The following is a 57,032-nucleotide window of genomic DNA, read 5'->3' as shown; positions in this document are numbered from 1 at the left end:
CATCCGCGTCCCCGCGACCCGCTGCACCACCCCGCGCCGGGCCGGCTACGCCCTCGTGACCCTGCTGCAGACCCTGCTGGTGTACGTCCCGCTCGGCATCGGCGGTGTCTTCCTGGCGATGGACCTCGTGCCGGCACTGGACCCGCTGCTCGATCCGAACGCGAGGGAACTGGAGTCGGCGCCCTTCTACGCCGCGGCGCTCGTCCTGTCCGTCGCCTTCTTCGCCGGTTCCGTGGTCCTCGGCCTCGTCACCGTGACGGTGCTGCCGCGGCTGCTGAACCTGACCCTGAGGGCCGACCGGGTCTATCCGCTGTACGGCTTCCACTACTCGGTGCAGCGCGCGATCGCCCGCATGACCAACATCAGGTTTTTCAAGTGGCTGTGCGGCGACAGCTCGTACATCGTCCCCTACCTGCGGGCCCTCGGCTACGACCTCTCGCGCGTCGAGCAGACCGGCTCGAACTTCGGCACCGAGGTGGCCCACGAGACGCCGTACCTGGCCACCGTCGGCAGCGGCACGATGGTCGCCGACGGGCTGTCGGTCCTCAACGCCGAGTACTCCAGCACCTCGTTCCGCGTCTCGCGGGTGAGGATCGGCGGGCACAACTTCCTCGGCAACCACATCGCCTATCCCGTGGGCGGCCGCACCGGTGACAACTGCCTGCTCGCCACCAAGGTGCTGGTTCCGCTCGACGGCGAACTCCGCGAGGGCGTGGGCCTGCTGGGCTCGCCGCCCTTCGAGATCCCGCGCACGGTGGAGCGCGACATGCGCTTCGACCACTTCCGCGAGGGCGACGAGCTGCGCCGCCGCCTGTCGGCCAAGAACCGGTCCAACGCGCGCACCATGGCCCTCTTCCTGTTCCTGCGCTGGCTGAACTGGTTCCTGCTGACGCTGCTCGGCTTCGCGGCGGTCGATCTCCACGGCGGCCGGGGCGCCCTCGGGGCACTGCTGGTCGGCGGCTACCTGATGGCCGGCCTCGCGGTGACCGCCGGCTACTGGGCGCTGGTGGAGCGCGTGATCACCCGGTTCCGGCCGCTGAAGCCGCGACTGTGCTCCATCTACGAGCCGTACTTCTGGTGGCACGAGCGGCTGTGGAAGGTGCCCGACCACCATCTCGCGGTGTTCGACGGCACCCCGTTCAAGAACCTGATCTGGCGGCTGCTGGGCGTGCGGATCGGGCGCCGGGTCTTCGACGACGGCTGCTATCTCACCGAGCGGACGCTGGTCGCGATCGGCAGCGACACCACGCTCGGCCACCACTCCAAGGTGCAGGCGCACTCCCAGGAGGACGGCACCTTCAAGTCCGACCACATCGTCATCGGCGACGGCTGCACCCTCGGGGCGGGCGCGCTGGTCCACTACGGCGTCTCGATGGGCGACGGCGCCGTGCTCGGTGCCGACGCCTTCCTGATGAAGGGCGAGGAGATGCCGGCGGGGGCGCACTGGGGCGGGAATCCGGCTGTGGCGCTGCGACGCGCCTGAACCGTCCGCACTGCCTGAATGAAATGGCTGAACTGCCTGAACTGCCTGAACGAAGAGAAATCAGGGGGACGAAAGTCATGGAAACAGCTCCGCACCCGACGCCCGGTCCGATATCGGATCTCACGGAGTACGCGGTCCGGTTGCCCGAGGGCACACCGACCGATCCCGCCGCTCTGCTCGCGGCCCGCACCAGGGTGCTGGCCGCCCTCTCGGGCGAGGCGGAGGGCACGGTCGACGACGACCTGCGCGTCACCGTCACCGTCACCGACGGCGCACTGCGGCTGCGCTACCGCACCGGCACCCTGGACGCCGACGCGGCGGCCCGTATCGCCGGTTACCACCTCACCGCGCTCGCCGACCCGGACCGCGGGAGCCTGCTGTCCGAGGACGAACTCCGCTTCCAGCTGGAGGAGTTGGCGGGGCCGGTGCGTCAACTCCCGGACCGGCGGGTGCACGAGCTGTTCGAGGAGCGGGTCCAGAAGCACCCGGACGCCGTGGCCGCCGTACAGGGCGAGCGGCGGTGGACGTACGCCGAACTCAACTCCCGCGCCAACCAGGTCGGTCGGGCCCTGCTGGCCCGCGGCCTTGAGGCCGAGGACGTCGTCGCCGTCGTCATGGAACGGAACCTGGACTGGATGGCTGCCGTGCTGGGCGTCCTCAAGGCAGGTGGGGTGTATCTGCCGATCGAGCCGCACTTCCCGGCCGAGCGGGTCGCGAGGACGCTGTCCCGGGCGGGCTGCGCGTTCGTCGTCACCGAGGACGGCAGCACCGGATCACTGCCCGGTACGGCCGCCGAGACACTCTTCGTGGACGCCGTGTACGCCGAGGGCCACGCGGGCGACGATCTCGGAATCCCGGTCCCGGCGGGCCGGCTGGCCTACATCTACTTCACGTCCGGCTCCACCGGTGAGCCCAAGGGCGCGATGTGCGAGCACGCGGGTTTCCTCAACCATGTGCTCGCCAAGGTCGAGGACCTGGGGATCGGCGAGGACGACGTGGTCGCGCAGACCGCGCCGCAGTGCTTCGACATCTCCCTGTGGCAGCTGCTCGCCGGGCCGGTCGTCGGCGGGCGGACGCTGATCGTCGGGCAGGACACGATCCTGGACGTGTCGCGGTTCGTGGACACGGTGGTGCGGGGGCGGGTCAACGTGCTCCAGGTCGTGCCGTCGTATCTGGAGGCGGTGCTCGCGGAGTTGGGGCAGCGGCCGCGCGAACTGGCCGACCTGCGCTGTGTGTCGGTGACCGGCGAGGCGGTGAAGCGGGAGCTGGTGCAGCGCTGGTTCGCCACCGCGCCCGGCATCCGCCTGGCCAACGCATACGGTCTGACCGAGACCTCCGACGACACCAACCACGAGGTCATGGACCGGGTCCCGGACGGTGACCGGGTGCCCCTCGGGCGGCCGGTGCGCAATGTGCGCGTGTACGTCGTCGACGAGGACCTGGTGCCCGTGCCGCTGGGCGCACCGGGCGAGATCGTCTTCTCCGGGGTGTGCGTGGGGCGCGGGTACGTCAACGACCCCGAGCGCACCGCGGCCGCCTTCCTGGAGGACCCGTACCGGGCCGGCGAGCGTCTCTACCGCAGCGGTGACGTGGGGCGCTGGCGGGCCGACGGCAAGCTGGAGTTCCTCGGCCGCCGGGACACCCAGGTCAAGATCCGCGGGTTCCGCGTCGAGATCGGCGAGATCGAGAACGCGCTGCTGCGGGTGGAAGGGGTGCGCGACGGGGCCGTCGTGGTCGTGCGGGGCACCCAGCTCGCCGCGTTCTGCGCCGGGCCCGAGCCGGTGGCCGCGGACACGGTACGGGAAAGGCTGGCCGTGTCGCTGCCGTCGTACATGGTCCCCGCCGTCGTGCACTGGCGTCGGCGGCTGCCGCTGACCGCCAACGGCAAGACCGACCGCCGGGCGCTCACCGCGCTCGCCGAGGGCCTCGACGCCGGTGCGGCGGGCAGGCCCGTGACGGACGGTGAACGGCGGCTGGCGGACGCCTGGGCCGAGGTGCTCGGCGTGCCCGCCGACCGGATCGGCCGCCTCGACCACTTCTTCGACCGCGGCGGCAGCTCACTGTCCGCCGTGCGTCTAGCGATCGCCCTGGACCGGGCGGTCACCCTCCAGGACGTCGTCCGCCATCCGGTCCTCGCGGACCTGGCGGGCCTGCTCGACCGGCAGCACTGAAAGGAATCCCGAGATGTCCTCCACGAATCTCCTTCCGAACCTGGACCTGGAACCGGACAGTCCGCCGATCCTGCGCACCAAGGCCGTTGACGATCCGGCGAGTTGGGCCGCCGAGCACCATGACGCGCTGCGTGCCCTCGTCCTTGCACACGGTGGTGTCCTGGTGCGCGGCCTGGGCCTTTCGGACCCCGCGACCACCGAGGCCGTCTTCCGGCGGCTGACCAGCGGTCTGATGCCCGACCGCGAGCCCTTCGCGCCGCGGCGCAGCTACGGGGACGGCGTGTACTCGACGACCAAGTGGCCGCCGAACCAGCAGATGTGCATGCACCACGAGGTCAGTTACGGCCTGGAGTTCCCGGGGCTGCTCCTGTTCGCCTGCCTGGAGGCTCCCGCGACCGGGGGCGCGACCGCGCTCGCCGACGCGTCGGCGGTGCTGCGGGCCCTGCCCCGCGAGCTGGTCTCCCGCTTCGAACGGGAGGGCTGGCTGCTGACCCGGGCGTACCACGAGGAGATCGGCGCGTCGGTCGAGGAGGCCTTCGGCACGGCCGACCGTGCCGCCGTCGAGCGCTACTGCCGCCGGCACGCCATCGAGTTCGCCTGGCAGAACGACGGCTCCCTGCACACGCGGCAGCGGCGCGGCGCGGTGCTCAGACACCCGGCCGGCGGCCTGCCCTGCTGGTTCAACCAGATCGCCTTCCTCAACGAGTGGACCATGGAGCCCGAAGTGCACGAATACCTGGTGGACATGTACGGCGCCGACGGGCTGCCCTTCAACACCCGCTTCGGCGACGGGAGTCCGATCGACGCGGACGTGGTCCGCACGATCAACGAGGTGTACGACGCCCACACGGTGCGCGAGCCCTGGCAGGACGGTGACCTCCTGCTCGTCGACAACATCCGTACAGCGCACAGCCGCGAGCCCTTCGAAGGGCCGCGCGAGGTGCTGGCCGCGCTCGGCGACCCGGTGCTGCGCGCCGACGGCGAGGTGAGTGGCGTATGAGCACCGTCGCCGCCCCGTCCTTCGCGCTGGTCACCGGCGCACAGGTACAACAGACCCTGCACGGGAGGGAACGGGAGATCGCGGACCTCGTCGAGGCCGTGTACCGGCTGCACGGTGCGGGCGACTCGGTGAACCCGCCGTCGTACTTCCTGCGATTCCCCGACCGCCCGTCGTCCCGGATCATCGCGCTGCCCGCCTCGCTGGGCGGACCGCTGCGGGTGGACGGCCTGAAGTGGGTCTCCAGCTTCCCGGAGAACGTCAGGTCCGGGCTGCCGCGCGCGTCGGCGGTGCTGATCCTCAACGATCCGGCGACCGGCTATCCGTTCGCCTGCCTGGAGAGCTCGGTCATCAGCGCCACGCGCACCGCGTCGTCGGCGGCGCTGGCGGCCGGGAAGCTCAGTGCGGGCAGGGTCCGCCCGACCCGGGTCGGGTTCATCGGCACCGGGTTGATCGCCCGCTACCTCCACACCCATCTCACCGCCACCGGCTGGGAGTTCTTGGAGACGGGCGTGCACGACCTGTCGGCCGAGAGCGCCGCCGGGTTCCGCGGCTATCTGGAGCGGTCCGGTGCGCCGGGGAAGGTGACGGTGCACGACTCGGCCGAGTCCCTGATCCGCTCCAGCGACCTGGTCGTCTTCGCGACCGTGGCCGGCGAGCCGCACGTCCACGATCCGTCGTGGTTCGGCCATCACCCCCTGGTCCTGCACGTGTCCCTGCGCGACCTCGCCCCGGAGATCCTGCTCGCGTCCGCGAACTTCGTCGACGACGTGGAGCACTGCCTCAAGGCCGAGACCTCCCCGCATCTGGCCGAACGGCTCACGGGGAGCAGGGACTTCATCGACGGCACGCTGGACGACGTGCTGACCGGACGGGTGACCGTCCCGACGGACCGGACGGTGGTGTTCTCCCCCTTCGGCCTGGGGGTGCTGGACCTCGCCGTCGGCCGGTTCGTCCACGACGAACTGGCCCGGCGCGGCGAACTGCACGTCGTCGACGGGTTCTTCAACGAGCTGCGCCGGTACGGCTGACCGGCCCCTCGGCCATGGAAAGAGTGCATGAGGAGGGGGCGTCATGCCCGTCATATCCGATCCTTCGGAGTTCAACGAGTCAGACCTCTACGTCGATCTGCGGGCCGCGCTGGAGCTTCCGCTGTTCCTGAAGTGCGAGGGCTTCAACTTCGCCGGGTCCATCAAGCTGAAGGCGGCCCGCGAGATGGTGAACGCCGCCGAGCGCGACGGCACCCTGCGGCCGGGGTCGGTTCTGGTCGAGTCGTCGTCGGGGAACCTGGGGGTGGCCCTGAGCATGATCGCCGCGAGCCGGGGCTACCGGTTCCTGTGCGTGACCGACTCACGGTGCAACGCGGCGACGGTCCGGCTGATGGAGTCACTCGGCACCCGGGTGCACGTGGTCAGGGAGCCGGACCTGCACGACGGCTACCTGGGCGCGCGGCTCGCGTACGTGCGGGCGCTGTGCACCTCGGACGAGCGGTACGTGTGGCTCAACCAGTACAGCAACCAGGGGAACTGGCGGGCGCACTACCGCACCACGGCGCCGGAGATCGCGCGGCGCTTCCCGGACCTGGACGTCCTGTTCGTCGGGGCCGGCACCACCGGGACCCTGATGGGCTGCGCCCGCTGGTTCTGGCAGTGGCGGCGGCCGGTGCGGATCGTCGCCGTCGACAGCGTCGGCTCCATCACGTTCGGCGGGCCGCCCGGCGTCCGGATGATCCCGGGGCTGGGCACGAGCGTGCCGCCGCAGCTGCTCGACAAGTCGTACATCGACGACGTGGTGCTGGTCGAGGAACCGGACACCCTCCAGGTCTGCCGTCGGCTGGCCGCCCGGGGTTTCCTGTTCGGCGGCTCCACCGGGACGGTCGTCGGCGGCGCCCACCAGTGGCTGTCCGCGCACGGCTGCCGCGGCCTCACCGCGGTGGCGATCGCCCCGGACCTCGGCGAGCGCTACCTCGACACCGTGTACCGCCCGGGCTGGCCCCACGGCCTCCCCGAGACGGACCCGGTCCACGAGACGGCGGAGGTGCTGGCCCACCTGGCCTGAGCACCGGGCACCTGACCGCGGCCGCACCACTCGCCCTGCGGGGCGGGTGGTGCGGTGCCGTCGGGCGCGGTGTCGGGCCGGCACCACCGCACACGCGGGCACCACGCGCCGTCTCCGCGATCACCCTGCCCCGCGCCGTGGCCCTGAGTTGACCGGCACCGTGCCCCGGGGCGTGGTCGTGCGACCTGGGACACCGGGTACGGCGTCAGGTGCGGGGCCCCTGCTCCACCAGAGGATGGTTCAGGGCCTCCCCGTCGCCTCTGGCCGTACCGACATGGCCAGGTCGTGAGGGCTGTGTCGATCAGCGGCCGCCGGCCGCGGGAGGCCTCCCGGGCTCGGACCGCGCACTGGATGCGTGTCGCCGCCCCGGGGTCGAGTACGCCGGGGACCAGCTCGCCCAAGACCCTTCGGGGCGCGCGGCTGAAGGGACTCACTCCCGCTCAGTCCACAGGAACGGTACGTTCGCAGGCATGGCAGGCACCACGCACACCGTGACCAATCAGCCCCCGCCTCTGATCGGCTACGACGTCTACAGCGCCGACCGCGCTCTTAAGGAGGCCGTCGAACGGCACCTCGACCCCGCCCTGCTCGACGAGGTGCACGGTGAGCTCGCCGCGCTCGGCCGGGCCTGCGGCTCGGCGCAGGTGCAGGAGTGGGGTCTGCAGGCCAACGAGAACCCGCCCCGGCTGCGCACCCACGACCGCTACGGCCACCGCATCGACGAGGTCGAGTTCCATCCGGCCTGGCACCGGGTGCTCGGTAAGGGCGTCTCCGCGGGCCTGACCGCCGCCTGGGCCCGCCCCGCGGGACATGTACGGCGCGCGGCGGCCTTCCTCCTGTGGACGCAGGTCGACGCGGGCAACTGCTGCCCCCTGTCGATGACCCACGCCGCGGTGCCCGCCCTGCGCACCGACCCGGACCTGGCCGCCGAGTGGGAGCCGCGTCTGACGTCCATGGTCTACGACCGCGAGCTGCGCCCCGCCCACCTCAAGGCGGGGGCGCTGTTCGGGATGGGGATGACGGAGAAGCAGGGCGGCAGCGACGTCCGGGCGAACACGACGTCCGCCCGGGCCCTGCCCGACGGCGAGACCTACGAGCTCACCGGCCACAAGTGGTTCTGCTCGGCCCCCATGTCGGACGGCTTCCTGGTCCTCGCCCAGGCCCCGGGCGGACTCACGTGCTTCCTCGTCCCCCGTGTCCTGGAGGACGGCACCCGCAACCCGTTTCTCCTCCAGCGCCTCAAGGACAAGCTCGGCAACCGCTCCAATGCCTCCGCCGAGGTCGAGTTCGACCGCACCCGGGCCCGCCGCGTCGGCGACGAGGGGCGCGGGGTCCGCACCATCATCGAGATGGTCGCGGCGACCCGGCTCGACTGTGTCCTCGGCTCAGCGGGCCTGATGCGCCAGGCCGTCGCCCAGGCGATCCACCACTGCACCCACCGCGAGGCCTTCGGCGGCAAGCTCGTCGACAAGCCGCTGATGCGCAACGTGCTCGCCGACCTCGCCCTGGAGTCCGAGGCGGCGACCACCCTCGCCCTGCGCCTGGCGGCCGCCTACGACAAGGGCGACGAGCAGGAACGGGCCTTCCTGCGGATCGCCGTACCGGCGGCCAAGTACTGGGTCACCAAGCGCTGCGCCCCGCTGACGGTGGAGGCCGCCGAATGCCTGGGCGGCAACGGCTACGTGGAGGAGTCGGGCCTGCCTCGCCTGGTTCGCGAGTCACCGCTCAACTCCGTCTGGGAGGGCGCGGGCAACATCCAGGCCCTGGACGTCCTGAGGGTCCTCCAGCGGGAACCCCAGGCCCTGAACGCCTACCTGCTGGAGATCGGCGAGACCCGCGGCGCCGACCACCGCCTGGACGCGGCGACGAAGAACCTCTTCACCGAACTGGCCGATCTGGAGGGCATCGAGGGCCGCGCCCGCCACCTGACGGAACGGCTCGCGCTCGTCCTGCAGGGCTCCCTGCTCGTCCGTCACGCCCCCGCGGAGGTGGCGGACGCCTTCTGCGCGGCCCGCCTGGGCGGCGACGGCGGCACGGCCTTCGGCACCTTGCCCACGACCCTGGACCTCGCGTCCGTGGTGGACCGGGCCCGGCCCGTGGAGTGAGCTTCCCCGGTCGCGGACCGGAGTGAGAACGGGGGTGGTGCTGCGCCGACACGGCACCACCCCCGTTGACGGCCCTCGGAGGCCGAAACACGCCGCTGCGAGACGGCGTGTTCGCCCAAGTTTCAATCAAGCCGGAGCCCACTGCCAGGGTTGCAGGGGGTTGCAACTTCCTGGTGACTGTGGCCGGACTGTGTTCCTCCCCGAGCCACGACCGGCACTATGAGACGGTCAGTCAATGGACCCGGGACCGGGAGGACCAGTGCCGCTCTCGCCGACGCACGTGACCCACCTAGCGGCCGTGGACACCGCACGTGCGGCCCGGGTTCTGAAGGACATCCGCTCCGCCACCCTGTCCGGCCGGCGCACGCCCCTCGCACCGCGCCCCGTGATCGAGGAGTCCTGGAGCCGTATGCTGCGCGGCGGCGTCGACCCGGACCACGACTTCCGGTCAGGTCTGCTGCCCCCCGAGGAGGTGCAGCGGCGCCGGGAGAGCACGCAGCTCAGGCACGTCCTGCCGGAACTCAGGGAGGGACTGCTGTCGGTCGCGGACATCGCCCACCACATCATGGTGGTCGCCGACGAGGACGGCCGCGTGCTGTGGCGGGAGGGCAGCTCCCCCGTGCTGCGCAAGGCCGACGGCACCGGCTTCGAACTCGGCGCCGACTGGCGGGAGAACGTCGTCGGCACGAACGGCATCGGCACCCCGGTGGTGGTGCGCCGCCCCGTCCAGGTCTTCGCCTCCGAGCACTTCGTGCGCTCACAGACCTCCTGGACCTGCACCGGCGCCCCCGTCAAGGACCCGCGCGACGGCCGGCTGATCGGCGTGGTGGACGTCAGCGGCCCCCTGGACACCATGCACCCGGCGACGCTCGCCTGGGTCGACTCGGTGGCCAAGCTCGCCGAGTCGCGGTTGCGCGAGATGCATCTGGCCTCGCTGGAGCAACTGCGGGCCGTGGCGGCGCCGGTGCTCGCCCGGCTCACCGGCCGGGCCCTGGTGGTGGACCGGGACGGCTGGACGGCGGCGGTGACCGGAATGCCGTATCCGAACCGGATCGCGCTGCCCAAGTCGCCATCGCCGGGCCGTCGATGGCTGCCGGCGCTCGGTCTGTGCACCCTGGAACCGCTGGCGGGCGGCTGGTTGGTCCGCGCCGGCGACGAGCCGGAGCCGCAGGGCACCACCCGGATCGTGCTGGACCTCGCGCATCCGCGCCGCTGGACGGTGACGGTGTCGGGCGGCGCGGGCACGTGGAGTCACGAACTGAGTCCCCGGCACGCCGAGTTGCTCTATCTGCTGGCCCTGCACCCCTCGGGCCGCAGCGCGGCGGGTCTGGCCAAGGACATGTTCGGCGAACCGGGCCGTACGGTGACCGTGCGTGCGGAGATGTCCCGGGTACGGCGCTATCTCGGGGCGTTCCTGGAACACCGGCCGTATCGTTTCTGCGAAGACGCCGAGGTCGAGGTGGTGCTGCCGGGCAACCCGGGCGACCTGCTGCCGCACTCGACGGCCCCGGCCGTACTCGGGGCCAGGGCCGGTGCCGAGACCGAGTGAAAACCCTCGATCTGGGCGGATCTTCCGCATAATTGCACGGTCTTCGCCCCAGCGGTGCCGCACTGCCGTAGCATCCTCTACGGGCCACCCCACCTGCTCCTCGGTCAACGTACGGATCACCAGGCGCAGTTGGCCCGCCTCGGGAGGACGTATGAAGCAACGTGGCAGACACCGCAGGCGCAAGCGGGGCCAAGCGGTCCGCGCGTTCCTGGCCGGCACCGCCCTCGCTCTGACCGCCGCCGCCACCATGATCAGCGCCTCACAGGCCACGGTCGCGGCCAATCCCGGAACACTGAAGCCGCTCACCTCGACCGCCGAGACCACCCCGCTGCGCCTCAAGGAGTCCCAGGTCCCGAAGAGCGCCCTGGACCGGCTCTCCTCCGAGATGGGGCGTCCGGTCGGCGTCTCCGCCGTCCTCGCCTCCGCCGACCGCACCCTGCGCGACGCGATCGACTGCACGGCCGGTGAGCGCACGGCGCTGCCCGTGGAGCCGGCCGCGACCGCCGCGTACTGCTGGGACGCCGCCGACACCCGCTCCTGGCGGGCCGGGGCGGTCACCACCTCCGGGGACGCCGACGACGACGGCCTGTGGGGCCCCAACCGCGTGATCCTGTCCGCGTGGAGCCGCACCGGCACCGCCGCGGACGACGGGGGCCTGGCCCGGGTCGCCTTCGTCGACGCCAACGACCTGGGCCGGCTCACCTACTCCTGGGTCCTCCTCGCCGTCCCCGTCGACGACGGACATGACTTCCGCGGACTCGTCTCACAGGTCTCCGGCATGGTCTGGTACCAGAACAAGCTGCTGGTCACCGCGAGCGGCGACGGCGGCGACGCGCTGTACGTCTACGACATGGACCGCGTCCAGCGCGCCACCGTCGACAGCAGCGCGGTCGGCAGGGTCCGCGGCGGCTGGTCGGCGCACGGCGCCCAGTGGGTCCTGCCCGCCGTAGGCTCCTACCGCCTGACCGACGCGGCGGGCGCCACCCGCCCCGACTACCTCTCCCTCGACCGCAGCACCGCACCGGACAGCCTGGTCGCCGGCGAGTGGGTCTCCGGGGACGACGACAGGGACGCCCGCGTGTGGCGCTACGACTTCAGCGGCGACCCCCGCCGCTCCGGCCTCCTGGCCATCGGCAGCGGCGGCTACGCGCGCGTGGCCGATGCCTACGTCACCAAGGCCGCCGGTTCCGGCCCCGTCCTGTCGTACGACTCCCAGTGGTATCTGGGCCGGGCGGCCGGGACGGACGGCGACCACGGCACCCTCTGGCGCCAGAACGCCTCGACCCCCGCGAAGGCCACCCGCTGCGGCACGGACGAGACCCGCAACTGCTGGAGCGGAGAGTCGGAGTCGCTGTCGTACTGGGAACAGACGGGCGATGTGTGGTCCCAGTCCGGTCGGATGCTGTTCGCGCTGCCGCTGGCCTCGATCGACAGATCTCTGGGATAGATGATTCCCTGACGGTCATGCCGAACATCCCCGTGACCACCTGGTCCCTGGAACAGACCGCCCCGACCGACCTCCTCCCGGCCGAACCTCCGGAGGGCGACGTCCGCATCAGCCGCGCGGAGGTCCCCTCCCCCGAGTTCAGCCGCTTCCTCTACGCGTCGGTGGGTGGCGACATCCGCTGGACCGACCGGCTCTCCTGGACGTACGCGCGGTGGCGGGAGCACCTGGAGCGGCCGGGCGTGGAGACCTGGGTGGCCTACGACCGCGGCACGCCCGCCGGCTATGTCGAGCTGGAGTCCCAGGACGACGGTGTCGTGGAGATCGCCTACTTCGGCCTGATCCCCGCCTTCCGCGGCCGCCGGATCGGCGGCCACCTCCTCTCCTACGGCACCGCCCGCGCCTGGGACCTCGCGGACCGCTGGCCGGGGCTGACCGACACCAAGCGGGTCTGGCTGCACACCTGCTCCAAGGACGGCGAGCACGCGATGGCCAACTACCAGCGCCGTGGCTTCCAGCTTTTCGACACCAAGGTGGAGGAGGAGGCGGAGGTGCCCGCCCCCGGCCCCTGGCCCGGCGCCTACCCGGCCTGACCTGCGGGAACAAGAGTCCCCGCGATCTTTGTGACCAACAACACCCTCGTCTCGCCTTTCGAGACAAGGATGTCCACATGATGGATAAAGCTGGACTGTGTCCAGATCGCCGTGACACGCTTCCGTCATGTCTGGAACTGGAATTGCCTTGGTGAGTCGGCGGCACGTCGATCTCGGCCGCATGTCCAGCGCCATCTGTCCGGTGCGCTGACGAGCCGCAGCGTCACCCGGCACATCCTCTCGTTCTCCTCCCCGCGCAATGACGCGCAGGTACACCCATGCGCCCGTACGCGCAGGTAAGAGCCGCTTCCCGCCTGTCCCGAAGGACGTACAACGATGGCCGCCACCCCGCAGAACCCTGCCGCCGCAGCGCCCCGCCGCAAGGTGAGCCGTCACCGCGGTGAGGGTCAGTGGGCCGCGGGGCACCACACCCCGCTGAACGGCAACGAGCAGTTCAAGAAGGACGACGACGGTCTCAATGTGCGGACACGCATTGAGACGATCTACTCGAAGCGCGGCTTCGACTCGATCGACCCCAACGACCTGCGCGGCCGGATGCGCTGGTGGGGCCTCTACACCCAGCGCAAGCCCGGGATCGACGGCGGCAAGACCGCGATCCTGGAGCCGGAGGAGCTGGACGACAAGTACTTCATGCTGCGGGTGCGGATCGACGGCGGACGCCTCACCACCCAGCAGCTGCGGGTGATCGGTGAGATCTCCGAGGAGTTCGCGCGCGGCAGCGCGGACGTCACCGACCGGCAGAACATCCAGCTGCACTGGATCCGCATCGAGGACGTCCCGGAGATCTGGAACCGCCTGGAGGCGGTCGGCCTGTCCACCACCGAGGCCTGCGGTGACACCCCGCGCGTGATCATCGGCTCGCCGGTCGCCGGCATCGCCGAGGACGAGATCATCGACGGCTCCTGGGCGATCGACGAGATCCACGAGCGGTACATCGGCAGCAAGGAGTTCTCCAACCTGCCGCGCAAGTTCAAGACGGCGATCTCCGGCTCCCCGCTCCTCGACGTGGTCCACGAGATCAACGACATCGCCTTCGTCGGCGTCGAGCACCCCGAGCACGGCCCCGGCTTCGACCTGTGGGTCGGCGGCGGCCTGTCCACCAACCCGAAGCTCGGCGTCCGGCTGGGCGCCTGGGTTCCGCTGGCCGAGGTGCCCGAGGTGTGGGCCGGTGTGGTCGGCATCTTCCGCGACTGGGGCTACCGGCGCCTGCGCACCCGGGCCCGTCTGAAGTTCCTCGTGGCCGACTGGGGCCCGGAGAAGTTCCGCCAGGTCCTGGAGGACGACTACCTGGAGCGCAAGCTGGTCGACGGCCCGGCGCCCGCCGAGCCCTCGGGCCGCTGGCGCGACCACGTCGGCGTGCACCGCCAGAAGGACGGCCTGTTCTACGTCGGTTTCGCCCCGCGCGTCGGCCGTATCGACGGCACCACGCTGACGAAGATCGCCGAGACCGCGGAGGCACACGGCTCGGGCCGGGTACGGACCACCGTCGAGCAGAAGATGATCATCCTCGATGTCGAGGAGGCGCAGGTCCAGCCGCTGGTCGAGGCCCTGGAGGCGCTGGACCTCACCGCGAAGCCCTCCCCGTTCCGGCGCGGCACCATGGCCTGCACCGGCATCGAGTACTGCAAGCTCGCCATCGTCGAGACCAAGCAACGCGGTTCCTCGCTCATCGACGAACTGGAGCGCCGGATCCCGGAGTTCGACGAGCCGCTCACCATCAACCTCAACGGCTGCCCGAACGCCTGCGCCCGTATCCAGGTGGCGGACATCGGTCTCAAGGGCCAGCTGGTCCTCAACGACCGCGGCGAGCAGGTCGAGGGCTACCAGGTGCATCTGGGCGGCGCCCTCGGCCTGGAGGCCGCCTTCGGCCGCAAGGTGCGTGGCCTGAAGGTCACCGCCGAGGAACTGCCCGACTACGTCGAGCGGGTCCTGAAGCGGTTCCAGGCCGAGCGCGAGGAGGGCGAGCGCTTCGCCGCCTGGGCCTCGCGTGCCAGCGAGGAGGCACTGTCGTGAGCGTCAGCGAACGACAGCGAAAGGAGGGGCCGTGAGTGAGCGGGCCGCCCCCTTCTACTGCCCCTACTGCGGCGACGAGGACCTCCGTCCGAGCGAGGAGTCTCACGGCGCCTGGGAATGCGGGGCCTGCAACCGCGCATTCCAGTTGAAGTTCCTCGGGCTGCTCGCCCGGGGCCTTCGACACACCGACGCAGGGGGAGATCAGATATGACCGCGATTCAGGAAGAGCGCACGACCGACGACCTCAAGGCCCTCGCCGAGCAGGCGGGCCGGGACCTGGAGGACGCCTCCGCGCTGGAGATCCTCCAGTGGGCGGTCGACACCTTCGGCAAGCGTTTCTGCGTCACCTCCTCGATGGAGGACGCGGTGGTCGCCCACCTCGCGTCCCGCGCGAGGAAGGGAGTGGACGTCGTCTTCCTCGACACCGGCTACCACTTCGAGGAGACCATCGGCACCCGGGACGCGGTCGACGCCGTGATGGACGTGAACGTCATCACGCTGTCGCCGACGCGGACGGTCGCCGAGCAGGACGCCGAGTTCGGCCCGAAGCTGCACGACCGCGACCCCGACCTGTGCTGCAGGATGCGCAAGGTCGAGCCGCTGGAGCGGGGTCTGAAGGACTACCTGGCCTGGGCGACCGGGCTGCGCCGCGACGAGTCGCCGACCCGGGCGAACACCCCGGTGGTCGGCTGGGACGAGAAGCGGCAGAAGGTCAAGATCTCCCCGATCGCCCGCTGGACCCAGGACGACGTGGACGCGTACGTCAGCGAGCACGGCGTCCTGACCAACCCCCTGCTGATGGACGGCTACGCGTCCGTCGGCTGCGCCCCCTGCACCCGCCGTGTCCTGGAGGGCGAGGACGCGCGCGCCGGCCGCTGGGCGGGACGTTCCAAGACCGAGTGCGGGCTGCACGGATGACGACATCTACCAAGGAGTTGCACGTGACGACCGGAGCCACCGTCTGGCTCACAGGTCTGCCGAGTGCCGGCAAGACCACCATCGCGTACGAGCTGGCGGGCCGGCTGCGCGAGGAGGGCCACCTCGTCGAGGTGCTCGACGGCGACGAGATCCGCGAGTTCATCTCCGCGGGTCTCGGCTTCAGCCGCGAGGACCGGCACACCAACGTGCAGCGCATCGGCTTCCTCGCCGAACTCCTCGCCCGCAACGGCGTCAAGGCGCTGGTCCCGGTCATCGCGCCCTACACCGACAGCCGTGAGGCGGTGCGCAAGCGCCACCAGGAGAGCGGTGCCGCGTACCTGGAGATCCATGTGGCGACTCCGGTCGAGGTGTGCTCCGTACGCGATGTGAAGGGCCTGTACGCCAAGCAGGCCGCGGGTGAGCTGTCCGGGCTGACCGGGGTCGACGACCCCTACGAGGAGCCCGAGTCGCCCGATCTGCGGATCGAGTCGCAGAACCAGACCGTCCAGGAGTCCGCGGCCGCGGTCCACGCGCTGCTCACCGAGAGGGGACTGGCATGACGACGACCGTCGCGGCGGTGAAGGGTGGCGGAGACGGTACGCAGGCTCCGTACACCCTGTCCCACCTGGACGCCCTCGAGTCCGAGGCCGTGCACATCTTCCGTGAGGTGGCGGGCGAGTTCGAGCGGCCGGTGATCCTGTTCTCCGGCGGCAAGGACTCCATCGTCATGCTGCACCTGGCGCTGAAGGCATTCGCCCCCGCGGCGATCCCGTTCTCGCTGCTGCACGTGGACACGGGCCACAACTTCCCCGAGGTGCTCGAGTACCGCGACCGTGTGGTCGCCGCCCATGGGCTGCGTCTCCATGTGGCCTCGGTACAGGACTACATCGACCGCGGTGTGCTCAAGGAGCGTCCGGACGGGACCCGCAACCCGCTCCAGACCCTGCCGCTCACCGAGAAGATCCAGGCGGAGAAGTTCGACGCGGTCTTCGGCGGTGGCCGCCGGGACGAGGAGAAGGCCCGCGCCAAGGAGCGGGTGTTCTCGCTGCGCGACGAGTTCTCGCAGTGGGACCCGCGCCGCCAGCGCCCCGAGCTGTGGAACCTGTACAACGGCCGGCACGCCCCCGGCGAGCACGTCCGGGTCTTCCCGCTGTCCAACTGGACCGAGCTGGACGTCTGGCAGTACATCGCCCGCGAGAAGATCGAACTGCCGGAGATCTACTTCGCCCACGAGCGTGAGGTCTTCTCGCGCAGCGGCATGTGGCTGACGGCCGGCGAGTGGGGCGGGCCCAAGGACGGCGAGACCGTCGAGAAGCGTCTCGTGCGCTACCGGACCGTCGGTGACATGTCCTGCACGGGTGCCGTCGACTCCGACGCCGACAGCATCGAGAAGGTCATCACGGAGATCGCGGCCTCCCGGCTCACCGAGCGCGGCGCCACCCGCGCCGACGACAAGATGTCCGAGGCCGCGATGGAAGACCGCAAGCGCGAGGGGTACTTCTAGACATGAGCACGACCATTTCCGAGGTGCTCTCGGAGTCCACCCTGCTGCGGTTCGCGACCGCGGGTTCCGTCGACGACGGCAAGTCCACCCTCGTCGGCCGGCTGCTGCACGACTCCAAGTCGGTCCTCACCGACCAGTTGGAGGCCGTGGAGCGCGTCTCGGCCTCGCGCGGCCAGGACGCCCCGGACCTCGCGCTGCTGACGGACGGTCTGCGCGCCGAGCGCGAGCAGGGCATCACCATCGACGTGGCCTACCGCTACTTCGCCACGCCCAGGCGCCGGTTCATCCTCGCCGACACCCCCGGCCATGTGCAGTACACCCGCAACATGGTGACGGGTGCCTCCACGGCCGAGCTGACGGTGATCCTGATCGACGCCCGCAACGGGGTCGTGGAGCAGACCCGCCGGCACGCGGCCCTCGCCGCGCTGCTGCGGGTGCCGCACGTGGTGCTCGCGGTCAACAAGATGGACCTCGTCGACTACGCCGAGCCCGTCTTCGCCGCGATCGCCGAGGAGTTCACGGCGTACGCGACCGAGCTGGGCGTCCCGGACGTGACCGCGATCCCGATCTCGGCGCTCGCCGGCGACAACGTGGTGGAACCGTCCGCGAACATGGACTGGTACGGCGGCCCGACGGTCCTGGAGCACCTGGAGACGGTCCCGGTCGCCCATGACCTGAGCCACTGCCACGCCCGCCTTCCCGTGCAGTACGTGATCCGGCCGCAGACCGCCGAGCACCCCGACTACCGGGGCTACGCCGGTCAGATCGCCGCCGGTTCGTTCCACGTGGGCGAGCAGATCACCGTGCTGCCCTCGGGCCGCTCCACGAAGATCGCCGGCATCGACCTGCTCGGCGAGCCGGTCGACGTGGCCTGGACGACCCAGTCGGTGACGATCCTCCTGGAGGACGACATCGACATCTCGCGCGGCGACCTGCTGGTGCCCAGCAAGGACGCCCCGCCGACCACCCAGGACATCGAGGCGACCGTCTGCCATGTCGCCGACGCCCCGCTGACCGTCGGCCACCGGGTGCTGCTCAAGCACGGCACCCGCACGGTCAAGGCGATCGTCAAGGACATCCCGTCCCGGCTCACGCTCGACGACCTGTCCCTGCACCCGCATCCGGGACAGCTCATCGCCAACGACATCGGCCGGGTGAAGATCCGTACCGCCGAGCCGCTGCCCGTCGACTCCTACTCGGACTCGCGGCGCACCGGTTCGTTCATCCTCATCGACCCGAACGACGGCACCACCCTCACCGCGGGCATGGTCGGCGAGTCGTTCGCGTCCCCCGAGCCCGTCAAGGACGAGTCCGAGGACGACGGGTGGGACTTCTGACATGAACTCCACCGACTACTACTCCACGTTCGCGAAGGAGGGCGGCCGCGTAGGCAGCGGCGCGCTCGGCAGCGGGCAGGGCGGAGTGGCGCGATGTGTGCGCTGACGTACGCGCACCGCTTGCGCGCCCCGTCCCCCCACAGCCGTAGACGCAACCTGCCAACCTCCCGGCCACGACCTGAAAGACCGTGACCGCCGGGCCTCCGAGAGGAACACCTCCCGTGCCTGCTACATCCGCTCTTCGCCGCTCCCTCGCGGTCATCGCCGCGCTCCCGCTGCTCACCCTCGCCGCTTGCGGCTACGGCTCGGACTCCAAGGACACCGACACCGCCAAGGTCGCCGCCGGGGCGAAGAAGATCGACGGTCTCGGCTCCGTCAAGATCGGCTACTTCGGCAACCTGACCCACGGCACCGCGCTCGTCGGGGTGAACAAGGGCTTCTTCCAGAAGGAGCTCGGGGCCACCAAGGCCTCGTACGCGACCTTCAACGCCGGACCTTCCGAGATCGAGGCGCTCAACTCCAAGTCGATCGACATCGGCTGGATCGGCCCCTCCCCGTCGATCAACGGCTACGTCAAGTCGGGCGGCAAGAGCCTGAAGATCATCGGCGGTTCGGCCTCCGGCGGTGTGAAGCTGGTCGTCAACCCGGACAAGATCAAGTCCCTCAAGGACGTCAAGGGCAAGAAGATCGCCACCCCGCAGCTCGGCAACACGCAGGACGTGGCGTTCCTCAACTGGATCGCCGACCAGGGCTGGAAGGTCGACGCGCAGAGCGGCAAGGGTGACGTCACCGTCGTCCGCACCGACAACAAGATCACGCCGGACGCCTACAAGTCCGGTTCCATCGACGGCGCCTGGGTGCCGGAGCCGACCGCGTCGAAGCTGGTCGCCGAGGGCGGCAAGGTGCTGCTCGACGAGGCGTCGCTGTGGCCGGACAAGAAGTTCGTGATCACGAACATCATCGTGCGCCAGGACTTCCTCAAGGAGCACCCGAAGGCGGTCGAGGCCGTCCTGAAGGCGTCGGTGGAGGCCAACAAGTGGATCAACGCCAACCCTGACGCGGCGAAGGCGGCGGCGAACAAGCAGCTGGAGGCGGACTCCGGCAAGGCGCTCAAGCCCGCGGTCCTGGACCCGGCCTGGAAGTCGATCCAGTTCACCAACGACCCGCTGGCCGCCACCCTCAACACCGAGGCGGAGCACGCGGTCAAGGCCGGTCTGCTGAAGAAGCCCGACCTGAACGGGATCTACGACCTCACCATCCTCAACAAGGTCCTCAAGGCCGACGGCGAGTCCACGGTCGACGCCGCCGGTCTCGGCACCAGCTGAGTCCGGTCCCCGAAGAGTTCCCAGGAGGTGACGACCATGGCCACGACCACGACGCTCGCCAAGGCCGACGAGTCCGTCGAGTACGCCGCACGCCTTGAGCACGTCTCGAAGTCCTTCGCGGGACCGGGTGGACAGCAGCTCGTCCTGGACGACGTCAGCATCGATGTCGCGCCGGGCGAGTTCGTCACCCTCCTGGGGGCCTCGGGCTGCGGGAAGTCCACGCTGCTGAACCTGGTGGCCGGGCTCGACGGCCCGACCGCCGGGTCCATCACGACCGACGGCCGACCCGCCCTGATGTTCCAGGAGCACGCCCTCTTCCCGTGGCTGACCGCGGGCAAGAACATCGAACTCGCCCTGAAGCTCAGGGGAGTTGCCAAGCCCGAGCGGCGCGACAAGGCCGAGGAGCTGCTCGCACTGGTCCGGCTGAACGGCGCGTACGGCAAGCGCGTGCACGAGCTGTCGGGCGGTATGCGCCAGCGTGTGGCACTGGCCCGCGCGCTCGGGCAGGAGAGCAATCTGCTGCTGATGGACGAGCCGTTCGCGGCCCTCGACGCCATCACGCGGGACGTGCTGCACGACGAGATCACCCGGATCTGGACGGAGACCGGGATCTCCGTCCTGTTCGTCACGCACAACGTGCGCGAGGCGGTACGGCTCGCGCAGCGCGTGATCCTGCTGTCCTCCCGCCCCGGCCGGATCGCGCGCGAGTGGACGGTCGACATCCCGCAGCCGCGCCGCATCGAGGACGCGCCCGTGGCCGAACTGGCCCGTGAGATCACCGAAGAACTGCGTGGGGAGATCCGCCGTCATGGCCAGCACTGACACGACACCGGCCCAGGACGCCGGCAGCGTAGAGGCGGGCCTCGACGCACTGGAGACCCAGGCCACCGGCCGCCCGACCCTCCGGCAGACCCTCGTCAACAAGATCCTGCCGCCGGTCATCGCGCTCGCGGTGGTCCTCGCGGTCTGGACGCTCCTCTACCCGGTCGTCGACGACCCGTCCAAGCTGCCGTCGCCGGCGGCCGTGGGCTCCACGTTCAAGGACGCCTGGCTCGCGGGCGATCTGCTCGGCTACATCTGGACCAGCGTCTCGCGCGGTCTGCTGGGCTTCTTCTTCGCCCTGCTCATCGGCACCCCGCTGGGCCTGATCGTGGCCCGGGTGAAGTTCATCCGCGCGGCCATCGGCCCGATCCTGTCCGGTCTCCAGTCGCTGCCCTCGGTGGCGTGGGTGCCGCCGGCCGTGATCTGGCTGGGCCTGAACAACTCCATGATGTACGCGGTGATCCTGCTCGGCGCGGTCCCCTCCATCGCCAACGGCCTGGTGTCCGGCGTCGACCAGGTGCCGCCGCTGTTCCTGCGGGCCGGCCGCACGATGGGTGCGACGGGCATCAAGGGCATCTGGCACATCACGCTGCCCGCCGCGCTGCCCGGCTATGTGGCGGGCCTCAAGCAGGGCTGGGCGTTCTCCTGGCGCTCGCTGATGGCCGCGGAGATCATCGCCCAGTTCCCCGACCTGGGCGTGGGCCTCGGTCAGTTGCTGGAGAACGGCCGCACCAACAGCGACATGGCCATGGTGTTCGAGGCGATCCTGCTCATCCTGTTCGTCGGCATCGCGATCGACCTGCTGATCTTCAGCCCGCTGGAGCGGTGGGTGCTGCGCAGCCGCGGTCTGCTGGTGAAGAGCTGAGTCCATGAAGCCCGTTCTCCTGGTCATCGCCCACGGCAGCCGCGACGCGCGGCACGCCGCGACGGTGCACGCTCTCGTCCGCCGGGTGCGCTCGCTGCGCCCGGACGTACGGGTGGAGACGGGCTTCCTGGACTTCAACATTCCTTCCGTGCAGGGGGCGTTGGAGTCCCTGGCGGCGGAGGGCGTCCGTGACGTCGTAGCGCTGCCGCTGCTGTTGACGCGGGCGTTCCATGCGAAGGCGGACATCCCCGCGGTCCTCAGGGACGCGCCGCCGCAACTGCGCATCCGGCAGGCGGAGGTGCTGGGCCCGTCGCCGCTGCTCCTGTCGGCGCTCGAACGGCGGCTCTACGAGGCGGGGTTGACGCCCGCCGACAAGTCCGCGACCGGGGTCGTACTGGCCTCGGCGGGGTCCACCGACCCGGAGGCGATCGCAGTGATCGCTGACATCGCGCGGGAGTGGCGGCACACCGGTTGGTGCGCCGTGCGGCCTGCGTTCGCCTCCGCGGCCCTGCCCCGCACCGAGGACGCGGTGCGGGAACTGCGGGCCCTGGGCTGCGCGAAGGTGGCCGTGGCGCCGTACGTCCTCGCCCCGGGGTTCCTGCCCGACCGGATCGCGCGGGGCGCGGCCGAGGCGGACGTCCTGGCCGGGGTGCTGGGGCCGGCGCCGGAGGTGGCGCGGGTGCTGTTGCGGCGGTACGACGCGGCGGCAGCGCGGGGGCTGCTGCGGCTGACGGTGAGCGCGTAGGCGTTACTCCTCGGCAGCCGCCACCGCCTCGTGGGCCAGCCGTGCCAACTCCCCCACCGGCAGCGACCCGGCTGCCCTGCGCTCGCGGGCGAAGGTGTTGGCCAGGCCTTGGAGAAGTTCGTTCAGCGGCGTCGGGACGCCGTGCAGGCGGCCCAGGAGGACGATCTCACCGTTGAGGTAGTCGGCCTCGATGGTGCCGGTGGCGCGGGCGAGGGACTGCCAGGAGGAGCCGCCGACCGGGACGCCGTCGAGCGGGACGGCGGTGACCTTGTCGCCGCGGGTCGTCCGCTGTTCCTCGACGCTCGCGTACGGGATCCCGGCCGCGTCGAGCACCGCCTCGCCCTCGGCACGGACCCGACGCCGCAGGGACCTGCTGTCCGCTCCGCCGTCGTCGGGGCCGCTCAGGGCCATCAGGGCGTTGCCGAGGTTGGTCAGCAGCTTGGCGTACTGCCAACGCGTCACGTCCGCCACGACCGGCGCCTCGAACCTGGACTTCTCCAGGTCGGCGGCGATCCGGTGCAGGATCTCGTCGGTGCCGTGCGGGTAACGGCCGAGGTGCAGCATCCCGGTGAGCGGGGCGCAGGCGGCGCTGACGACGCCGGGTTCCACGAAGGTCGCCGGCAGCCAGACGCAGACGCCGTAGACGTGCCGGAAGCGGCGCAGGGCCATGCGCTGCCCCTCCACGCCGTTCTGCGCGCACAGCAGCGGCAGCCGCTCGGCCGCCGTGCCACCGCCCTGGACCGGGGCCGGGCCCCAGACGCCCAGGGCGCCTTCCGTGTCCTGGGTCTTCACGGCGAGGACGAGCACGTCGTCGGCGCGCAGGGCACCCAGCGGGGCCGGTCCGTCCACGACCTGGAGCCGGTGGGTGAACTCGCCGTCCGGCACTCTCAGCCGCAGTCCGCCGTCCCTGAGTGCCGCGAGGTGCGCGCCCCGCGCGACCAGCACGACCTCGTGCCCGGCCCCCGCGAGCCGCCCCCCGACGGCCCCGCCGACCGCACCTGCCCCGATGATGATGTAGCGCATGGCAGGAGCCTCGCACAGGGGTGTCGGCCGCTGTGCGTCCAGCCGGTCATCCCGCGAACGGCGTGGCCTGGTGGAAGTACAGCAGCCATCCGCTCGGCGTGCGCCGCCACAGCGAACTGCGGTGCGCCCGGCTGCCGTTGTGCTCCGTTTCGAAGGTGAGGTGAACGACGTCGGGCGCGAGCCGGACCCCCTTCATCCCGAACGCCGCGATCGGCCCGGCCTCCTGATCCGAGGCCCCGGCCAGGGCGGCGATGATCGACGCTCGGTCCCAGTGCCGCCCTGAGGCGCCGAACTCGTGGAACTCGGGGTGCAGCAGCGCGCCCACCAGCTCGGGCGAGGCGCGCACCTCGGGGTCGAGGAGCCGCAACTCGCCCTGGACCGCGGCCTCCACGGCGGGATCGCGGTCAGGCACCCGTCATCTCCACCAGCTTGACGACCGTGTTCCAGTTGCGGCTGGTGGCGATCACGCCCTTGTTCAGCCGCGGCCTGGACAGCTGCTCGGCGAGCTTGGAGCGGCCCAGACCGTTCGGGGCGTAGAGGTACAGGGCGCGGTCGCCGAGGCGGAACTCCTCGGGGAGGTAGGCGGCCTGGTCGATCTCCGCGAAGCGGCCGGCGTCGACGGGGGCGGAGAAGTAGGTGACGTGGAGCTGTCTGCCCTCCAGTTCGGCGGCCGGGAAAGGGCAGTTGTCGGCGATCGCCTTCAGGTAGGCGTGGTCACGGACGATCACGTCGACCGTGAAGCCGAACCGCTTCTCGATCGCGTCCGTGAGGTCGGCGGCCAGGGAGTCCTCGTCGCCGTGGTCGGCGGTGAACACGGCCTGCCCGCTCTGGAGGTAGCTGCGCACCCCGCCGTGTCCGAGGTCTTGCATCAGCGTGCGCAGGTCGGCCATGGGGACCTTCCTGCTCCCGCCGACGTTGATTCCGCGCAGCAGCGCCGCGTACGTGGTCGTCATGCGCCCACCCTAGGACGGCGCTCGCGCGGACCCCGATCACCGCCCCGCACACGGTCCTTTAGATGTAAGGGTCACGGTCCTCCCCGGTACGGAGGGCGCGCGGTCCCTTGGGAGGAGCCTGTAGGCCCCGCACCTCACCGGACAGCACGACGAGACGGGTTTATCCGGCTCATACCTTCTAAGTGAAAGGTGGCGGCAGGCGGCTGCCACCGCTCACAAGGGGGCAAGCCCGTCATGGGGAACGGAGACGCAAGGGTGCGTGGCCTGGCCGCCCGGGCCGGCGGCTGGAGCGCACGGCACCGATGGGCTGCCGTCGGTATCTGGGTGCTGTTCGTCGTCCTGGCGATGGGACTCGGCTCGGCGGCGGGCCGGGTCGACGTCAAGGACAGCGACCAGCTCAAGGGCGAGACCCACACCGCCGCGAAGATCATCGAGGACGCCGGGATCGACGAGCCGGCCAGTGAGACGGTGCTGATCCAGGCGAAGGACGCCGGTGGCAAGGCGACCGACGCCGACTTCAAGGCGGCCGTCACCGCGGTCGTGAAGGCCGTCGAGGGCACCGGCAAGGTCACCGACGTGACCTCGCCGTACGACACGAACACGATCTCCAAGGACGGCCGCAGCGCGCTCGTGCGGTTCGACATGCGCGGTGAGGCGGACACCGCCGGGGACCGGGTCGAGCCGGTGCTTGAGGCCGTCGAGGGGGTGCAGAAGGAGCACGGGTCGCTGCGGATCGAGGAGATCGGCGGCGCCAGCATGATGAAGACGTTCGACGACGCGTTCGGCGACGACTTCCAGAAGGCCGAGCTCTCCGCCGTACCGGTGGCCCTCGGCATCCTGCTCATCGCGTTCGGCGCGCTGGTCGCGGCGCTGCTGCCGGTGGCCCTCGCGGTCACCGCGATCATGGCGACGATGGGCCTGATGGGCGTCGTCAGCCATGTCATGCCGATGAGCGACACCGCCAACTCGGTGATGCTCCTGGTCGGCCTGGCCGTGGGCGTCGACTACTGCCTGTTCTATCTGCGCCGTGAGCGCGAGGAGCGGCAGGCCGGACGGGACGCCCAGACCGCCCTTCGCATCGCCGCCGCCACCAGTGGCCGCGCGATCATCGTCTCGGGTGTGACGGTGTGCGTGGCCATGGCAGGCATGCTGTTCACCGGGCTCGCCGAGTTCGAGGCGATGGGCCTGGCCTCGCTGATGGTCGTGGCGGTCGCCATGGTCGGTTCCGTGACCGTGCTGCCCGCGCTGCTCTCACTGCTGGGCGGGCGGGTCGAGAAGGGCAGGATCCCCTTCCTGCACCCGGAGAGCCGGCTGCGCCGCAAGCGGGGCGTCAACCCGGAGAGCCGGTTCTGGACCGCCGTACTGAAGGGCGTGCTCGCCAAGCCCGTCATCTCGGTCGTGGTCGCGGCCGGCGCGCTGCTCGCCATCGCGGCGCCCGCGCTCGGCATGAAGACCCAGAACCTCACGCTGGACCAGGAGTTCGGCGACTCGCTGCCGATCGTGCAGACGTACAACCGGGTCAACGACGCCTTCCCCGGCGGCTCGGAGCCGGCCGAGGTGGTCGTCAGGGCGGCCGACATCAACGCCCCCGAAGTCACCGGCGCGCTGGCCGACTTCAAGGCGAAGGCGATCTCCTCGGGCGCCTCGCGCGGCCCGGTCGAGATCAAGCTGCACGACGCGCAGAACCTCGCCTTCGTGTACGTCCCGCTGGTGGGCGGCTCCGACCTGGACAAGGCCGGCCGGAGCCTGGACACACTGCGCGACGAGGTGCGTCCGGCCACCCTCGGCAAGGTCGACGGTGTCGAGGCACCGATCACCGGACAGGTCGCCGGTTCCAAGGACTTCAACGACCAACTGGCCGGAGCGGTCGTCCCGGTGTTCGCGTTCGTCGTGGTCTTCGCCTTCGTGCTGATGCTGCTGTCGTTCCGCTCGCTGACGGTCGCGATCACCTCGATCGTGCTCAACCTGCTGTCGGTGGGCGCCGCCTACGGCATCCTCGTCGCGGTCTTCCAGCACGGCTGGGGCGCCTCGCTGGTGGGCGCGGAGGGCGTCGGCGCCATCATCACCTGGCTGCCGCTGTTCCTCTTCGTGATCCTGTTCGGCCTGTCGATGGACTACCACGTGTTCGTGGTCTCGCGGATCCGCGAGGCGCACCTGCGGGGCCGCAGCACGAAGGACGCGATCCAGCACGGCGTGGTCACCACGGCCGGCGTCGTCACCAGTGCCGCCGTCATCATGGTCGCCGTGTTCGCGATCTTCGGGACGCTGTCCATGCAGTCGATGAAGCAGATGGGCGTGGGTCTCGCGGCCGCGGTGCTCATCGACGCGACGATCATCCGGGGCGTGCTGCTCCCGGCGGTCATGGCGCTGCTCGGCGAGCGCAACTGGTACCTGCCGAAGTGGCTGCACCGGCTGCCCGACCTCACTCACGACGAGGCCGTGGACGCGGTGGCCGCCCCCACGGCGCGGGACGACGAGGGTGAGCCGCTGAGGGTCTGAGCCCTGGGCGACAGGGCTGAACCCCCTTCTACCGAGGGTCCGTTGGCAACCGGGGTGCCAACGGGCCCTCACTCATGCGCGCAGTTCCGCCTCGATGAGATCGGCGGCCCTGCGCGTGCCGCCCTCCTGGGCCATCGCCGCCTGGATCTCCTTGAGCCTGCGGGCCACCTCCGGGTCGTCGACGAGCGCGAGGGCGGCCTCCCGCAGCGCCTCGGCGGTCGCGTCCTGCGTGTCGATCCGGCGGGCGACCCCGAGGCCCTGGAGCATGTCGGCGTTGCCGAACTGGTCCACGGCCTGCGGTACGGCGATCATCGGCGTGCCGGTCGCCAGTCCCTCCTGGCTGCCGCCCGCGCCGGCGTGCGTGACGAACAGGTCGGCCTGCCTGAGGACCGCCAACTGCGGTATCCAGGAACGCACTTCGACGTTGTCCGGTACGGCGCCCAGCTCGGCCGGGTCCACGTGCCTGCCGATCTGGAGCACGAGGTGCCAGCCGGGGAGGTCCCCGAAGGCCCGGACGCATTCCCGGTAGAAGTCGGGCCGCTTGGTGAAGGAGGAGCCGAGGGAGACCAGTGCGACCTTCTCGGCCCCGGCCGGCCGCTGCCACTCTCCCTGGGAGCCGCGGTCCCCCTGGCAGGCGCCGACGAAGGTGTACACGCTCTCGTCGACCCGGTCGGCGTTCGGCTGGAGCGCCCTGGGGATCAGGACGAGGGAGCGGTCGGGGCGGCCGGCGAAGGGGTCAGGGTGCAGGTCGATCCCGTTGGTCCGCAGCCATTTCTGGAACCGGGCGTAGTAGGCCTGTCCTCGTTCGGTGCTCTTCGGCCCGGCCCACATCGGCTCGGCGACCTCCTCCTCGTAGCCCTCCCAGGCGACCAGGTTCGGCGAGAGGGAGATCGCGGGCACGCCCCAGCGGTGGGCGAGGACGCGGGCCGGGTAGGCGGTGATGTCGTGCAGGACGAGGTCCGGTGCGTCGCCGTCGTACGCCTGGGCGAGCTGCGGCAGGGCCTGCATCGCGTCGGCGAGGAAGAGTTCCACGTGGTCGAGGAGTTCGGTGCCCCAGGCCGACGGGTCGTCGTCGGGACCGGGCAGGGTCGAGTTCCACGGCTTCACCTCGGCGCCGGTCTCGGCGACCTTCTCGGCGAAGAGGGGCGGAACGGCGTACGTGACGCGGTGCCCGCGCGCCACGAGCTCGCGGATCACTTCCAGGCTGGGGTTCACGTGGCCGTGGGCGGCGATGGAGAACATGGCGATGTGCGAGCGAGGGGTCATGGGAGCGAGGCTAAACGAGACGATACGTATCGTGCAATGTGATTACTGAGCGGCATCGCGGTCGCCGGCCGACGACCGCGATGCCTCAGCGCTGGTAGCGGGCCAGCACCAGGTTGCCGTCGTCCTCCAGGCGTTCGCGCAGCTCACCGAGGCCGATGGCACCGCTGTAGTACTCCTGGAAGGCCGGCGTGGCGACCTTGTCCTTCCACTCCGGGTAGCCGCGGACGGACTGTGCGGGAGCCGTGGTGAGGTGGGAGGCGAGGGCCGTGCCGGTGGCCCAGCCGTCCTTGGTGGGGTGCAGGGCCGGATCGGCGAGCGCCCGCGTCCCCGTGGGCAGCATCCAGTCTCCCAGCGCGAGCCGGACCATGTTCTTCGGCCGGAGCAGGAAGGCGATGAACTCGGCGGCCTCCTTCTTGTGCGGGCTGTCCTCGGCGACGGACAGGGTCTGCGGGCTGACGCCCTGGGTGAGCCCGTCGGCGCCGGCCGGGGCGGGCAGCACCTGCCACCGGAAGCCCTTCGGCGCCTGCTGCGCGATCTGCTGACGGTAGGAGAACCCGAGCGGCACCATCGCGTACTTGCCGCCGAAGAAGCCGGGCAGCGTGTCGGAGCCGCCGCTGCCGAGCGTGGTGGGCGAGGCGCTGTGGTCGGTGTTCGCCTGGTCGTGGATGGTACGGGGCACCGTCTCGTCGGCCTTCTCGAAGCGGACGGTGACCTTTCCGTCGGCGCCCCGGTGGAAGAGCTGTCCGCCCGCCGACAGCGACAGGTTGAGGGTCGCGGAGACGGGCTCCTTGAGCGGCCAGGCCACGCCGTACCTGCCGGCACCGCTGAGCTGCCCGGTGATCCGCCGGAACTCCGGCCAGGTCCAGGGGTGTTCGGGGGTGGGGATCCGGACGCCGGACTCCTTCAGCCAGTCGGCGTTGGCGACGAGGACGCGGGGCTCCTGGAGGAAGGGCACGCCGTAGACGCCGTCGCCGAAGGTGGCGGTCTGCCAACTCCGTTGCGGGATGTCCGACTTCAGCCGCTCGGGCAGCAGGCCCTTGAGATCGGCGAGGTAGCCGCCGTAGGCGAAGTCCGCGAGGTCGTCGGAGGCGTCGTGGATGATGTCGGGCGCCTCACCGCCCTCGAACGAGGTGAGCAACTGGTCGTGGACGCTGCCCCAACTCCCCTGTACGTACTCGACCTTGACGCCGGGGTGGGTCGCGTTCCACTCCTTCACGAGGGCCTTGTTGGCCTCGACGGACTCCTCCTGCCAGGCGAGGGACTGGAAGCGCAAGGTGATACGGCCCCCCTCGTCCTCGGGCGTGCCCGTGCCGGTGCATCCCGCCAGGAGCAGGACGAGGACTCCCACGATCCAACGTGCGCGCATCAGCTCTTCACCGCCCCGGCCAACATGCCTCCCGTGATACGGCGTTGGATGATCGCGAAGATGATCAGCGAGGGAAGGGTGGCGAGGAAGGCGGCCGCCGCCAGCGGGCCGAGGTCGGCGACTCCCTCCGCTCCGATGAAGTGGGTGAGGACGACCGGCAGGGTCTGTTTGTCCGCGGTCTTCAGCAGCACCAGCGCGAAGAAGAACTCGTTCCACGCGGTGATGAACGCGAACAGTGCCGTCGCCACGATCCCCGGCGCGAGCAACGGCGCCGTCACCGACACCAGGGTCCGCAGGCGCCCGGCCCCGTCGACGGCCGCCGCCTCCTCCAGCTCGGTCGGCACGGCACGGACGTATCCGACGAGCATCCACAGCGCGAACGGCAGCGCCCACACCACGTACACCAGCACCAGCCCCATCAGGGAGTTGATCAGCCGCAGGTTCTTCAGCACCAGGAACAGCGGGATGATCACCAGCACGAGCGGGAACGCCTGGCTGACCACCACCCAGCCCGTGGCGGCCTTCGCGAGCCGGGTGCGGTGGCGGGCCATGACATAGGCGAGCGGGGTCGCGATCAGTACGGCGATCACCGCGGCGGCGAGCGCGGCGAGCAGGGAGTTTCCAGCGGCACGCAGCAGGGGCTGTTCGTCGAAGGCCTGGCGGAAGTTGTCGAGGGTGGGGTCCCGGGGGATCCAGGTCGGGTGCAGACTGCCCAGTTCCCGCGGGGACTTGAAGGCGGTGGAGACCAGCCAGAGGAAGGGGAAGGCGAGGAAGACGAGATAGGCGAGGAGGGCGGCGTACTGGCCGACGCGGCCTGAGGTGCTGGTCCTCACGTGTCGTCACCTCCCTTGAGGCGGCCCATGAGGAACAGGGTGAGCAGGACGGAGACGACGGCCACCATCACGAGCCCCATCGCGGCCGCGTAGCCGAACTGGCCGTAGCGGAAGGCCTCTTCGTAGGCGAAGAGCATGGGCAGGCGGGTGCGGCCGCCTGGTCCGCCGCTGGTCAGCACGTACACCAGGGCGAACGAGTTGAAGTTCCAGATGAAGTTGAGCGCGGTGATCGCGAGCGCGACCGGTCTGAGGGCGGGCCAGGTGACCGTGCGGAATCGTCGCCAGGCGCCCGCGCCGTCCATCGCGGCCGCCTCGTGGAGTTCGCGCGGGGTGTTCTGGAGGCCGGCGAGCAGAGTGACCGTCGTCTGCGGCATCCCGGCCCAGACGCCGACGACGATCACGGCGGGCAGGGCCGTGGACAGGCCGCTGAGCCAGTCCCGGCCGTCGCCGAGACCGAGGGTGCGCAGGGTCTCGTTGAGGACACCGGCGTCCGGGTTGTAGACCAGGCGCCACATGACACCGACGACGACCTCGGGCATGGCCCAGGGGATGATCGCGAGGGCGCGGGCGAGCCAGCGCAGCTTGAGGTCCTGGTCGAGCAGCAGGGCGAGGCCGAGCGCCAGCAGGAACTGCGGGACGGTCACGCCGACCGCCCAGACCAGGCCGATCCGGAACGACTCCCAGAACAGCGTGTCGTGCAGCAGGTCCTGGAAGTTGAGGCCGCCGATCCACTGGGTGGCCCGGGTCCGGCCCGACTGGGCGTCGGTGAAGGCCAGCAGGATCCCGTACAGCAGCGGCCCCACACTCAGCACCAGGATCGGGATCAGCGCGGGCAGCACCAGGAACCAGGCCGCGCGGTCGGTCGGGCGACGGTCTCCCTCGGCGCGCGGTGCGCCCTGCGCCGACCGCTCCTTCGCGGTCACCAAGGTCACGTCATCGGCTCCTTCGCACGGCTCGTGACGATCCGGCCCTCCTGGCCTGGGACCCCGTCATGGTCGTGAAGGGGGTATGCGCCGTCAAGGCAGCGCGCACACGGGCCCACCTGTGGGAATGCGAGACTGACCGGGGCGTTGGCGCGAAGTCGACGCCGTTCGCGGTGGCACTGCACAGGCATGCGGGACATGTCAGGACCGGGAGGCCGGACGATGGACGAGGCACGGGCACGGGACGTACTGGTCGCGGCGGGGTTGCCTGCGGGGTCGGCGCAGCTGCTCGCCCTGGGTGAGAACGCCGTGTTCGCCGCCGGTGACCTGGTCGTCAAGGTGGGGCGCGACGCCGAGCTCCTCGACCGGGCACGCCGGGAACTGGACATCGCCGTGTGGCTCGCGGAGGCGGAGGTGCCGGCGGTGCGGGCGGCCGAGCCGAAGGCGCGGTTGGTCGAGGGACATCCGGTGACGTTGTGGCACCGGCTTCCGGACGCCGTACGGCCCGCCCAGGCGCGCGATTTGGCCGAACTGCTGCGGGTGGTGCACGCGCTGCCCGCGCCGTCCTTCGCCCTGCCTCCCCGTGAGCTGCTGGGGGGTGTCGAGCGGTGGCTGCGGCTCGCGGGGGATGCGATCTCTTCCGCCGACGCCGAGTATCTGCGACAGCGGCGGGACGGCTTCGCGGGGGCGGCGGCCGCGGTCACGCCCCACCTGGAGCCGGGGCCGATCCACGGGGACGCGCTTCCCCGCAATGTGCACGTCGGTCCGTCCGGGCCCGTCCTTGTCGACCTGGAGACCTTCTCCTCGGATCTGCGGGAGCACGATCTGGTGGTCATGGTGCTGTCCCGGGACCGGTACGGGTTGCCTGCGGCGGCCTATGACTCCTTCACCGCCGCGTACGGGTGGGATGTGCGGGAGTGGGAGGGCTGCTCGGTGCTTCGGGGGGCTCGGGAGACGGCCAGCTGTGCGTGGGTGGCTCAGCATGCGCCGTCGAATCCCAAGGCGTTGGCCGAGTTCGAGCGCAGGGTTGCCTCGTTGCGGGACGGCGATGAGGAAGTGCGCTGGTACGCGTTCTGATCAATGGGCGGCTGCGGGTCCGTCGTGGCTGGTCGCGCCGTTCCCCGCACCCCTGTGTGGGTCATCTCCGCCCTGGATTGTTCGTGCCGCGCTGCGCAGCTCCGCAAGGACCGTGCGCACCGCTCTCCTCGCCGTCCTCTCCGGGCGGTAGAGGGCGTCGACGTGACGTCTCGCCTGGACGCCGCTCAAGGGTCTGAGCGCCAGGGCCGGATGCCGGCGCATCGTCCAGCGGGGCATCAACGCCAGGCCGCCGCCCGCCGCGACCGCCTCGGCCGCCACCGAGAACTCGTTGATGCGGTGGGCCAGGTGCAGGCGCCGGCCCGCGGCCGCCGCGATCGCCTCGATGGTGGCCACGATCGGGAAGCCGTCGTGGGCGGTGATCCAGGGCTCGCCCGCCACGTCCGCCGGGGTCACCCGGCGTCCGGCCGCCAGCGGGTGGTCGGCGGGCATGGCCACGTCCAGTGGTTCCCGCAGGAGCGTGGTGGCCGTCACCGTGGGCGGCCAGGCAGGGGCGTGGTCGAGGCGATGGGCCAGGACGATGTCGTACGTGCGGGTCAGGCGCGGGAAGTCCTCCTGCGGTACGTCCTCGTCGGCCAGCCTCGGGACGGGGGTGCCGGGGTCGGCGAGGGCCCGCAGCAGCAGGGGGAAGAAGGCCGCGCCCGCGCTGTGGAAGGCGGCCACCGAGACCTCGCCGTCGGGCCGGTCAACGAACTCCTGGACCGTGTGCCGGGCGCGGGCCAGCGCCGTTTCCACCTCGATCGCGGCGCCCGCCAGGGCCTGCCCGGCGTCCGTGAGCACCAGCCGTCTGCCGTCGCGCTCGGTCAGCGGCACCTTGACCGAACGCTGCAACAGCCTCAGCTGCTGCGAGATCGCCGACGGGGTCACCAGCAGCGCGTCGGCGACGGCGGTGACGCTGCCCAGTTCGCCGAGTTCCCGCAGGATCCGCAGCTGTCGTTCGTCCATCTCGACAGTGTAGGAGTACTAAAAGATCGTTTAAGGAACTGGCTCTGGGCTTCAGGGACAGCTCGGTGCAGGGTGGGAGGGTGTCCGACGCCCGCCGTACCGACCTGGTACTTCTGCTGGTCGCGATCGTCTGGGGTTCGAGTTATCTCTCCGCCCAGACCGCGACGTCCGCTCTCCCCGTCCTGCTGGTGCTCTTCGCCCGCTACGCCCTGTCCGCGCTCGCCTGCCTGGGAGTCGTCGTCTTCCCCGGGCGAGGTCCGCGCCGGTGGACCCGCGAGGAACTGCGGGCAGGGCTGCCCCTGGGTCTCACCCAGGCCGCGGTCCTGATCGTCGAGACGTACGGCGTCGCCCACACCAGCGCCGCCAACGCGGGGCTGATCATCAGCCTGACCATCGTCCTCACCCCCCTCCTCGACCGCACCGGACACCGGGGCGGCCTGCCGCCCGTGTTCTACGCCGCCGCCGGTGTCTGCGTGCTGGCCGTCGGGATCCTCATGGCGGGCAACGGCTTTCACGCGCCCCGCCTCGGCGACCTGCTGATGCTGGGTGCCGCGGTCGTACGGGCCGGTCATGTCGCACTCGTCGGCCGGCTCACCGCGGGCCGGGCGATACGGCCGCTGCACCTCACGACCGTGCAGACCCTCGTCGGCACGGTCCTGTTCCTCCCTCTGGCCGCGCGCGACCTTCCGACCCTGGTCCACGCGGACTCGGCGACCTGGGCGCAGCTGCTCTATCTCGCCCTGTTCTGCAGTGTGTTCGCCTTCCTCGCCCAGACCTGGGCGGTGCAGCGCACCTCGGCCAGCCGGGCCAGTCTGCTGCTCGGCACCGAGCCGATCTGGGCCGCGGCGGCGGGAGTCGCCCTGGGCGGGGAGCACTTCACCGCACTGACCGGGCTCGGGGCGGTCATGATGATCACCGGCACCTACTGGGGGCAGTCTGTGGAACGCGCCCACCGCGCAACCGCCTCGTCCCGCACCGAAGTTGAGCCCACGCCCACCGAAGAGGACACCCGATGCCGGACGACGACGCCTACGAGCCGTACGACACCTACGACCGTCTGATCACCCTGCTCGACTCCTCCTCCATCGACCACCGGTTGATCGACCACGCGCCCGAGGGCACCACGGACGCCGTGTGCGCGCTGCGCGGGCACCCTGCCTCGGAGGCGGCGAAGTGCATCGTGCTGCGGGTCAAGGTGGACCGCCGGACGACCCGGCATGTCCTCGCGGTCGTTCCCGGGGACCGGCGGGTGGACCTGGACGCGATCCGGACGCTGTTCGCCGCGCGCTATGTCGGGTTCAGCGAGGCGGAGACCGCCGAGCGGCTGGCCCGGGCGATCCCCGGCACGGTCCTGCCGTTCAGCTTCGACCCCGAACTGGAGCTCATCGCCGACCCGGACGTAGTCAAGCGGCCCCGGCTCTACTTCAACGCCGCCCGACTCGACCGGTCGCTGTGCCTGTCGGGGGCCGACTACGAACGATTGGCAAAACCCCGGGTGGAGCCCATCGCGGGTCCGCAGCCGGAGTGACGCCGTCGACGCCCCCGTCACACCGTCTCGTCCGCCGGCTCACGCAATGGCCACGCGCCGTCGATCACCGCTGTCTCGTCGCCCTTGCGGCGCAGGAAGCTCTGGAAGTCCGCCGCCCATTCCGCGTACCACTCGATCTGACGGCGGTGCAGGTCGGCCGGGCCGAGGGCCGCAACCTTGGGGTGGCGCGCGGCTATCGCGCAGGCCAGCCGGGCCGCGGCGAGGGCGTCGGCGCCGGCGTCGTGGGCGGTGTCGAGGGCGATGCCGTACTCCGTGCAGACCGCTTCGAGGTTGCGCTTGCCGCGGCGGTAGCGGTCCACCGAGCGGTCGATGGTGTACGGGTCGATCACCGGTGCGGGGTCAAGGCCGCCCAGGCGCTCACGCAGGGACGGCAGGCCGTAGCGGCGCAGTTCGGCGGAGAGGAGGCTCAGGTCGAAGGCGGCGTTGTAGGCGACGACCGGGACGCCTGTCTTCCAGTAGGTCGCGAGGACGTCCGCGATGGCGTCGGCGACCTGGTCCGCGGGGCGGCCCTCGGCGCTCGCCCGCTCGCTGCTGATGCCGTGCACCGCCACCGCTTCCGCCGGGATCTCCATGCCCGGGTCCGCCAGCCACTCCCGGCGCCCCATGGGCTGCCCGTCCCTGACCTCGATCACGGCCCCCGTGACGATGCGCGCCTCGCGCGGATCGGTGCCGGTGGTTTCCAGGTCGAAGCCGATCAGCAGCTCTCGGTGCCAGCCCATGGGCGGTCCCCCTTCTTGGTGGTGCTTTCCCCCAGTGATCCCCACCTTCCCATGTGCCACTGACAATCAGAGGACCGCGTTCCGCTTGACGCCCTGCACCACGGGACGTTCAGGACACCGGCCGCGAATCCACCCAGTTCGTCTCGAACTCCTCGCGGTAGGTCGGGAAGAGGCCGCTGTCGTCCACGTCGCCCGCCTTGACCACCCGGTTGCCGCTGCGCAGTACGAGAACCGGTGCCTCCATGCCCCGCGACCGGCGCAGATAGGACTGCACGACCGCGATGCCGTCGGAGCCGTCGCCGTCCACGAGGTAGGCAGAGAAGCGCGGGGTGTCGTCGTAGACCTGGATCTGGAAGGCGCCCGGGTCGCGCAGCTTGGACCGGACCCGGCGCATGTGCAGGATGTTCATCTCGACGGCGCGGCTCAACTCACCGCGCTTCATGCCCAGCTCCCGCTCGCGCCGCTTGACCGCGCTGGAGGCGGGGTTCAGGAACAGCAGCCGCGCCCGGCACCCGGCCTCGGCCAGGCGCACCAGACGGCGCCCCGAGAAGTTCTGCACGAGGAGGTCGAGGCCGATACCGACGGCGTCGAGGCGACGGGCGCCGCCGAAGATGTCCTCGGCGGGGAACTGGCGCAGCAGCCGCACCCGGTCGGGGTGTACGGCGACCACGTCGGCGTACCGGTCGCCGACCAGGTCCTCGACCGCGTCGACGGGCAGCCGGCGGGCGGACGGCACGTCACCGCCGGTGCCGAGTATCTCCAGCAGCTTGGCGGCGGCGCGCTCGGCCTGGCCGAGGACCGCCTCGGACAGGGCCCGGTTGCGGGAGACGACGTTACGGGTCACCTCCAGCTCGTCCAGGGCCAGTTCGACGTCCCGGCGGTCGTCGAAGTAGGGCTCGAAGCACGGCCAGTGCTGCACCATCAGCTCGCGCAGCTGGGGCAGGGTGAGGAAGCTGAGGACGTTGTCGTCGGCGGGGTCGAGCAAGTAACCCTTGCGGCGGCTGACTTCGCGGACCGCGACCGCGCGCTGGACCCACTCCTGTCCGGCGGGTCCGGCGGCCGCGACCACCCAGTCGTCGTGGCCGTGGACGGGTTCGTAGATGGGACGCAGAACAGCGGCCACGACGGCCCGCAGCCGCTGTTCGACGAGGTTCAGCCAGATGTAGGCCCGGCCGGCCCGCTGTGCGCGCGTACGTACCTCGCGCCAGGCGTCGGCGTCCCAGTCCAGCTCCGGCCCGATCGTCGCTCCCGCGTCCATCGGCCGTGCCAGGGACACCGTGCCGGGCGGGGCGTCTGCGGAGTCCCCCTCGTGACCCTCGTCACCAGGGGGCAACTCCAGCCCTCCCGAGCCCACCCGCGCACCGCCTTCCGCTCCCCCGAGCACTCCCCTTGCCAACGATCAAGGAAGGGTACTCCGGTAGCGGTCGGCGGTGCAGCCGGATGGACAGGGTCTTTCTCAACTACCGAATTCCCAGTGTCCGTTCTGCCCGGCGAGCTCGGCCGGAGTGAGCGGATTCATAGCCGTGACGTCCCTGGGGGCGATGGAGAATCCCTGCCAGTGGACCGGCATGGGCTGCTGGTCCTCGTCCCGGGCGATGTGGTGGAAGCCCACGTTCATCCAGACCACCGGGTGGGTGAGGGTCTGTCCGTTGACCCACTTGTCGACGGACGTGCCCGCTCCGGCACCGCAGTCGGCGGTGTTGTTGCTGGCGAACTGCTCGCACGGGTTGTACTCGGTGAAGTACACGTCGTGCTTGGTGAAGCTGCGGCCCGGGTATTTGGTGGTCGGGCCGGGGACGATCTCGTACGACCGCTGGTGCCAGTCCTTGTTCTTGCCGGCCGCGCTGACCATGCGCCACCAGCGGTAGCTCTTGGAGTCGCCGGCGAGTTCCTTGGTGACCGGGGTGCGGGTGGTCTTGACGGTCGCGGCCTGCTGGCCCTGGGCGGCCGCGGTGACCGTCGAGTCGTACTGCTCGACCCGGTTCTTGGAAGAGCCGTCGAGGGCGAAGTCCAGGCGCCAGAAGGCGTTGTGGCTGTGGCTGGTGGCCTGGGCGCGGGGGCCCTTGCCGATGGGCCAGCCGCGGCCGTCCCCGGCGTCGTAGTCCTCGTAGGAGAGGCTGCCGGTCGCGCCGAGGTTCATGGTGATGGTGCCGTCGTCCTGGAAGCGCCACTCGGTCATGTACTCGTACCAGCCGACCTGGTTGACCGAGTAGACGAGCAGGTCCTTGCCCTGGGCCTGGTAGACCTTGTTGGCGCTGTCGCCCTGCATGCGGTAGGCGTGGCCGCGCGAACGGGTCGTGGTGCACAGGCCGTTGACGTCCGAGTTGTCCGGGTCCCAGGAGTCGGGGACCTTGACGCTCTTGATGGTGCCGCCGGGGCACTCGCCCGGGTCCAGGTTCATCAGGCCCTGGGCGAAGCCGAAGCCCGTCAGGTCGTCGTACTCGACGCTGCCGTCGTCGTAGGGGACGTGGATCTGGCCGAGCCGGGCGCTGTTGAGGACCTTGATCGGCGCGGCCTCGCCCTTGGGCTGGTAGGAAATGTTCTCCAGGACGAGGCCGGCCTTGCTGTCGTAGCGCCAGCACATCCGCCAGGTCGTGCCGCTGGAGAGCTTCTGCTCGATCTTGTAGGCGGTGCTGCACTCCGCCGCGGCCGCGGCGGCGGCCTTCGGCTGGGCTGCGGCCGGTCCCGCACCGGTGGTGACACCAGCGGCCAGCGCGGCCACGGACACGCCGAGGGCCGCGTGCCTGCGCGCGCGGCTGATTCTGTTGACACGCATGAAGAGATGACTCCCTTGCGGAAGGACAAGGTGGGAAAAGCGGACGAAGAGGGTGGATCAGCTGTCGAGCTTGGCGACCTTGCGGGCGCTCAGATCGATCACGAAGGACCTGGCGTCGATCCAGGGACCGTTCTTCACCTTCGGGAACAGCCGCACACAGCGGTGCTCACCGCACTTGTCGAGCACGGCCGGCTGCCCGCCCGGGACGGCCCGGTACACGGCGCCGGTCAGCAGCAGCTGATTCGGGTCGGTGAGTTCCTTGTCGGTGGCGTCCTTGTAGTCGGCCTTCAGGTCCGCGCCGAGCGGGTCGGCGATCAGAAGGCTCGCGGCCTCCGCGTACTCGGCACTGCTCAGCGGCGGCTGGACGCCGTGCTGGGTGCCGGTCGCGACGACCTTGCCGCTGTCGAGGTCGACGGTCCTGGTGACGAGGGTGTCGTCCCGGTAGTCGTAGAACGTCACGTCCGCGCGGCGGGGCGCGTTCGGGTCGTCCAGTTCGCCGACCTTGGGGTCGGCGAGGTCCACGGTGAGCCGCTCGGGGCCGCGGTCGCCCTCGACGTCCTCGCCGGCGTTGAGCAGCTGCGGGTTCACGGCGATCTGCTCGACCCGCTGGATCTCGTCGTCGGTGAGCGGGTCGCGGCCCTTGCCCTTCGCGCCCTCGGCGGCCGGCGCCTTTTCGACCACCCCGGGAGCGACCGCCCCGTCCGCACCCTGTCCCGCCTGCGCCGCGGACTGCCCAGAGGCCGCCTTGCCGCCCCCCGCGTCGTCCGCCCCCGCCGTGCCCGGCAGAGTGATCCCGACCATCACGGCGGTCCCGGCCACCGCGATGGCCGCACCTGCCACCACCTTCCCGAGGTGGCGGTGCACTATCTTGCGCACATCTTCCCCCTACTCCCCGGGCAAGCTCCGGGAGTATGTGTCTGCCCCACTGGTTCGGCACAGGACGATCCGGTGATCGCCCTGTGCACTGGTCGATCGGTAAGAGGGATGTAAGTCATAGGTGGTTCCATCACTTTCGTGGACACTCGGGGCCAAGGGGCCCCATGCGGCGCGGGACAGCTGAAAGAGTCGGTTCATGCAGGTCTGGCCTGGAGAGGCGTATCCACTCGGTGCCACGTACGACGGCGCCGGTACCAATTTCGCGGTCTTCACGGAGGCCGCGAACCGAGTAGAGCTGTGTCTGTTGCACGACGACGGCTCGGAAACGGCGGTGGAACTGCGCGAGAGCGACGCGTTCGTCCGGCACGCGTATCTGCCGGGCGTGATGCCCGGGCAGCGCTACGGCTTCCGCGCGCACGGACCGTACGCGCCTGAGCGCGGCCTGCGCTGCAACTCGTCGAAGTTGCTGCTCGACCCGTACGCGCGCGCGATCAGCGGTTCGATCCGCTGGGGCGAGGAGGTGTACGGCTACCACTTCGACTCGCCCGACAAGCGCAACGACCTCGACTCGGCGCCGCACACCATGACGTCGGTCGTGGTCAACCCGTACTTCGACTGGGGCGACGACCGGCGGCCGCGGATCGGGTACCACGAGACGGTGATCTACGAGGCGCACGTCAAGGGCCTCACCATGCAGCACCCGGGGCTGCCGGAGGAGCTGCGCGGCACCTACGCCGCGCTCGCGCACCCGGCGATCATCGAGCACCTGGTGGAGCTCGGCGTCACCACCCTGGAGCTGATGCCGGTCCACCAGTTCGTGAACGACCACCGCCTGGTCGACATGGGCCTGAACAATTACTGGGGCTACAACACGATCGGTTTCTTCGCCCCGCACAACGCGTACGCCTCCTGGGGCGACCGCGGCCAGCAGGTCCTGGAGTTCAAGTCGGCGGTCAGGGCACTGCACGAGGCCGGCATCGAGGTCATCCTGGATGTCGTCTACAACCACACCGCCGAGGGCAACCATCTGGGCCCGACGCTGTCCTTCAAGGGGCTCGACAACCCGTCGTACTACCGCCTCACCGAGGATCCCCAGTACTACATGGACACCACCGGCACCGGGAACTCCCTGCTGATGAGGTCCCCGCACGTCCTTCAGCTGATCATGGACTCGCTGCGGTACTGGGTCACCGAGATGCATGTCGACGGCTTCCGCTTCGACCTGGCGGCCACTTTGGCCCGCCAGTTCCATGAGGTGGACCGGCTGTCGTCGTTCTTCGACCTGGTGCAGCAGGACCCGGTGGTCTCCCAGGTGAAGCTGATCGCGGAGCCCTGGGACGTCGGCGAGGGCGGCTACCAGGTGGGCAACTTCCCGCCGCTGTGGACGGAGTGGAACGGCAAGTACCGCGACACCGTGCGGGATCTGTGGCGGGGCGAGCCGCGCGCGCTGGCGGAGTTCGCGTCCCGGCTGACCGGCTCCTCCGATCTCTACCAGGACGACGGCCGGCGTCCGCTGGCCTCGATCAACTTCGTCACCTGCCACGACGGGTTCACCCTGCACGACCTGGTCTCGTACAACGACAAGCACAACGAGGCCAACGGCGAGGGCAACCGCGACGGCGAGAGCCACAACCGCTCCTGGAACTGCGGGACGGAGGGCGAGACCAACGATCCCGCGGTGCGGGAGCTCCGCGCCCGTCAGATGCGCAACTTCATCGCCACTCTGATGCTGTCCCAGGGCGTGCCGATGATCAGCCACGGCGACGAGGTCGCGCGCACCCAGCGCGGCAACAACAACGCCTACTGCCAGGACAGCGAGCTGGCCTGGGTGCGGTGGCCGGAGGAGGCCGGGGACGGCGCGGCGGGGCTCGGCGCCGAGCTGCTGGCCTTCACGCGCGCGATGGTGTGGCTGCGCAAGGACCATCCGGTCTTGCGGCGCCGCCGCTTCTTCCACGGGCGGCCCGTGGAGGGGACCCACGACGAGCTGTCGGACATCGCCTGGTTCACTCCCGAGGGCAAGGAGATGACCCAGCATGACTGGGACCGGGCACAGGCGTCGGCACTGACGGTCTTCCTCAACGGCAACGCGATCTCCGAGCCCGGCGCCCGCGGGGAACGGATCGTCGACGACTCGTTCCTGCTGATGTTCAACGCCTCGCCGAAATCGCTGGACTTCGTGGTGCCGGTCAACCACGGCCGGCAGTGGGAGGTGGTGGTCGACACCGCCCGCCCGGACGGGGTGCCGCCGGGCACGGGGCCCAAGGTGCAGGCCGGGGACGGGCTGACGCTGGTGGACCGGAGCATGGTGGTGTTGCGACGGCCTGTCTAGCACGTTGACGTCGGGACGGCACCGTCCCGTCGCGACCTTCGCCGTCGCGACGGGACGGGACCGTCCCGACGTCGGGGTCCCGACATCGGTGTTCCGTACACATGGACCACGCGATGACACGAAAGGCGGCAGGGCGGGTACGTAGGTCTGCATGACATCTGAGCGACCCGACCCGTCGGTGCCGACGGCCACGTACCGGCTGCAGCTGCAGCCCGAGTTCCCGTTCACGGCCGCGGCGGCGGCCGTGCCGTATCTGGCCTCGCTGGGCGTCTCGCACCTGCACCTGTCCCCCGTCCTGGAGTCCGTCCCGGGTTCGACGCACGGCTACGACGTCGTGGACCACGCGCGCGTGCGCGGGGAACTGGGTGGCGAGGACGGGCTGCGCGCGCTGTCGCGCACCGCGCGGGAGCACGGGCTCGGCCTGGTGATGGACATCGTGCCGAACCACATGGCGATGAACCCGCGCCACAACCGCGCCTTGTGGGAGGTGCTGCGGGAGGGCCCGAAGTCGCCGTACGCGCGCTGGTTCGACATCGACTGGGAGGCACAGGGCGGGCAGGTGCTGCTGCCGGTGCTGGGGCACCCGGTCGGCGCGGAGCTCGGCAACCTCACGGTGGACGGCGACGTCCTGCGCTACTACGACCACGTGTTCCCGCTCCGCGAGGGCACCGGGGACCTCCCCCTGCCGCAGCTCCTGGACGCGCAGTGGTACCGCCCGGTGTGGTGGCGGCTGGCCCGTACGGAGCTCAACTACCGGCGGTTCTTCAGCATCTCGGAGCTGATCGGGGTGCGGGTCGAGGACCCCGAGGTGTTCGAGGCCACCCACGCCAAGATCCTCCAGCTGCTGCACGAGGGCGTGGTGGACGGGCTGCGGGTCGACCACCCCGACGGCCTCGCCGACCCCGGCGCCTACCTCCGGCGGCTGCACGAGGCGACCGGCGGGCGCTGGACGGTCGTGGAGAAGATCCTGGCGGACGGGGAACGGCTCCCGGCGTCCTGGCCCGTGGCGGGCACGACGGGGTACGACGCGCTGCGGCACATCGACGGGCTGTTCACGGACCCGGCGGGGTTCGGGGAACTCCTCGGGCAGTACCAGAGGTTCGCGGCCCCGCAGACCGACCGCGGCGGCGACTGGGCCGCGACGGCCCGGCGGGCGGCGTACAAGGTGATCACGCACGAGCTGGCCGCGGAGACCGACCGGCTGACCCGGGTGGCGGCACGCGTGTGTGCCACGTCCTCGGAGCCCGCGCTGCGCGACCGAGCGCCCTGGGCGCTGCGCACCGCGCTCCAGGAACTGCTCGTGCGGATGGAGGTCTACCGGCCCTACGGCTCCTCGGACGCCGCCTCCGTCGTCACCGAGGAGGCCGCGGCCGGGGCCCGGCTCGCCTTCGTGGTCCCGGAGGAGGCGGGCGCCGTCGACGTCGTACGGGATCTGGTGCTGGGGCGGGCCGGTGACGGGCCGGACCAGGTGGAGTTCCGCACCCGGTTCGCGCAGACGGCGTCGGCGCTGCGGGCCAAGTCCGTGGAGGACACGGCGTTCTACCGGTATGTGCCGCTGCTGTCGGCGACGGAGGTGGGCGGGAACCCCGGGAGCCCGGCCGTCCCGCCCGAGGAGTTCCACGCCTACTGCGCGCGCGTGCAGCGTGACTGGCCGCTGACGGGAACCGTGGTGTCGACGCACGACACCAAGCGCAGCGCCGATGTGCGCGCGGCCCTGGCCGTGCTCACCGAGTGTCCCGAGTGGTGGGCGGACACGCTGGCCGAGGTGACCCGTGCCGGTGACGGCGGTCCGGACGCACAGCTGGCGTGGGCGGCCTGGCAGACGGTGTTCGGCCTCGGCCCCGCGGACCCGGAACGGGTGCGGGAGGCGCTGCTGAAGCATGTGCGCGAGGCGGGCCTGTACACGAGCTGGACGGAACAGGAGCCGGCGTACGAGGAGGCGGTGGCGGATTTCGTCGCGGCCGGGCCGGGCGGGCCGCAGGGCGAGCAGGTGGCCGCGCTGCGCAGCCGCCTCGAACCGCACATCCGGGCGAACGAGCTGGGCACGGCCCTGGTGCAGCTGACGATGCCCGGGGTGCCGGATGTGTACCAGGGCACGGAGGGCAGGTACCTGGCGCTGGTGGACCCGGACAACCGGCGGGCCGTGGGGTTCCCGCCGCAGGACGCCGGTGACAAGGGCGCGCTCACGGCCGCCGCGCTGCGGCTGCGCCGACGCCGGCCGGACGTCTTCGGCGACGCCGCGACGTACACCCCGCTGGCCGCGGAGGGGCCCGCCGCGGCGCACTGCGTGGCGTTCGCGCGCTCCGGGGAGGTGGTCACCGCGGTGACCCGGCTGTCGCTGCGGCTGGCGGAGGCGGGCGGCTGGCGGGAGACGGTGCTGCCGCTGCCGCCGGGCGTCTGGCGTGACGTGCTGGTGCCGGAGCGCGAGTTCTCCGGGCACGCCCGCGTGGCGGAGCTGCTGGGCGAGTCGCCGGTGGCACTGCTGGAACGGGTCGCCACGGATTGACGGGGCGCGCGGCGAGTGCAGCCGCGCGGGAGTCCGGGCCGCTGCCGGAGGGCGTCTGGCGTGATGTCCTGGTGCCGAGCGGGAGTTCTCCGGGCACGCCCGCGTGACGGAGCTGCTGGGCGAGTCGCCGGTGGCACTGCTGGAACGGGTCGCCACGGATTGACGGGGCGCGGGGTGGGTGAGGCCGCGCGCGACCCCGGCCTGCGGGGGAGTCCGAGCCGCTGCCGGGGGTGGCGGAGCCCCGGCAGGGCCGTTGGCGCCCATGGGCCGTGCCGGTTGCCGGTAAGTGCATCCGGGCGCCCCCCGGGAGGCTCCCCCACGGCGTGCTTGACAGCTCAACGAGACCGTGGGGTACTGCGGATTGCGAGGCCGGTCGGACGTGTTGGGGGTGAGTCTGCTGCCAGAGCTGCGCTACCCCACGGTGACCGAACTGGTCCGGTCCGCGCGGGCGTTGGCCGCACAGTGGCCCGGCGTCTGCCGGCTGAGGCAGGTGGGTGTCTCGCGCGCGGGCAGGCCCCTGCATGTGCTGTCGATCGGCCAGGCCCGCAGAGCCGTCCTGGTCGTCGCGGGCGCCCACTCCAACGAACCGGCCGGCGGCCCCGCGGCTCTGGCGGTGGCCCGACGTGTTCTGGCCGAGGAGGAGTTGACGTCGGACACGTCCTGGCACTTCCTGCTGTGCGCGGATCCCGACGGGGCGAGCCTCCACGTCACCCCGGCACCGCTCAGCCTCTTCGACTACCACCTCGGCTTCTTCCGGCCGGCCGGGCCGGAGCAGCCGGAGTGGGCCCCGGCGATGCTGCCGCCGGACCGGCTGCCGCCCGAAACCCGCGCGCTGACCGGGGTGATCGACGAACTGCGGCCCTACATCCAGGTGACCCTGCACGGCACCGACCTGGGCGGCAGCTGGGTGCAGTTGACGAAGGACGTCCCAGGTGTCGCCGAGCCCTTCGCCAAGTCCGCGGCGGAGCTGCACATCCCGGTGGAGACCGGCGCCTCGGACGCGGCGGGCTGGCCGGCGTCCGGGCCCGGGGTGCATGTGATGCCGGCACCGGGCGCCGGGGCGGCGTACCCGAGCATGCCGGACGACGCGCGGCGCAGCACCTGGCACCACGCGCACCGCTACGGCGGTCTGACCGCGGTGGTCGAGGTACCGATGTGGGCGAGCGACCAGGTGGACGATCCGGCCCCGCATCCGGCGCCGGCGGCGGCGATGCGGCGGCTGGCGGGCCGGCTGCTGTCTGAGTCGCGGGCGGTGGACCGGGTGCTGGCGGAGGCGCGGCCGCGTCTGGGGGGCGTGGACGGTCCGCTGCTGCGGGCCGCCGCCTGGGGTCTGGAGCTGGTGCCGGGGCTGGCCGCGGACTGGGTCCACACCCGGCCCGCGGACGACTCGAAGGCGTACATCGGCAGTGTGGACGCGTTCTCCCGCCGGCTGCCCCTGCGGGCCGCGGCCATGCTGCTACGGGTCCTGCGGGAGGCCGACGACCGCGCGGCCCCGCGTCTCGAACGGCTCGTCAAGGCGTGGAGCGATTCCTTCGCGGAACGCTTCGGGGCCCGCTGGGTGCCGTTGGAACACCAGGTGGAGCATCAGGCCCGCACGGTCGTGGCGGTGGCGCTGCACGCGCGCGTGCGGGCGGACTGAGCCGCCCCGCCCCGCCCCGCCCCGCACCGCCCCGCCCCGCCCCGCACGCGTGGGCGTCAGCTCTCGAGTGCGAAGACCGCCCCGGTCCGGGCCCTCATCACACAACCGTTCGAGAAGGTCTGGCGGTAGTCGACCGGTCGGCCGTTCCACTGTCCGCGGGCCTGGACGGCGACTGGCGCGTAGAGCATCGGGCAGTAGACGTCCGCGGGCGGAAGAGAGGCGATGTCCCCGCCGACGGAGTCCAGTTGGGCGCAGGCCTCGGCGGCGCGGCCGTGGCCCTGGGGCGGGTCGCACAGCAGGAGGGTGCCGCGGGTGTCGCTGGAGCGGCCGTCGCCCGTGGTCACCATGAGGTAGAGGTGGTCGCCGCCGGCGGAGGATCCGGCCGTCGCGGGGGCCGCGGCGGCCAGGAGCAGGGCGGCTGCCGTCGCCAGGCCCAGGTGTGCCGCTCGCCGTACCGCTTTCGGTGTGCTCGTGTGCGTCATTCCCGATGCATCGGCACGGCGGCCTCGGATCCCCAGCCCGGCTCACCCGAACGGGAACACGCGGGCGCGTGCCGCACGGCGAGGTCGAAGGCGGCGAGCACGACCCGGGACTGGTACTCGATCTGGCGCGGGACCGGGATCCAGCGGGCGCCGCAGCCGTCGCGGTAGTCGGCGCACCACAGGTCGATGAGCCCGTCGAGTTCCGGCAGCGCGCCGGCCGGATCGGCGCCCGCGCGGGTCACGAGCTGGTGCAGGAGCCCAGCCGTGCGCAGGGCGAGGCGCCGTCCGGCGATGCGTAGCGCGGCCAGATGACCGGTGCTGAGCGGGGGCAGGGGGCGGCCGCCGTCGGTGACGTCGGGGTCCCAGGCGTCGGCGAGTCCGGGGCCGACCAGTAAATAGTCCTCGACCGGGGCGAGCAGCCGGGCCGCGTCCGGGGCGGCCGAGACATGCGGGCGGATCCGCGCCAGGACGTCCTCCAGGAGCCGTGCGTCGCGGCGCAGCGTGTGGCTGACGGTGCGGAGTACGGCGGCCGCGTCGGCGGGTGTGCTGCCGTCCTCGACGGCGGCCACGCCCCACATGGGCGCCTCGACGACCGCGGTCACGGTGCCGTGCCGGTGCGGGTGGTACCACGTCGACTCGACGGCGGCCTCGGTGATGGCGGCGGCCAGGTCGCCGCGGCGGGGCGGCGGGATGCGGTAGACGGCGGGCCCCAGACACGGCCAGTAGAGGGTGTCGTACGGTCCCAGCTCGCGCGGGATGCGCAGCCGGGCCGCGGTGTGGGCGACGCGCCGGGCAAGGCCGGGCAGGTCGCGGGTGAGTTCGACGAAGCCGCCGCCGACGTCGACCCCGTGCAGGGAGCACTGCAGGAAGGGCCGCAGTTCGTCCTGGAGGGCGAGGAGGGTGCGGGTCTCCGGCAGTGCGGCGGCGTCCGCGCCGTCGGGCAGCCACTCCGGCTGTTCGCCGAAGCCGGGCCGGAAGAAGTTGCGGAAGTAGCGGCCGAGGGAGTACGGGCCGCGCAGCCAGCCCTCGTTGCGGCGCAGGCCGTCGGGGTCGAGGCAGAGCAGCAGGTTCCAGGTGGCGTCGGCCCCGACGGTGAGCCGGGGGTCGGCCAGCACGCGCTCGGCCAGTCTGAGGACGGTGCCGCCGCCCACGGGCTCGTTGGCGTGGGGGCCGGCGACGACGAGGGCGTGGCGGCTGCCGCGGCCGACGGAGAGCAGCCACAGGGGGTTGCCCGCGCGGGAGGTGCCGGCGCGGCGCAGCCGGGCGTCTGCGGGATGACGGGCGACGAACGCTGCTGCCCGTGCGCCGAGATCGTCGACGGTCGGGTAGCGGAGGAGGGGCGGCAGGGCACACCTCCACAATGTGGTGCCGTCGGTTCACCTGGTGTGCACGGTGTACGCACAGTCAGTCACGACTTGAGGGGTACGTCAACACCGTGCGACGGAAAGGGCTTCGGGCCACGACCGCAGGTAAAGCCCAGGCCAGAGGTGAGGTTTGGCTCAGTTGATCGCGAGCCGGAAGCCCATCCGGCCGAACCCGACCTGATCGCCCTCGCGGACGACGGCGGCGCCGATGACCCGTCGTCCGTTGACCGTGGTGCCGTTCGTGGAGCCGAGGTCGCGCAGGACCCACATGCCGCCCTGACGGCTGAGTTCGGCGTGGACGCGGGAGACCGTCTCGTGGGTCAGTCGCAGTCCGTTCGCCGGGTCGCGGCCTATGCGCAGCGCGTGGCCGCTGCCCGGGTGGGGCAGCAGCAGCTTGGGCAGGCGCTCGGCCTGCCACGCCCTGCGCAGCCGCACGGTGAAGCCGGAGACGGCCTCGACGGTGCCGAACACCAGCCGGGAGACGCGGCTCTCCTGGGGCAGGTCCGCGGTGAGCACCGCGAGTTCGTCGGACCGGCGCGCGATGAGGGCCAGTTCCATGCGGCGCACGAACGTGTCGTGCGACAGGCGGCCCATGGCGACGCCGTCACGGAGCACCTTCAGCACCTTGTCGCGCTCCGCGTCGGACAGGCGCGCGGGGTACGTGTTGAACTCGAAGGACGACGTCACGTTGGTGATTGTCGGGCAGCGAACCCCGGGTGTCCAGAAAACGAGACAACGGCCGCCACCGGTGCGTACCTGACGACACCTGCCGCAATGGGGAAGATTTCAAGGCGGATTGATCGCGTTTGAAGCACCATGGACGGGCTACATCACGGGGAGCAGACGAAGGGGACCGTCCGTGCAGTTCGAGGTGTGGGCACCGCAGGCCGACCGTGTGACGCTCCATTGCGAGGACACCACGCGCGCGTTGGAGCGCGATCCGGAGCGCTCGGGATGGTGGTGGGGCGAGGCGGACGCCGGGGACGGCAGCCGGTACGGCTTCGCGCTGGACGACGGCCCGGTGCTGCCCGACCCGCGCTCGCGCCGTCAGCCGGACGGCCCGGACGGGCTCAGCGCGGTCGTCGAGCACGAGCGGTACGCCTGGCGTACGCGGTGGGCGGGCCGTCCCCTGCCGGGAGCGGTCCTCTACGAGCTGCACGTGGGCACCTACACACCCGAGGGCACCCTGGACGCGGCCGCCGCCCGGCTCGGCCATCTCGTCGAACTCGGCGTCACGCACGTCGAGCTGATGCCGCTGTGTCCTTTCCCGGGACGGCACGGCTGGGGCTACGAGGGCGTCTCCCTGTGGGCGGTGCACGAGCCCTACGGCGGTCCCGAGGCCCTGAAGCGTTTCGTCGACCGGGCGCATGAGGTGGGCCTCGGGGTCGTCCTGGACGTGGTGCACAACCATCTGGGCCCGTCGGGCAACTATCTGCCCGCTTTCGGACCGTACTTCACGGACACGCACCACACGCCCTGGGGCTCCGCGGTCAACCTGGACGCCCCCGGCTCCGACGAGGTGCGCGCCTATCTGCTGGGCAGCGCGCTGTCCTGGCTGCGGGACTACCGGATCGACGGACTGCGCCTGGACGCGGTGCACGCGCTCGCCGACACGCGCGCGTGCCACTTCCTGGAGGAGCTGTCGACGGTTGTCGACAACCTGGGCGCCGAACTGGGACGGCCGCTGTTCCTCGTCGCCGAGTCCGACCTCAACGACCCACGGCTCATCACGCCCCGCGCCCAGGGCGGTCTCGGGCTGCACGCGCAGTGGAACGACGACTTCCATCACGCCCTGCACACCGCGCTGACCGGCGAGTCCCAGGGCTACTACGCCGACTTCGCCCGCGCGCCCCTGGCCTCGCTCGCCAAGACCCTCACCGGCGGCTACTTCCACGACGGCACCTACTCCAGCTTCCGCGGCCGCAGCCACGGGCGTCCGCTGGACCGTACCCGCGCGGCGGCGCACCGGCTGCTCGGCTACTCCCAGACCCACGACCAGGTCGGCAACCGCGCCCAGGGCGACCGGCTGGCGGCGTCCCTCTCCCCCGGTCTGGTGGCCTGTGCGGCGGCGCTCGTGCTGACCGCGCCCTTCACGCCCATGCTGTTCATGGGTGAGGAATGGGCGGCGAGCACGCCTTGGCAGTTCTTCACCGACCACACCGATCCCGAGCTCGCCGAGGCCGTACGGCGGGGCAGGAGGCGGGAGTTCGCGGAGCACGGCTGGGCCGAGGAGGACGTGCCCGACCCGCAGGACCCGGCGACCCGTGACCGCTCCTGCCTCGACTGGTCCGAGCTCGACCGCGAGCCCCACGCGCGTGTGCTCGCCTGGTACCGAAGGCTCCTCGCACTGCGGCACGAGCAGCCGGACCTCACCGACCCCGACCTCGCCGACACCAAGGTCGCCTACGAAGCGGACCAGCGCTGGCTCGCCTTCCGCCGCGGGGACGTCCGGGTGGCCGTGAACCTCGCGAAGTCGCCGGCGGCCATCCCCCTGGGGCCCCGCGAGGCCCGCGTCCTGGCGGCCTGGGAGCCGGTGGACGCGCCGGGCGCGGACGGGGTGCTGCATGTGCCCGGGGAGTCGTGCGTGGTGCTGCTGCAGGCGTGACCCCATGGGGCTCCTCCGGTACGGTCCGGCCCGCAGTCCGACCAGAGGCGACGCCGGTCCCGGCGAACGAGGATCGTGCGGAGCGTCCGCCTACAACTCCGCGTCGTCCGTCTCCTCGTCCCGTAGCTCGGTGACGCGTTCGAGCAGGATCGCCTCCCAGGCCCGCCGCAGCCGGGTGCGCAGCAGGGGCAGGGGCTGGGTGGTGCGCCCGTCCAGGCCCGCGGCGAGGCGGATCACGGTGTCGCAGCGGGCGAGCCACAAGCCGCGCAGGCAGGGCCGGGCACCGTATCCGGCGAGGGTGGCGGCGCGGACGGCGGCGGGAGAGCCGACGGCGAGGGCGAGACCCGCGATGTCCTCGGCGGGGTCGCCGACGACCGTCCCGGTCCAGTCCAGGACGCCGCGCACCCTGCCGTCGGCGCTGATCACGAGGTGTTCGCCGGTCAGCGCGTGATGCACGAGGACCGCGCCGCCCGGCTGTGCGGCGAGCTGGACCGCGGCCGGCGAGGTGAGCTGCTGGAGCCGGGCCGGATCGAACTCGTCGGCCGCGCGGAGGCGTTCTGCGGCCCGGCCGGCCTCCCGGCGCAGCGCCTCCAGGGAGCGCGGGGCGACGCGTGGGACGCCGAGCGCCTCGGCCTGCCGTACCGGCACCACGCGCAGCCCGGTGAGCAGGCCGGCCAGGTCGGCCTCGCCGACGGCGGACACGTCGTGCTCCTCCGCCGAACCGCCGGGCACCCTGGTGTCGAGCGTGTAGGCCAGCCCGGGCGCCCACTCGCCCTGCGCCACGCTGGTCGGCACCGCGACCGGCACGTGCGGGCGGACCAGGTCGCGCAGGCGCAGTTCACGGCGGCTGCGGGTGGAGGCCTCGCGGTCGCCGGCGAGACGCAGGACATGCCGCGTGCCGACCCACCAGGTGGACGGCCCGCCCTCGTCGACCCGCCGGATCTCGGGTCCGCCCGTGTCGGGCGTGCTGTCCTGGAGCAGGGAACGGACCAGCCGGCGGACCGTGTCCGCGGTGGGTGTCGGTGCCTGGGTCATGGTCGCGCCGTAGTCACTCGAGGGGTGGAGGGGCTCCTGGGGGCTCGGTCAGTCCACTATGACCATCTCGCGGGTGGTGTCGTTGAGCCTGCGGCCGCCGTCCTCGGTGACCGTGACGATGTCCTCGATGCGTACCCCGAAACGGCCCGGCAGATAGACGCCGGGCTCCACGGAGAAGCACATGCCCGCCACGAGGGGCTGCTCCTCGCCCTCGATCATGTACGGCGGTTCGTGCGTGGTGACGCCGATGCCGTGCCCGGTGCGGTGGATGAAGTACTCGCCGTACCCGGCGTCGGCGATGACCGCGCGGGCGGCCCGGTCGACGTCCTGGCAGGGCACGCCGGGCCGTACCGCCCGGAAGCCCGCCTCCTGTGCCGCGCGCACGAGGTCGTGCACCCGGCGTTCCTCGTCGGTGGGTTCGCCGACGTGGACCGTGCGGGAGGTGTCGGAGCCGTAGCCGTCCTTGAGGCCGCCGAAGTCGAGGACGACCATGTCGCCTCGTTCGATGACCCGGTCCCCCACCTCGTGGTGCGGGTTGGCGCCGTTGGGTCCCGAGGCGACGATGGTGAAGTCGACCTGGGAGTGACCGAAGCGGCGCAGCAGATCGGCGAGGTCGGCGGCCACCTCCGACTCCCTGCGGCCACCGAAGGGAACGTTCCGGATCTCCTCGAACGTCGCGTCGGCGGCCGCGCCCGCGGCAGCCAGCAGCTCCAGTTCCGCCGCGTCCTTGACGGCGCGGAGCATCGGCAGGGCCTCGGTGAGGGAGGCGTACGACGTGCCGGGCAGGGCCTTCTGAAGGCCCAGCAGGTGCATGGCCCAGGCGTTGTCGCTGATGCCGAACCGGCCGCCGGCGTCCAGGAGGGCGGCGGTGGCGGCGTAGGGGTCCTTGCCGTCGGTCCAGTCCCGCAGGGTCAGGGCGCTCGCGCCGACGGCCTTGGCGGCGTCCGGTGCCTCCAGGGTCGGCACGACGAGGACGGGGTCCTGTCCGGGGGCGAGGACCAGCAGGGTGAGCCGCTCGGTGACGGCGGGGGGCGCGTAGCCGGTGAGCCACACCATGTCCGGTCCCGGGGCCACGAGGAGTCCGGCGAGCCCGGCCTCGGCGGCCGACCGTGCCGCGCGCTCCATACGGGCCCTGTAGTCGTCGGCGGCGAAGGGCGCTGCGGTGCCGGTCATCCGGGCCTCCTGGGGCGGGTGAGGGTCGTTGGGCAGCATCCTGCCCGGACGGCGAGGGGTGCGCGAGCCGGTCGGCACGTCTTTCGGTCGCCGTGTCTTCGGTCGGACCGGACGGGGCGCCGTGCGTACGTCAGCTCTCCGGGGCCATGCGGACGCCGAGGAGCAGCAGGACGCCCCCGGAGACCTGTTCCAGTCGCCGGCGCCCGCCCGCGCGGGACAGCACGGTCCGCAACCGGCCGACGAACCACAGGTGCGGGGCGCCCTCGGGTACGAACTGCGGCAGGAAGGACATCGCGAAGACGGCCGCCCTGGGGTTGGCGAGGTTGAGGAGCCGTCCCGCGCGGTAGGCGGCCCAGCCGGTCCTGCCGGTGCTCTCCCAGCCGCCGTCGTCGGCCGCCCCCTTGGCGCGCCGCGCCTGCCGCAGCGCCTGGCCGCCGAAGGCGACGAGCACGACGGCACCGGCGATCCGCATCACGTCGTAGGCGATCTCGGAGGCCGTCAGCAGTGCGGTCAGGCCCAGCGCGGCGACGACGCGGTCAGGAAGCCGGAGCGTCGGCTGTGCAGCGACTGCTTGATGACCAGCACGGTGCTCGGCCCGAGTGACGCGGCGATGAGGGTGCAGGCCCCCAGGAAGGCGAGGAGCGTGGTCGGCATGGGGTCATCGTGACGTCGGCGGCCGGATCCGGACCAGTGTTTCCGCCCCGGCTGACGGAAGGGACTCAAGAGACTTGATCGGGCATCGCTTCTAATGTTTGTATCAATTCCATCCATTAGACGGGGGCTACGTCGTGCTCGTGCTCGCACACATCAGTGATCTGCATCTCGACGGGACCGCACGGGCGACGGAGCGCGCCGAGCGGGTGCGTGACCGACTGTGGCAGCTGCCGGGGCAGGTGGACGCCCTGCTGGTGACCGGTGACATCGCGGATCACGGCGCCGAGGCGGAGTACGAGGAGGCCGCGCGGATCCTGGGACTGCACGAGGGTGACGCGCCGTTCCCTGTGCTCACCTGCCCCGGCAACCACGACAGCCGCGCCCCGTACCGCAAGGCCCTCCTGCGGGAGCCCGTGGCCGACGGGCCGGTGAACAGCGTGCGGGTCTTCACCGGCGGTGCGGTACTGATGTGCGATTCCAGCATCCCGGGGAGCGACGAAGGGGCCCTGGACGAGGAGACGTACGACTGGATCGAGGCGACGCTCGACGCACTGGAGGGGAGCCTTCCGGCGCTGCTGGCCTTCCATCATCCGCCGGTGGCCCTGCACCACCCGCTGCCCGACTCCTACCAGCTGGCCGGGCCCGGCCGACTGGCCGCGCTGCTGGAGCGGCGGCCCGAGATCGCCGGCCTGATCACCGGTCACGCGCATACGCCCGCGGCGACGGTGTTCGCCGGGCGGCCGCTGGTCGTCGGGCCGGGGGTGACCTGGACGCTACGGCTGCCCTGGGAGGGCGAACAGATCGCGGACCGGGAGGCGCCGGTGGGTCTGGCCTTCCATGTACTGGACGACGAGGGACGACTGACGACGCACTTCCGGGTGGTGCCGTGACGCCGGGGGCGGGGGACGACGGGTCACGGGCGTCCGCGCCGCGCCTGGTGCCGGGGCGTGGGACGGCAGTTCATGTGACGACTCCCGGTACGGCCGTCAGCTGCTGGTAGGTGCCGCCGCGGTGGCGGATCGTCAGTACGATCTCTCGGCCGGCTCGGGCGTCCGCGACGGCGCGCGCGAGGTCGTCGGCCGTGTCGATGCGGGTCCGGCCGAAGGCGAGGAGGACGTCGCCGCGGACCAGGCCCGCCGCGTAGCCCGGGCCCGGGACGTGGACGCCGACCACCAGCGCGCCCGCCTTCTCGGCGTCCACGGCCTCCACGCCGAGGGTCGCGACGGCGGGTGCGGGCGAGGGGGCGGTCGACTGCGCCGCGGACGACGGGGAGGGGCCCGGGTGCGCCCAGGCGGGCGGGCCGCCCTGGTGAGGTGCTGCCTGCCGTTGGAGTTCGGCCAGTCTGCTCATGCCGATCACCGTGGCTGCGACCGTCCCGAGTCCCACCCCCGACAACACCAGGACGACCGCGACGAACACGCAGAACAGCAGGGTCGTGAGCCGGCGTCCGCGCCGGCGCGCGGCGTGCGGGCGCCGGGCGGGCTCGGGCTTCCCGCCCCCGCCGGGCTCCCGACCGGGCATCGGCTTGGGGCGCAACGCAGTCTGTTCCATGGATCGCCTCCGGCTGGATCACCACCGGCTGGTGTCTACCCGGCGTACGGGCCCGCGACGAGCCACGAAAGAGTGAGACTGACGGGTGGTCAGGAGCGGGAAGCCGCCGAAACCAGCAGGTCGACGAGGTCCGCCGCCGGCGACCGTGCCCGGTACACCGGTGGCCGCCGACCGGGGCAGCAGGACCCGGCCCTGTCCGGCGGCGGTGAGGCCCCCTGCGATCGTCACGCCGGGCGGACGGGCAGAGGGGCAGCCGTCGGACTGTGGGCACGCGGGCGGTCGGAGAGGCCAGCGGAGGGACGTCCCACGCGGTCGAGCAGCCCCGGTTGTCAGCCCGCCAAGGGAGCGCCGGCGGCCGATTCGGACGGGCGGCCGCCGGACTGTGGGCACGCGGGCGGTCGGAGAGCCCAGCGGAGGGACGTCCCACGCGGTCGAGCAGCCCCGGTTGTCAGCCCCCCAAGGGAGCGCCGGCGGCCGATTCGGACGGGCGGCCGCCGGACGGCGGGTACACGGGCGGTCGGAGAGCCCCAGCGGGCAGGACGTCCCAGGTGGTGGGACGTCCCAGGCGGTCGGGGCCCCGCTTGTCAGCCCGCCAAGGGGAGAGCCGGAGGGCGGTCCGGGAGGAAGCCGTGGGTGCGGCCGGCCAGGTGTTCGGACTTGTAGCGGTCGACCGTGCGGTGCCAGTTCAGGATGCCCGCCATCCAGTGCTGGAGGTCGGTCACATAGCCCCGCATGACCTCGCGTGCCTCCGCCGAGAGCCCGAAGTCGTCGTAGACCACCGGCAGTTCGTGCGCGGCGACATGTTCGAACTGCTGCATGCGCTGGGTCATCAGGTCGTGGACGACGCGCAGCGCGGTCGGGTAGTCGATGCCGAAGAAGTTCTGCACGACGAGGATCGAGTTGTGGACCTCGCCCTCGTACTCGATCTCCTTCTGGTAGGAGAAGACATCGTTGACCAGGCACGCGTAGTCGACGGCGGCGTTCTCCAGGGAGCGCACGGGGCCGCTGCGGTAGATCTCCGGCGGGACGGCGGGGCCGTGGCCCATGCGGCACAGGCTCATGGTGAGGTCGGCGCCGAAGGTGGCGCGCCGCATCTCCAGGTAGTCGACCGGATCGGGGACGCGGTGCTGGATCTGGTTGGCCAGCTCCCAGACCCAGCTCTCCGTCATCACGTTCACGGCGTCCTTGAGGGTGCGTCGCTGGTCGGGGGTCATCTCGGCCGTGGTGCGGGCCCACAGGTCGATCAGGCCGCGCTCCATGGCGTTGGCGGGGACGAGGACCTGCTCGCCGTCGAGGGGCATGCAGTCCGACAGCCGCTGGGTGGTCAGGCGGGCGGCGGCGAGGTCGCGCCGGCCGCCGTAGACGAGCGGGTAGTAGTCGTCGCCGTAGGTTCCCCAGGCCAGCCAGTCCGAGCTGAGGTCGAGGGCCTCCGGGCTCGCGTCCGGGTCGATGCCCGCGGAGCACAGCGGGAGGTCGGCCGCGGCGAGCTTGTCCTCGTCCCAGACGCCCTCCTGGAGCATGCCCATGCGGTGCGCCCACTCGGCGAGGCGGGGGCGGGCGCCGGGCAGGTGGGGGCTGAGTTCGGTCGGGAACGGCATGTAGAAGTCGGGCAGCAGGGACGGGCCGACCTTCTGGAACGGCACATGCCTGTGGGCGCGCAGCCGCTCGGCGCCGGCCGCGGCGAGCAGGGCGCCGACGTCGGCGGCCGAGGTGCCGGGGCCGGTCAGGGCCTGCCAGGGCGAGGTGGTGTCGGCACGGGCGTTCATGTAGCGGCTGGAGCGCATGTGCCATTCGTGGCCGCCGGACTGCCAGTCCTGGAGGCCCTGCGTGTACCGGGCGACCGCGGTCACCTCGCCCGGCGACAGACCGTTCTCCAGGGCGATCGCGGGGACCTCGGTGAGGGCGGTGTGCTCGAACTGGTGGAGGCGGGAGGTGAGGACGTCGTTGACGGTGTCGGCGGCCTCCTGGGTGGTGCAGCCGAAGAAGGTCTCCAGGACGAGCACGCCGTTGCTGAGCTCGCCCTCGTCCTCGACCTCGCGCTGGTAGGAGAACAGGTCGTTGCGCAGGTGGACGCCGTCGGAGAAGGTCTCCATCAGCACCCGCAGGGGTCGTGTCCCGGCGACGGACGCCGGGACCTCGGCCGTCGCGTACTCCACCAGACCGGCCGACCAGGGGGCGCCGCCGACCTTGCGGCGCATCTCGATGTACTCGACGGGGTTGGCGATCCGCCCCTCGTTGATGTTGGACAGCTCCCACAGCGACTCGTTGAGCAGGTGCTCGGTGGCGACGGCGAAGCGACGGCGCCAGTCGGCGGACATCGACGGGACGGTCCGCGTCCACAGGTCGGCGAGGCCGGCCTCGACCGGGTTCTCGGGCTCGGGCATCGGGGTCGACAGGTCCATCGGCATGAACAGCGGCAACCGGTCGAGGTAGGCCTTGCCGCCGGCGCGGTCCTGGGTGCGCTTGAAGGTCTCCAGGAAGTGGTCGTCGAAGAAGAACACCCACACGTACCAGTCGGTGATGAGCGAGAGGGCGGGGCCGTCGCAGTCGGGGTGTGTGTAGGCGCAGAGCAGGCCGTAGTCGTGCGCGTCGAGGTCGGACTGCTCCCAGATCCCGGACCCCTCCAGCATGCCCATCTCGCGCGCCCACACGGTCGAATGGGCGCGGGCCTCGTCGAGGTGCGGGTTCAGCCGCGCGGGATACGGCATGTAGAAGTGCGGGAGTTCGAAGGGCTGCTGCGTCATGAGCCGGGCCCTACCCATGGCTCTTGGCGGGCATCCGTGGCGGCACACATGATCACACCATTGCGTGAATCCGGACGGAACTCGGGAGTTCTCGGCGGGACGTGTGGCGTTCGGACGGTCGGCGGGACGTTCAGGCGCCCTGAACTCCCTGGCCACTCTGAACACTCCGGTTGCGGA

Annotated in this window: 48 protein-coding genes and 1 pseudogene (1 of these 49 cut by a window edge); 29 read left to right on the top strand and 20 right to left on the bottom strand. The window is 71.5% G+C overall.

Going from position 1 to position 57,032, the window contains the following annotated elements; genetic code table 11:
• The 20 genes from ACIRP7_RS39560 to ACIRP7_RS39465 all read left to right on the top strand — a co-directional run.
• Nucleotides 1-1,483, top strand: partial view of a Pls/PosA family non-ribosomal peptide synthetase gene (locus tag ACIRP7_RS39560; protein ID WP_403669944.1) — the 3' portion only. The gene continues 986 nt to the left of window position 1, outside the view; 1,483 of the gene's 2,469 nt are visible here — the last part of the coding sequence; its start codon lies off the left edge, out of view; it ends in the stop codon at nt 1,481-1,483.
• A 77-nt stretch (nt 1,484-1,560) separates the two neighbouring features.
• A complete protein-coding gene (locus tag ACIRP7_RS39555) occupies nt 1,561-3,654 on the top strand; it encodes an amino acid adenylation domain-containing protein (protein ID WP_403669941.1) in 2,094 nt (697 codons plus the stop codon).
• 13 nt (nt 3,655-3,667) lie between these two features.
• Nucleotides 3,668-4,654, top strand: a complete 987-nt coding sequence (locus ACIRP7_RS39550; RefSeq protein ID WP_403669938.1) for a TauD/TfdA family dioxygenase — start codon at nt 3,668-3,670, stop codon at nt 4,652-4,654.
• Nucleotides 4,651-5,682, top strand: coding sequence for a 2,3-diaminopropionate biosynthesis protein SbnB (sbnB, locus tag ACIRP7_RS39545; RefSeq protein ID WP_403669935.1), 1,032 nt, complete (start codon nt 4,651-4,653; stop codon nt 5,680-5,682). Before ACIRP7_RS39550 ends, sbnB begins: the two co-directional genes overlap by 4 nt.
• A 43-nt stretch (nt 5,683-5,725) precedes the next feature.
• Nucleotides 5,726-6,709: a 2,3-diaminopropionate biosynthesis protein SbnA gene (gene sbnA / locus ACIRP7_RS39540; protein ID WP_403669932.1), complete on the top strand. Its 984-nt coding sequence runs from the start codon at nt 5,726-5,728 to the stop codon at nt 6,707-6,709.
• 470 nt (nt 6,710-7,179) lie between these two features.
• Complete coding sequence (locus tag ACIRP7_RS39535; RefSeq protein ID WP_403669930.1) at nt 7,180-8,814, top strand: acyl-CoA dehydrogenase family protein; 1,635 nt, start codon at nt 7,180-7,182, stop codon at nt 8,812-8,814.
• A 235-nt stretch (nt 8,815-9,049) separates the two neighbouring features.
• Nucleotides 9,050-10,363 (top strand): GAF domain-containing protein, encoded by a 1,314-nt coding sequence (locus ACIRP7_RS39530; RefSeq protein ID WP_403669927.1) that lies wholly within the window; start codon nt 9,050-9,052, stop codon nt 10,361-10,363.
• A gap of 151 nt (nt 10,364-10,514) precedes the next feature.
• A complete protein-coding gene (locus ACIRP7_RS39525) occupies nt 10,515-11,810 on the top strand; it encodes a hypothetical protein (protein ID WP_403669925.1) in 1,296 nt (431 codons plus the stop codon).
• 17 nt (nt 11,811-11,827) lie between these two features.
• On the top strand, nt 11,828-12,400 hold the full coding sequence (locus ACIRP7_RS39520) for a GNAT family N-acetyltransferase (protein ID WP_403669922.1): 573 nt from the start codon (nt 11,828-11,830) through the stop codon (nt 12,398-12,400).
• 127 nt (nt 12,401-12,527) lie between these two features.
• A complete protein-coding gene (locus ACIRP7_RS39515; protein ID WP_349817346.1) occupies nt 12,528-12,611 on the top strand; it encodes a putative leader peptide in 84 nt (27 codons plus the stop codon).
• 125 nt (nt 12,612-12,736) lie between these two features.
• A complete protein-coding gene (locus ACIRP7_RS39510; RefSeq protein ID WP_403669919.1) occupies nt 12,737-14,434 on the top strand; it encodes a nitrite/sulfite reductase in 1,698 nt (565 codons plus the stop codon).
• A gap of 31 nt (nt 14,435-14,465) precedes the next feature.
• A complete protein-coding gene (locus ACIRP7_RS39505; RefSeq protein ID WP_403669917.1) occupies nt 14,466-14,645 on the top strand; it encodes a hypothetical protein in 180 nt (59 codons plus the stop codon).
• A complete protein-coding gene (locus ACIRP7_RS39500) occupies nt 14,642-15,352 on the top strand; it encodes a phosphoadenylyl-sulfate reductase (protein WP_403669914.1) in 711 nt (236 codons plus the stop codon). Before ACIRP7_RS39505 ends, ACIRP7_RS39500 begins: the two co-directional genes overlap by 4 nt.
• Nucleotides 15,349-15,912: an adenylyl-sulfate kinase gene (gene cysC, locus ACIRP7_RS39495; RefSeq protein ID WP_403669911.1), complete on the top strand. Its 564-nt coding sequence runs from the start codon at nt 15,349-15,351 to the stop codon at nt 15,910-15,912. Before ACIRP7_RS39500 ends, cysC begins: the two co-directional genes overlap by 4 nt.
• Complete coding sequence (gene cysD, locus ACIRP7_RS39490; RefSeq protein ID WP_403669909.1) at nt 15,909-16,856, top strand: sulfate adenylyltransferase subunit CysD; 948 nt, start codon at nt 15,909-15,911, stop codon at nt 16,854-16,856. Before cysC ends, cysD begins: the two co-directional genes overlap by 4 nt.
• 2 nt (nt 16,857-16,858) lie before the next feature.
• Nucleotides 16,859-18,193 carry a sulfate adenylyltransferase subunit 1 gene (locus ACIRP7_RS39485; protein ID WP_403669906.1) on the top strand — a complete coding sequence of 445 codons (1,335 nt, stop codon included), beginning with the start codon at nt 16,859-16,861 and terminating at the stop codon, nt 18,191-18,193.
• A gap of 221 nt (nt 18,194-18,414) precedes the next feature.
• Nucleotides 18,415-19,518, top strand: a complete 1,104-nt coding sequence (locus ACIRP7_RS39480) for an ABC transporter substrate-binding protein (RefSeq protein WP_403669903.1) — start codon at nt 18,415-18,417, stop codon at nt 19,516-19,518.
• A gap of 36 nt (nt 19,519-19,554) precedes the next feature.
• Nucleotides 19,555-20,340 (top strand): ABC transporter ATP-binding protein, encoded by a 786-nt coding sequence (locus ACIRP7_RS39475; RefSeq protein WP_403669900.1) that lies wholly within the window; start codon nt 19,555-19,557, stop codon nt 20,338-20,340.
• A complete protein-coding gene (locus tag ACIRP7_RS39470; RefSeq protein ID WP_355936335.1) occupies nt 20,327-21,205 on the top strand; it encodes an ABC transporter permease in 879 nt (292 codons plus the stop codon). Before ACIRP7_RS39475 ends, ACIRP7_RS39470 begins: the two co-directional genes overlap by 14 nt.
• Before the next feature lie 4 nt (nt 21,206-21,209).
• Nucleotides 21,210-21,950 (top strand): sirohydrochlorin chelatase, encoded by a 741-nt coding sequence (locus tag ACIRP7_RS39465; RefSeq protein ID WP_403669897.1) that lies wholly within the window; start codon nt 21,210-21,212, stop codon nt 21,948-21,950.
• Nucleotides 21,951-21,953: 3 nt separating this feature from the next.
• Here ACIRP7_RS39465 and ACIRP7_RS39460 read toward each other — a convergent pair whose 3' ends face one another.
• Genes ACIRP7_RS39460 through ACIRP7_RS39450 form a run of 3 tightly spaced genes read right to left on the bottom strand, consistent with a single transcriptional unit; the run spans nt 21,954 to nt 23,926 of the window.
• Nucleotides 21,954-22,973, bottom strand: coding sequence for a ketopantoate reductase family protein (locus tag ACIRP7_RS39460; RefSeq protein WP_403669895.1), 1,020 nt, complete (start codon nt 22,971-22,973; stop codon nt 21,954-21,956).
• 46 nt (nt 22,974-23,019) lie between these two features.
• Nucleotides 23,020-23,385 (bottom strand): DUF4440 domain-containing protein, encoded by a 366-nt coding sequence (locus tag ACIRP7_RS39455; RefSeq protein WP_403669892.1) that lies wholly within the window; start codon nt 23,383-23,385, stop codon nt 23,020-23,022.
• Nucleotides 23,378-23,926, bottom strand: a complete 549-nt coding sequence (locus ACIRP7_RS39450; RefSeq protein WP_403669889.1) for a DUF1697 domain-containing protein — start codon at nt 23,924-23,926, stop codon at nt 23,378-23,380. Before ACIRP7_RS39450 ends, ACIRP7_RS39455 begins: the two co-directional genes overlap by 8 nt.
• A gap of 234 nt (nt 23,927-24,160) precedes the next feature.
• Between ACIRP7_RS39450 and ACIRP7_RS39445 the strand changes: the two genes are divergently transcribed.
• Nucleotides 24,161-26,425 carry an MMPL family transporter gene (locus tag ACIRP7_RS39445; RefSeq protein WP_403669886.1) on the top strand — a complete coding sequence of 755 codons (2,265 nt, stop codon included), beginning with the start codon at nt 24,161-24,163 and terminating at the stop codon, nt 26,423-26,425.
• 72 nt (nt 26,426-26,497) lie between these two features.
• Here ACIRP7_RS39445 and mgt read toward each other — a convergent pair whose 3' ends face one another.
• The 4 genes from mgt to ACIRP7_RS39425 all read right to left on the bottom strand — a co-directional run bounded on the left by mgt (nt 26,498) and on the right by ACIRP7_RS39425 (nt 30,822).
• Nucleotides 26,498-27,691, bottom strand: a complete 1,194-nt coding sequence (gene mgt, locus ACIRP7_RS39440; protein WP_403669884.1) for a macrolide-inactivating glycosyltransferase — start codon at nt 27,689-27,691, stop codon at nt 26,498-26,500.
• Nucleotides 27,692-27,776: 85 nt separating this feature from the next.
• On the bottom strand, nt 27,777-29,057 hold the full coding sequence (locus tag ACIRP7_RS39435) for an ABC transporter substrate-binding protein (RefSeq protein WP_403669881.1): 1,281 nt from the start codon (nt 29,055-29,057) through the stop codon (nt 27,777-27,779).
• Nucleotides 29,057-29,890 carry a carbohydrate ABC transporter permease gene (locus ACIRP7_RS39430; protein WP_403669878.1) on the bottom strand — a complete coding sequence of 278 codons (834 nt, stop codon included), beginning with the start codon at nt 29,888-29,890 and terminating at the stop codon, nt 29,057-29,059. Before ACIRP7_RS39430 ends, ACIRP7_RS39435 begins: the two co-directional genes overlap by 1 nt.
• Nucleotides 29,887-30,822, bottom strand: a complete 936-nt coding sequence (locus ACIRP7_RS39425; protein ID WP_403669875.1) for a carbohydrate ABC transporter permease — start codon at nt 30,820-30,822, stop codon at nt 29,887-29,889. The genes ACIRP7_RS39430 and ACIRP7_RS39425 overlap by 4 nt, the downstream gene beginning before the upstream one ends.
• A 213-nt stretch (nt 30,823-31,035) precedes the next feature.
• Between ACIRP7_RS39425 and ACIRP7_RS39420 the strand changes: the two genes are divergently transcribed.
• Nucleotides 31,036-31,890: a phosphotransferase enzyme family protein gene (locus tag ACIRP7_RS39420; RefSeq protein ID WP_403669873.1), complete on the top strand. Its 855-nt coding sequence runs from the start codon at nt 31,036-31,038 to the stop codon at nt 31,888-31,890.
• On the opposite strand, the gene ACIRP7_RS39415 is transcribed toward ACIRP7_RS39420, so the two are convergent.
• Nucleotides 31,891-32,853, bottom strand: coding sequence for a LysR family transcriptional regulator (locus ACIRP7_RS39415; protein ID WP_403669870.1), 963 nt, complete (start codon nt 32,851-32,853; stop codon nt 31,891-31,893).
• An 80-nt stretch (nt 32,854-32,933) separates the two neighbouring features.
• Here ACIRP7_RS39415 and ACIRP7_RS39410 point away from each other — a divergent pair, with 80 nt between their 5' ends.
• Together ACIRP7_RS39410 and ACIRP7_RS39405 are read left to right on the top strand one after the other, a co-directional pair.
• Nucleotides 32,934-33,914, top strand: coding sequence for a DMT family transporter (locus ACIRP7_RS39410; RefSeq protein WP_403669867.1), 981 nt, complete (start codon nt 32,934-32,936; stop codon nt 33,912-33,914).
• Entirely contained in the window at nt 33,866-34,381 is a 516-nt protein-coding gene (locus ACIRP7_RS39405; RefSeq protein ID WP_403669864.1) for a YbaK/EbsC family protein, read from the top strand. The genes ACIRP7_RS39410 and ACIRP7_RS39405 overlap by 49 nt, the downstream gene beginning before the upstream one ends.
• 17 nt (nt 34,382-34,398) lie before the next feature.
• Here the strand turns inward: ACIRP7_RS39405 and ACIRP7_RS39400 are convergent, their stop codons facing one another.
• The 4 genes from ACIRP7_RS39400 to ACIRP7_RS39385 form a co-directional block, all read right to left on the bottom strand.
• The gene (locus tag ACIRP7_RS39400; RefSeq protein WP_403669861.1) at nt 34,399-35,121 is read right to left on the bottom strand and encodes a 3'-5' exonuclease; all 723 of its coding nucleotides are present in this window, start codon (nt 35,119-35,121) and stop codon (nt 34,399-34,401) included.
• 109 nt (nt 35,122-35,230) lie between these two features.
• Nucleotides 35,231-36,475, bottom strand: coding sequence for an SAV2148 family HEPN domain-containing protein (locus ACIRP7_RS39395; RefSeq protein WP_403669975.1), 1,245 nt, complete (start codon nt 36,473-36,475; stop codon nt 35,231-35,233).
• A 102-nt stretch (nt 36,476-36,577) separates the two neighbouring features.
• Nucleotides 36,578-37,897, bottom strand: coding sequence for a copper amine oxidase (locus ACIRP7_RS39390; protein ID WP_403669859.1), 1,320 nt, complete (start codon nt 37,895-37,897; stop codon nt 36,578-36,580).
• Between the two features lie 57 nt (nt 37,898-37,954).
• On the bottom strand, nt 37,955-38,773 hold the full coding sequence (locus ACIRP7_RS39385; protein WP_403669856.1) for a Tat pathway signal sequence domain protein: 819 nt from the start codon (nt 38,771-38,773) through the stop codon (nt 37,955-37,957).
• Between the two features lie 196 nt (nt 38,774-38,969).
• On the opposite strand from ACIRP7_RS39385, the gene glgX reads away from it, so the two are divergent.
• From glgX to ACIRP7_RS39370, 3 genes are all read left to right on the top strand, one after another.
• Complete coding sequence (glgX, locus tag ACIRP7_RS39380) at nt 38,970-41,102, top strand: glycogen debranching protein GlgX (RefSeq protein WP_403669853.1); 2,133 nt, start codon at nt 38,970-38,972, stop codon at nt 41,100-41,102.
• 151 nt (nt 41,103-41,253) lie between these two features.
• Nucleotides 41,254-43,608 carry a malto-oligosyltrehalose synthase gene (treY, locus tag ACIRP7_RS39375; protein ID WP_403669850.1) on the top strand — a complete coding sequence of 785 codons (2,355 nt, stop codon included), beginning with the start codon at nt 41,254-41,256 and terminating at the stop codon, nt 43,606-43,608.
• Nucleotides 43,609-43,996: 388 nt separating this feature from the next.
• Nucleotides 43,997-45,247 carry a M14 family zinc carboxypeptidase gene (locus ACIRP7_RS39370; RefSeq protein ID WP_403669848.1) on the top strand — a complete coding sequence of 417 codons (1,251 nt, stop codon included), beginning with the start codon at nt 43,997-43,999 and terminating at the stop codon, nt 45,245-45,247.
• A gap of 56 nt (nt 45,248-45,303) precedes the next feature.
• Here ACIRP7_RS39370 and ACIRP7_RS39365 read toward each other — a convergent pair whose 3' ends face one another.
• The 3 genes from ACIRP7_RS39365 to ACIRP7_RS39355 form a co-directional block, all read right to left on the bottom strand.
• A complete protein-coding gene (locus ACIRP7_RS39365; RefSeq protein WP_403669845.1) occupies nt 45,304-45,729 on the bottom strand; it encodes an SSI family serine proteinase inhibitor in 426 nt (141 codons plus the stop codon).
• Nucleotides 45,726-47,090, bottom strand: coding sequence for a M14 family zinc carboxypeptidase (locus ACIRP7_RS39360; RefSeq protein ID WP_403669842.1), 1,365 nt, complete (start codon nt 47,088-47,090; stop codon nt 45,726-45,728). The genes ACIRP7_RS39365 and ACIRP7_RS39360 overlap by 4 nt, the downstream gene beginning before the upstream one ends.
• Nucleotides 47,091-47,228: 138 nt before the next feature.
• Entirely contained in the window at nt 47,229-47,780 is a 552-nt protein-coding gene (locus tag ACIRP7_RS39355) for an FHA domain-containing protein (protein ID WP_403669839.1), read from the bottom strand.
• A gap of 172 nt (nt 47,781-47,952) precedes the next feature.
• On the opposite strand from ACIRP7_RS39355, the gene treZ reads away from it, so the two are divergent.
• Nucleotides 47,953-49,698 carry a malto-oligosyltrehalose trehalohydrolase gene (treZ, locus tag ACIRP7_RS39350; protein ID WP_403669836.1) on the top strand — a complete coding sequence of 582 codons (1,746 nt, stop codon included), beginning with the start codon at nt 47,953-47,955 and terminating at the stop codon, nt 49,696-49,698.
• Nucleotides 49,699-49,788: 90 nt separating this feature from the next.
• On the opposite strand, the gene ACIRP7_RS39345 is transcribed toward treZ, so the two are convergent.
• The 3 genes and pseudogenes from ACIRP7_RS39345 to ACIRP7_RS39335 form a co-directional block, all read right to left on the bottom strand.
• A complete protein-coding gene (locus ACIRP7_RS39345; RefSeq protein WP_403669833.1) occupies nt 49,789-50,733 on the bottom strand; it encodes an aminoglycoside phosphotransferase family protein in 945 nt (314 codons plus the stop codon).
• Nucleotides 50,734-50,781: 48 nt separating this feature from the next.
• Entirely contained in the window at nt 50,782-51,906 is a 1,125-nt protein-coding gene (locus ACIRP7_RS39340) for an aminopeptidase P family protein (protein ID WP_403669830.1), read from the bottom strand.
• Nucleotides 51,907-52,036: 130 nt separating this feature from the next.
• A pseudogene (locus tag ACIRP7_RS39335) lies at nt 52,037-52,560 on the bottom strand (LysE family translocator).
• A gap of 134 nt (nt 52,561-52,694) precedes the next feature.
• On the opposite strand from ACIRP7_RS39335, the gene ACIRP7_RS39330 reads away from it, so the two are divergent.
• Complete coding sequence (locus ACIRP7_RS39330; RefSeq protein ID WP_403669828.1) at nt 52,695-53,450, top strand: metallophosphoesterase; 756 nt, start codon at nt 52,695-52,697, stop codon at nt 53,448-53,450.
• A 70-nt stretch (nt 53,451-53,520) separates the two neighbouring features.
• Here the strand turns inward: ACIRP7_RS39330 and ACIRP7_RS39325 are convergent, their stop codons facing one another.
• On the bottom strand, nt 53,521-54,111 hold the full coding sequence (locus ACIRP7_RS39325) for a PDZ domain-containing protein (protein ID WP_403669825.1): 591 nt from the start codon (nt 54,109-54,111) through the stop codon (nt 53,521-53,523).
• Between the two features lie 584 nt (nt 54,112-54,695).
• Nucleotides 54,696-56,855, bottom strand: coding sequence for a germacradienol/geosmin synthase Cyc2 (cyc2, locus tag ACIRP7_RS39320; protein ID WP_403669822.1), 2,160 nt, complete (start codon nt 56,853-56,855; stop codon nt 54,696-54,698).
• Nucleotides 56,856-57,032: the final 177 nt, after the last annotated feature.

Source organism: Streptomyces sp. NPDC102270 (genome assembly GCF_044766405.1).
Classification (GTDB): domain Bacteria; phylum Actinomycetota; class Actinomycetes; order Streptomycetales; family Streptomycetaceae; genus Streptomyces.
This window is presented reverse-complemented; position numbering and strand designations above follow the sequence as displayed.

What these genes read in the sequence shown, in the direction of transcription:
- ACIRP7_RS39485 (WP_403669906.1), top strand. Translation starts at nt 16,859, where the DNA reads ATGAGCACGACCATTTCCGAGGTGCTCTCGGAGTCCACCCTGCTGCGG.
- ACIRP7_RS39530 (WP_403669927.1), top strand. Translation starts at nt 9,050, where the DNA reads ATGGACCCGGGACCGGGAGGACCAGTGCCGCTCTCGCCGACGCACGTG.
- sbnB (WP_403669935.1), top strand. Translation starts at nt 4,651, where the DNA reads ATGAGCACCGTCGCCGCCCCGTCCTTCGCGCTGGTCACCGGCGCACAG.
- ACIRP7_RS39450 (WP_403669889.1), bottom strand. Translation starts at nt 23,926, where the DNA reads ATGACGACCACGTACGCGGCGCTGCTGCGCGGAATCAACGTCGGCGGG.
- ACIRP7_RS39415 (WP_403669870.1), bottom strand. Translation starts at nt 32,853, where the DNA reads ATGGACGAACGACAGCTGCGGATCCTGCGGGAACTCGGCGAACTGGGC.
- ACIRP7_RS39465 (WP_403669897.1), top strand. Translation starts at nt 21,210, where the DNA reads ATGAAGCCCGTTCTCCTGGTCATCGCCCACGGCAGCCGCGACGCGCGG.
- ACIRP7_RS39515 (WP_349817346.1), top strand. Translation starts at nt 12,528, where the DNA reads ATGTCTGGAACTGGAATTGCCTTGGTGAGTCGGCGGCACGTCGATCTC.
- ACIRP7_RS39365 (WP_403669845.1), bottom strand. Translation starts at nt 45,729, where the DNA reads ATGACGCACACGAGCACACCGAAAGCGGTACGGCGAGCGGCACACCTG.
- ACIRP7_RS39535 (WP_403669930.1), top strand. Translation starts at nt 7,180, where the DNA reads ATGGCAGGCACCACGCACACCGTGACCAATCAGCCCCCGCCTCTGATC.
- ACIRP7_RS39325 (WP_403669825.1), bottom strand. Translation starts at nt 54,111, where the DNA reads ATGGAACAGACTGCGTTGCGCCCCAAGCCGATGCCCGGTCGGGAGCCC.
- ACIRP7_RS39340 (WP_403669830.1), bottom strand. Translation starts at nt 51,906, where the DNA reads ATGACCGGCACCGCAGCGCCCTTCGCCGCCGACGACTACAGGGCCCGT.
- cyc2 (WP_403669822.1), bottom strand. Translation starts at nt 56,855, where the DNA reads ATGACGCAGCAGCCCTTCGAACTCCCGCACTTCTACATGCCGTATCCC.
- ACIRP7_RS39525 (WP_403669925.1), top strand. Translation starts at nt 10,515, where the DNA reads ATGAAGCAACGTGGCAGACACCGCAGGCGCAAGCGGGGCCAAGCGGTC.
- ACIRP7_RS39520 (WP_403669922.1), top strand. Translation starts at nt 11,828, where the DNA reads ATGCCGAACATCCCCGTGACCACCTGGTCCCTGGAACAGACCGCCCCG.
- cysD (WP_403669909.1), top strand. Translation starts at nt 15,909, where the DNA reads ATGACGACGACCGTCGCGGCGGTGAAGGGTGGCGGAGACGGTACGCAG.
- ACIRP7_RS39405 (WP_403669864.1), top strand. Translation starts at nt 33,866, where the DNA reads ATGCCGGACGACGACGCCTACGAGCCGTACGACACCTACGACCGTCTG.
- ACIRP7_RS39470 (WP_355936335.1), top strand. Translation starts at nt 20,327, where the DNA reads ATGGCCAGCACTGACACGACACCGGCCCAGGACGCCGGCAGCGTAGAG.
- ACIRP7_RS39460 (WP_403669895.1), bottom strand. Translation starts at nt 22,973, where the DNA reads ATGCGCTACATCATCATCGGGGCAGGTGCGGTCGGCGGGGCCGTCGGG.
- cysC (WP_403669911.1), top strand. Translation starts at nt 15,349, where the DNA reads ATGACGACATCTACCAAGGAGTTGCACGTGACGACCGGAGCCACCGTC.
- ACIRP7_RS39420 (WP_403669873.1), top strand. Translation starts at nt 31,036, where the DNA reads ATGGACGAGGCACGGGCACGGGACGTACTGGTCGCGGCGGGGTTGCCT.
- sbnA (WP_403669932.1), top strand. Translation starts at nt 5,726, where the DNA reads ATGCCCGTCATATCCGATCCTTCGGAGTTCAACGAGTCAGACCTCTAC.
- ACIRP7_RS39510 (WP_403669919.1), top strand. Translation starts at nt 12,737, where the DNA reads ATGGCCGCCACCCCGCAGAACCCTGCCGCCGCAGCGCCCCGCCGCAAG.
- ACIRP7_RS39435 (WP_403669881.1), bottom strand. Translation starts at nt 29,057, where the DNA reads ATGCGCGCACGTTGGATCGTGGGAGTCCTCGTCCTGCTCCTGGCGGGA.
- ACIRP7_RS39555 (WP_403669941.1), top strand. Translation starts at nt 1,561, where the DNA reads ATGGAAACAGCTCCGCACCCGACGCCCGGTCCGATATCGGATCTCACG.
- ACIRP7_RS39445 (WP_403669886.1), top strand. Translation starts at nt 24,161, where the DNA reads ATGGGGAACGGAGACGCAAGGGTGCGTGGCCTGGCCGCCCGGGCCGGC.
- mgt (WP_403669884.1), bottom strand. Translation starts at nt 27,691, where the DNA reads ATGACCCCTCGCTCGCACATCGCCATGTTCTCCATCGCCGCCCACGGC.
- ACIRP7_RS39550 (WP_403669938.1), top strand. Translation starts at nt 3,668, where the DNA reads ATGTCCTCCACGAATCTCCTTCCGAACCTGGACCTGGAACCGGACAGT.
- glgX (WP_403669853.1), top strand. Translation starts at nt 38,970, where the DNA reads ATGCAGGTCTGGCCTGGAGAGGCGTATCCACTCGGTGCCACGTACGAC.
- treY (WP_403669850.1), top strand. Translation starts at nt 41,254, where the DNA reads ATGACATCTGAGCGACCCGACCCGTCGGTGCCGACGGCCACGTACCGG.
- ACIRP7_RS39400 (WP_403669861.1), bottom strand. Translation starts at nt 35,121, where the DNA reads ATGGGCTGGCACCGAGAGCTGCTGATCGGCTTCGACCTGGAAACCACC.
- ACIRP7_RS39345 (WP_403669833.1), bottom strand. Translation starts at nt 50,733, where the DNA reads ATGACCCAGGCACCGACACCCACCGCGGACACGGTCCGCCGGCTGGTC.
- ACIRP7_RS39475 (WP_403669900.1), top strand. Translation starts at nt 19,555, where the DNA reads ATGGCCACGACCACGACGCTCGCCAAGGCCGACGAGTCCGTCGAGTAC.
- ACIRP7_RS39500 (WP_403669914.1), top strand. Translation starts at nt 14,642, where the DNA reads ATGACCGCGATTCAGGAAGAGCGCACGACCGACGACCTCAAGGCCCTC.
- ACIRP7_RS39390 (WP_403669859.1), bottom strand. Translation starts at nt 37,897, where the DNA reads ATGCGTGTCAACAGAATCAGCCGCGCGCGCAGGCACGCGGCCCTCGGC.